The following is a 57,671-nucleotide window of genomic DNA, read 5'->3' as shown; positions in this document are numbered from 1 at the left end:
CTGTATCGCACACTCGTAATCCCCCTTCTACCGATGAATCCCGCACCTTACACGCAACAAAAAAAGACCACCAAAAAGGCAGCCCCTCAAAAATCAATCTTATTCCCCACGCCGCGCTCCATCGCCTTCTCATACAAATACTTCGCAACAATTATATCCACTACCGCCAAACCAACCGATTTAAAAACAGTAATCTCTTTATCGTTCTCCCTACCAGCCCTTTCCCCGCTTATAATTTGACCAAGTTCGGCATGGATGTCGCTAGCTTTGAATAAACCTTCCTGTATCGGAACTTGAAGGTCCCCTGTCTCTTCTAATGCTGCTTCTTTCGATTCGACTACTACTTTATTTGCATTAACGATGGCGTGGGATGGTAGTTCTTGCATGTTCGGTTTGAATGAACCGACGGCGTTTATGTGGACGCCTTTTTGTAGTTTTTCTGAGAAGACTGGTGTGGATGCGTTCGTAGTTGTGACGATGATGTCTGCTTCAATTATTGCTTCATTTGCATTGGTGTGAACGTAAGCAGGCTTACCAAATTTCTCTTGTATATATCGCGCAAATGCATACGCTTTTTCTTCTGTTCGATTGTATAAAATGACTTTCTCGATATCTCTAACCGCGAATATAGCTTCGGCAATTCCCTTCGCTTGTTCGCCTGTTCCGATCATACATAACGTTTTTGCGTTATGAGAGGCTAAATGTTTGGTCGCTACTCCTGATAGGGCGCCTGTTCGAATCATCGTTAAGTACGATCCTTCTAAAAGTGCGAGCGGTTCTCCCGTTTGAAAGTCTGATAGCATCACAATCCCGTTTATCGTTTTCTTTCCTACCTTTTTATTCTGCGGGACGACTGTTACTACTTTTAAGCCAAGTGCTTCAAGTCCCTCTGCTACTGAAGGCATAATTAATGCGGTATTTTGTTCGCTTGCAAATGGTAATGAGCCACGTATTGGTGTAATCGTTCTTTCTGCAGAAAATTCTTGTAAAGCAAGCGCTGCGTATTCAATGACTTCGTTCATATTTACTAAATTTCGTTGTTCGTTCGCGCTTATAACTAGCATATCTTTCCACCTCCTTCTTCTATCCTAACAAAAATCCCCGATTCAAATCATCTCTCGGATCTACAACGAACTGATGAAATCCTGTAATAAATGCATTCCCTGTTACTTTCGGAACGACAGCTTCATATGTATGTACCGCTGTTACCGACAATACTTCTCCCTCGAATTTCCCGTCAGTAATACATTCGTGGACGAAAATTTCTCCCTTTTGTAAAGCACCTTTTTCAAAAAGGGTTGCGATTCTTGCGGAAGTTCCTGTGCCACAAGGAGAACGATCTACTTGCCCGTCAGCAAAAATCGTTACATTTCGTAACGTTGCGTCTTCCCCTTTCGGTTCATCTGAGAAAATAACACCGTATATTCCTTTTAAACCTTCTTCAAGCGGGTGCTTTACTTCCATTTGGCTCTCAATATAGTGCTTAATTTTACCGCCCCACATTTGAATAGCAAATAAGTCTTTGAAATCGACTTTCAAACCAAATTCTTTACTATCCACAACAGCATAAAAAGCTCCACCAAACGCAATATCTACTTGAAACTCATAGTTATCTATTTTAATAGGAACGTCTTTTTTGTATACAAATGAAGGAACGTTTTCAAATGATACGGACTCTACTTCGCTCCCGTTATATTTTGCGTATGCAACCACTTCCCCAGCGGGGCTATCAATAATGAACTTCTGTTTCTCACCTGTCACTTCAAACATACCAGTCTCAATTCCGACTGTAATAACAGCAATAATGCCGTGACCACACATCGTACTCCAACCTTCATTGTGCATAAATAACACACCAAAATCAGCGTGGGCACTTGCGGGCGGCGTAACGATACAACCATACATACCGTGATGCCCTCTCGGTTCATACATAAGAACCTCACGAAGATGATCCAAATGTTCCATGCAGTATGCCCGTCTTTCCAGCTGCGTTTCTCCTTTTATTTCTGGCACGCTACCTGTAATAATTCGAAGCGGTTCCCCAGCTACGTGTGCATCAATTGTTGTATACACTTTACTAACCTTCATTTCTATCTCTCCCCTATATGTTGATACTATTTTTATTGCAAGTATCATGCCAACGCATAGGGGATAAATTTGTATACATTGTTAAAAAAAGCATACACTACTGTCTATTTTTTTATACAGTAGACAGCAGAGAATTATTACCCTACAACTAACTCCATTGTGGTGAAAAAGAATAGTTACATTCCTAACCTAGCTCGTAAAAGTCTTAAGCAATTGGTAAAATAAAAAATGGATTATTATTAGATAAAAAGGAGGAGGCACCTATGCGAATATTCGATAAACTTTTCAGACGCAAAAATAAACAAGGAGACATTCAAAAATCTCCCATATCAATAAAAAAAGACGAAATAGAAAAAAAACAAAATATAGATATGGGATTTGATATTTCTATTACTCTCACCCCAGACTACAAAGACGAAGGGATTACATTATCTTCTTCTCCTGTTGGCGTATCTACTGGAAGTACCGCAAATGATTTTTATGTATATGAATGGTTCATCAAAGGAACAGGCGAGATTTTTTATGTTGGTAAAGGCCGCGGAAATCGCTATAAAGAATATCACACAAGAGCTTATGAAGCTGAAAAAATCCGTGAGCGCTATGAAACGGACTCTCGTTTCGTTGCAACCGGCTTAACTTAGGATGAAGCTATTGAACTTGAAAGTAAAGAAATGGCTAGAGTTTTAAACGAAACTAATGATAGATTAACAAACCGTATAACCCCATATTTTACAAATCGAGATAATGGTTATTCTCGTAGTCCCAACACACCTGAATTAAAATTCGAAACTGCCCCTGTATTGTTTGCTACTGAAATCGATGAACACTACTTCGGACAAAAGTATAGAAACTTTGATGAAGTAGAAGACAAAAACTTGAAAGCCGTTGTATTCATTACCCGAAACATACGAGATGAAATCGACGTAATCTACGGTGGAAATTTAGAGAATTATCAAGATGAGATCAACGCTCTACTAATAGACAATAAGAAAAAGATACTAAAGAGCAAATACGCTAAATCCGTTAGTGCATGGATATACGTAGGCGACGATGAAGTCCAGAATTATGAAATAGATCAACAACAAGCATTAGAGAAATTAGGTAGAAACATACCTACCTATCATCTAATTGATGTTTGGAAGTTTCTAAAAGAACAATACGGTGACGTTATAGTAAAAAAGAATGACTCGACTTCTATTAATCCTGTTCACTCACGTGTACCTTTATCTGAAATAAAAAATCTACACAACTGGGAAAACGGTTTCGACGAGGGTATGCCTTATTGGGAAAAAGGCGATATAGAACGTAAAGCCGGCAACTTAGAAAAGCTATTGAGTTATTCGATAAGGCAAGGTACAACGGTTACAACGCCCTGCATTATACAGTTCATATGCTATGGCGTTTCGCAAAATGAAAGATTACGATAACGAAATTGCTATCATAGACGAGTGTATTGAACGTTTACGTGTGGAAAAAGTAAACGTAAACTCAAATATGATTATCGGCATGAAAGACCGCCGTGCAAAAGCATTTGAATTGAAAAGAAAACAAAAACAAAATTAAAGACTCATGAAAAGAGATCGCATTCTGAAGCAATCTCTTTTCTGCTTTTGTTGGATCGCTATATACTATTTTTTCGAATTCAAGCCCTAATCCCCATCACATCCGACATCCACCTTACAATCTCATCCCCAATCTCTATACTTGCCGTTGCGGCTGGAGATAGTGTGTTGTAAATATACAAAAAGTTTATGCCAGGGATAATGCAAAAGTCATCAACCATATTACCGTTCGATAAGGTGGCTTGTGCCCTTACCCCTGCATGTGTTAGGACGATATCTTTTTCTGTTAGTTCTGGTATTAAGCGCTGTAAGTTTTTTAGGAATGATTGTTTACTACATGAGCGTACCATTTCTTTTATGCCTTCTTTCATGTTTGGTATCGCATTTTACGTTTTAAGAAAAAATAAAGAGAGCCCGAAAAACAAACGCATACAACCGCATTAAATTTTACTACCTCTATCCTTATGGATTGTCCTCCTGCTAAGGAAACTCAAGTAGAAAGAAGTTCATACATCAGAGCTTACAAGGAGGCTAATCACTGTCATCCGATAAATAAGTTAATCACATTATAAATAAACCGAATATTCAATATTAATTTGAGATGAAATTTCCAAATCACCCCAACATATACTGTTCAAAAGCAAAAAGGAAGTGATCCCATGTATTACGGAACAAAAGGCTGGTACGTAGCTGAACTAAAAAAATTAGGTGTGCGCTATCATGAAGGACGAAAGCTAGAAAGCTATCGCGGACACGTCTTACGTAATTTACTCATTGCACAACAAGAGAAATTAAAGGAACAGTAATATTCTAATGTAACGATATCGGCGATTCTCGGAATATATCAGCGATTCAGCACAATATATCAACGATTTTTTAAATATATCGACGATTCGACATGGAATATCGACTTACCGACAAATTCCGTCAAATCACTCCTCCATTCCACCAACCAATCACACATCAATACAAACTAAAAAAAGGTCACCCAACGGGTGACCTTCCTTTCTTATTCACAAACAAGAATTTGTCTAGAAAATGATCCTTTTTTTGTAACACAACGATCTGTAATTTCGAATCCTGCTTCATGGATCATGTCGTCCATTGTTTCCATCGTGACAACGACTACCTTTTTAGCGATGCGGCGCGCGCTTGAAAGAATAGAGAGCTGATCTTCTGGTGTTGCATGCGTAAATAAGTCGTACGGCATGTCAATAATGGCAACGTCATAGTTCTCAGTAATTTCCTCGATTGGACCTTTTGTTACTGTTCCTTCCAATCCGAAATGCGCGATATTTTTTCTCGTTCCAAGAACTACAAGTGGATTTATATCTCTACCAACGATGTTAATCCCCATAGAAAGTGCTTCTACTACTACTGTTCCAATACCGCAGCATGGATCAATTGCTCGTACTCCCTCTGGATTTGGCACCGCGATATTTGCAACTGATCTAGCAACACGTGTGCTAAGAGATGTGGAATAACTATGTGGTTTTTTTATGTGATGATACCAAACTGGTTCACTTTCTACATAGTGCCCAAAGTACCAGCGTCCTCCAAGAGGAACAATTCCAAATACACGCTCTGGATTACGAACATCCGCTTCTCCTTCAATATGCATGCCAAGGTCTCGTTCAATAAGACGTCTTTCTCCATATTCAATTTTATTCTCCCCAACAAGGTCATTGATTTTAACGAAGATTACTTTAAATGTCGCTCCTGCCAAATCAATTTGTTCTACTTGTTTTAAAATGCTTTCTAAGTCGTCTCCTTCGTACATAACCTCAACGCGCTCTTTTATAAACGCACTTCTACTTGGATCAATTTTGACATCACTTTTCAAAATATTAACGTGAGACTCCATTCCAAAGAACGAGCGCATTTCCAAGTAACATAAAGCACGCTCCTCCTCGCGAAATGCATACGTATATATACATGCAGGTGTTTTACTATGATTATTCAATCTATGATCATCCTCTATCGTTATAATTACAATACTTTTTCATATAAAGTTAAATGATATCACATGCCTGAAATAAAGAGAAACGTTAATAAATAAAAGAGACTGCCATTGGCAATCTCTTTTGATGTATTAACGGAAAGAAGATACGCTATTACCCTTCGCTTCGTAATAATCTAAAATACCTTGATAAATCGCTTCCGCTGCAGCTTGTCTCTGTTTTGGTGTAGCAATTTTATCTGCATCACTTTTATTATCTACAAATGCTAATTCTGTTAATACAGCTGGCATTGTATTTTCTCTAGTTACGTATAAGTCCTGATGTTTTATACCACGATCTTTTGTTCCAAGTGCTGCTACAAGACGGTCTTGAATTTTTTGTGCTAATAACATACTGTCTTCTACATGTGGATTCGTTACTTTTGCTCTTGCTGACTGATAATATAATGTTTCTGTACCTTGTCCATTTTTCTTTTCAGAACCATTGGCATGGATACTTACAAAAATATCTCCATTATGTTCCTGAGCAAACTCTACTCGTTTTTTCAATGAATCTGTTGAGTTTACTCCTGGACGTGTATTATCTGTACGAGTGAACATAACAGTAAATGGTGCCTTTTGCTCAAATATTTTCTTTAATCGTAATGATACATCTAATACCGTTTGACTTTCTTTCTCGTAATAACCAACATTACCCGAGTCAATTCCACCGTGACCTGGATCAATAATAATCGCTTTACCTTCTAAGAAGTTTTCTTGCTTCACTGGGTTTAATTGATTTTTATCAACCCACTGGAAACCAGCACCTACGCGGATACGAATCCAGCTACCACTCTCTTCCATAATCGTTACTGTTTGTGCATTATATGTACCTAGCACTTTAGAACTATGTGAAGCTAATTCATATGCAGTAAAGTCTTGGTTAATCGTTTCTGTTTTTTCTTGTATAGGTGTCCACTTCTCACCTTTACTTGTTACAATTTTTAACCAGCCGTCTGCTCTTTGTTCTTTCACTACAACCATTTGTGGCTTATGCTGAACATCAGTAATACCAGATGATAATGATGGTTGATGATATGTAATAAAGTTTCTGTTCATATACATTCTTTTTGATGTATCTGTTTTATTTTTATCAGCCATCGCAATGAACTGAGCCGCTTCCGCACGAGTTACAGTTCCTTCAGGCTTCCAGCCATTTTCCGTACCTTTAGAAATCTCTAAAGCTACTAAAATATTAGCTTGTTTCTTACCCCAATGAGGTTCCAAATCTTTAAACTGTGTTGGAAGTTCCCCAATAATTTTCTTGTCTAATGAGTATGCTTGTACTAACATAGATGCCATAGATGCACGGTTAATTTGGCTTGATGGATTGAATTTACCAGTACCATCTCCAGTAATTACACCTGCTTTTTCCACTGCAGCAATGTACGGAGCTGCCCAATGGTTTTGTGCATCTTTAAAAGATGGCTTTGCTTTTGGATCAATTGGTAACCCAAGAACGACTGCTAAGATTTTTGCAGCTGATCCTCTATCTACTGCTTCAGATGGAGAAAACGTTCCATCAGGCTTTCCATCAAGCGCTTTTTTTCCTACTAAATAATCAACTGATTCTTGCGCCCATGTAGGAACATCCGAAAACTTCTTCGCTGCTGCGAAACTACTTACTGGAGACGATAATAAACTTGCGGCTAAAATACCTGCCGCGACTGCACGATACTTCATAAAAAATAATACTCCTCTCAACAATCATTATTTAATAACGCGTAATCTTAATATATAAATTATGGTAAATTAAGACAAAAAAAATTAGTGCGCCTCTATTATTTTATAATACTCCAATTATGTAGTAAACCTACTTTCTTAATATTGTAAAATAAATTACAATTAATTTACTTTTTGTTGAAACCAGTCGTTCAAACTAGTTTTAAATCGATACACCTATGTCGATTTCTCTGCAAATAAAAAATAGGCTTACCTCAGGCAGCCTATTTCTTTTCTTATTCCGCAATCATCTCTGATAATACATATGCATAAACCAGTGCTTCTGTATGAGCAATTGAACTTTCATGTGTACGCTCAAATGCATGGGAAGAATCAATACCCGCTCCAATTAGTGCATGTTTCACATCAAATCCAGCGTGAATCGCAGCTGATGCATCCGATCCATAGTACGGATAAATATCTACTTTATATTCAATATTGTTCGTTTTCGCAAGCTCTACTAAATGTTTACGCAGTGCATAATGATACGGACCGCTAGAATCTTTTGCACAAATAGATACTGTATATTCATCAGATGCTTGTCCATCACCTAACGCTCCCATATCAACCGCTAAATATTCAATCGTTTCTTCTGGAATGTTAGAATTACCACCGTATCCAATCTCTTCATTATTAGAAATTAAGAAATGAGTTGTATATGGTAATGTTACGTTTTCGTCTTGTAATCTTTTAATTAATTTTAATAGAATTGCAACACTTACTTTGTCATCTAAATGACGCGATTTTATGTATCCACTCTCTGTAATTTGAACGCGCGGGTCAAATGAAACGAAGTCTCCTACTTCAATACCTAATTCGCGCACTTCATCAGCTGAAAATACACGCTCATCAATACGAACTTCTATATTTTTCTCATCTCGTTTCGCTTCACCTGCATCTTTATATACATGCACAGATGTTTGATGCATTAAAATCGTCCCTGTATACGTCTTACCACTCGACGTTTCAATTTCGCAATATTCCCCTTCTACAGAGTTCCAGCGAAATCCACCAATCATAGAAAGACTTAGACGACCGTCAGGCTTAATTTCTTTCACCATCGCACCTAATGTGTCAACGTGTGCTGTTAATAAACGATGCTGTGCATCATTTTTCCCTTTTACCGTTAAAATAAGAGCGCCTTTATTGTTACGCTTCGTTTCTACATTCCACTCACTTACATAGTTTTCAATAAAACGAATGATCTTCTCTGTATTTCCAGACGGACTCGGAATAGAGACAAGCTCCTTAATCAGTTCCATCGTTTCTTTCGCGTGATGTGCCATTGTCGTTTCCTCCTCATTTTCTCTACTATTCAGTATACCGAATTTACTATAAATCCTCTACTAACATGGCTTAATTTTCTAAATTTTATTAAAATTTACGTTAACAAAAAACATAGCGCTATTTATGAACACTATGTTTTCTATCAAACTATTCTTCTGAAACATCTAATAAATAAATGCCTCTTTCAAACCCACCGCGTTCTATTTCTTTTTGCTTACGAAGACGTTCTACATCTTCAATTGTTGCACCTTCTGCACGCGCTAATGAAATAATTACTTCCAGTGCATCTGCAAGAGAATCAAGTGCATGTTCACGTTCTTTCATAGAAGCAAATTCACGAATTTCTTCCGTTCCAATTTTCGCTAAAGCTTGTATGTATGCTTGTCCTGTTAACTTTTGTGCTGTATATGTTTTTCCAGACATTAAAATCTTCTCTGGAACACGATCTCTTACTAACTTGTTATATGCTGACATCATTCATCCTCCTATGTTTAATAACATCCGAGCTCTGCTTTATAGAAAAACCATTTTTTCTTCACGCATGCACTAAGCATATCAATTCCTGATCCATGTGCCCTTACGTGAGGAAAAAAATAGTGCTCTGACTCTTCTTCCTTACCATAAAAAAGTGCTAACACAATTATACTAAAATGTGTTAGCACTTTCTCCCCTTTACCCTAAATTAACCGGTAGTAAAACTACCCTTCATTAAAATTTCACTTTATTCTCCTTTAAATGCTGGTAAACGTTTTTCTAAAAATGCAGCAATGCCTTCTTTATGATCCGCTGTTTGTCTCATCGCATATTGGCCGCGTTTTTCAAGTTGCAGCGTTTGTTCTAAATTGGAGCGATTTACTTCACATAAAATTTGCTTCGTTTGAATCATCGCTTTAATTGGCTTTTGTGACCATTCACTAATTTTTTGCTTCACAGCCGTTTGGAAATCTTCGCCGATTACTTCATCAATTAAACCGATATCAAGCGCTTCTGTCGCTGATAATTTCTTTCCTTCCCAAATAATTTGCTTCGTCATATTTTCACCAACGCGCTTTTGCAGGAAGAAATGGCCGCCGCCATCTGGAATTAAAGCGATTCCAATAAAGTTCATCGCAATAATGGATGAAATATCCGCCATCACATAGTCAGCTGTTAATGCAATGCTTAATCCAAGACCAGCAGTTGGTCCATGAATCGCACTAATAACAAGCTTCGGCATCGTGTATAAAGTCACGACAACTTCAGAAATAGTATTCATAATACCATCAAACTTGCTTTCATCATTACTTGAAAGCATCGATTTAATATCTCCGCCCGCAGAAAAACCGCGGCCGTTCCCGCATAACACAACAATGTGTGCAGAACTCTCCGCTACTTCTTTCAGTTTTTGTAATAACTCTTTTAACGTTGGCTCATCTAATGCATTTAACACCTCTGGGCGATTGACCATAACCGTTGCAACGTGCCCTTCATATTTCACAATGACAGATTCTGTTTTACTTGTTACTTCCATTATATACCCCTCTTTTCTACACAAAGATTATACTTATATAATTATAGAAGGAAGGTGAAAAACCCTTCTTTTTTCTTAATTTTCTGTCTAATAATCTCGTAATTTGTATATAACTTTGTATAAAACATACAATTTCGTTAAAAAATATAGAAATTAAAGTCGGTTTATCCATGCTTTTCATCTATTTACCATTGCAATGAAATGGTGTATTCTTAAGTTTGATGCAAAAAACAAATATTGAAATTCATTCGCCTTACTATATAAAAAAGGCTTTATGCCCATCTCTTGGGTGTTGAAATAAAGGAATGAAGAACTGGAGGAACATATGGTTAATAAGTTGAAACAAACGGATAACTACTTCCCAAATTTCCTATTGCTATTCATTGCGTTTCAACCAATTTTAGATTTATTAACATCTTTTTCAATCTATGTATTACACATGAGCGCAACAGTTGGAATTGTAGTCCGTTTCGCCTTTATGCTTCTTGCATTAGGATACCTACTTCTTCATCATAAACAACAAGATGCGAAAAAGTACATTCTCTATTTATGTTTACTCGGAATTGCACTGGCAATCGGTCTTGTAAATAATATGATGGTTAAATCTCCAGTTTCATTTGGAGAAGAAGTTAAATTTATTTTAAAGAGCATATATCCAATTGTGCTACTGTTTGGATATACTATCATCTTTAAAGAGCTAAAAAATAAAGAATATGTGTTTCATAAAATCATTACATATTTCTTATATGCAACTTTAATTTTAAGCATCACAATGATTGTCGCAATACAAACTGGCACTGATTTCCCAAGCTATCCTCACTCAAAAATTGGCTCAAGAGGTTGGTTCTTTGCTGGAAATGATTTAAGTGCTCTCTTCGCGATTATGTTCCCAATCGTTGTCTTATATTCGATTTATAAAACAACTTCTTTCTCGAAAATATATTACTGGATTCCAACAATACTTGCGATGTATGCAAGTATTATGGTCGGAACAAAAGTTGGATATGGTGCAATTGTGCTAACATTAGGCGTAGCACTTTTCTTCTCGTTCATTGAATATATGATAAACCGTAAAAAAGAAAAAAAAGGATTCACATATCTTGTAAACACCATCGTTGCAGCAGTTGTACTAGGAGGTTTAATTGTTCTTACACCGCATACTCCTATCGCAAAAAATATGGGAATCCACATGCAAATATACGAATACAAAAAATCAGTACAAGAAGAACAAGATAGAAAAGAAGGAAAAGTAATTAAAGAAGATCCAGAGGATGCAAAAAAACACGCAAAAGGTGAACTAACAGACTCTGAAGTGAAGAGTTTAATTTATAGTGATCGCGACAAATTCTTAAAAGTATACAAACAATACTATAAAGAAGCACCGCTCTCACAAAAACTTTTTGGAATGGGTTACGCTGGTAACTACACAGTTAAAATTAAATTAATTGAAATGGACTTCCATGACCTATTTTTCGCCTTTGGAATTATCGGTTTCCTTATTTACTTAATACCGCTTCTATACTTCGGTATTAAACTATTCATCCGCATGATCACAAACTTTAAGAAAATTATAACCGTAAAATATATGCTATTAGCTAGTACACTCATCCTATCACTTGGCATTGGCTTTATGTCCGGTCACGTATTAACAGCGCCATCTGTTAGCATTTTCTTCGTCGTTATACTTGCCTACTTAATTGTTGATTTAGAAATAGAATAAGAAAGAAGCAGCATCTATTTGGATGCTGCTTCTTTCTACTCCAGTCATAATTGGTTTTGCTCGCTTAATTAAATTTTTTGTGGACTGCTAAAAAAGATCGAATCACATTACAATTCGATCTTTGAAACAAAACTATTTCTTTCTATTGAAACGATGCATGAATCTGCTCCAACACCTCATCAATATTATCCTTCGTAATAACAATACCGAAATCTTTCGGCACATTATGATCTTCTTCATTTACAACTTTATGTGCAATTATCTTTCCGACTTCTGGTCTGAAATGATGACCATCCATATAATTATCTAAGTTCTTTGTTACGGAATTTAAATACATGAAATGATGTACTTCTCCAAATACATCAACAGCATCATGGAGCCATCTTTTATAATCTTCCCAACGTCCTGATTGAATCATCGTACGGAACAATGGCTCTGAAACAGGCGTTGTAAAAATATAAAACTTCGTATTCGGATTATGGGATTTTACAGTACCTAATATTTCCTTCATATTTTGATACTCATAATTCCCGCCATAAATCTCTCTACTAAATTTATCTACTTGCGCGGCAATTTGTGTGTCACGCTCTTCTTTCGTATACTCACGCATCGATTTTATGTTATCGCGATTATATACATCAATGGTCTTATTGTGATGAATGGAGTTTTGAATTGTATTTCGAGAATATGTAATCCCATCCATACTCACATACGATTTAATTGGATATAGTAAGCTTTGCGCCTCATTAATATATACTTCTGGCTTTTCAAAACCGATTTCTCTATTTTTATTCGTTCCAAGGAAATCTAAACCAATTACAATAGACGATAATTCACTACCTTTTCGCTCTTTTGCATATTCAATGTACGCATCGTACTCACGCGGATCTGTACTACTTACCGCATAATTAAATGCGTTTAATCCGGTAAAATCATTTTCATTGATAAACGTTGTTCTACTACTTCCAAGTATAACGCCATCATAAGTAAACGGACGATATGTTATATAATTCGTTTTTTGTTGTCTCTCATTAAATCCAAACTGAACATCATTCCACTTATTTTTATGCGAGAATAACCAAAGTGAATCTGCATAGCCGTTAAATATTCCAACACCTGCAAGTGGAACAAAAACACATACAAAAACGAAAATAAGCCACTGTTTATTTTTCATATTCTCCACCTAGAAATTAAAGTATAAAAACTCACTAATACTCGTTAAATGTAGCACACTATACACAAGTAATATTGCAGTAAATAACGCCGTCCATACTGTCGGGCGGAATGAGTCTTTTAACTGAATTGAATTTTTTAAGAAGAAGCTAATACATAATGCTCCGAAAATATATGCTACTATTTCCGTATTTAATAATGAAACATGGTATGCTTCAGTGAATGAAACACCGTACTCTTTTAAAAATTGTAGTTTTTCAATCATAAATACTGGGAACACGCTATTTGCTAGTTCGAATCCATTAAATCCAAACATTCCTTTTAACACCTTCACCGCATCATGCATCGATGTTGCTCTAAAGAATACCCACGTTATATTGATGAAGAAAAATGTCACGAGCCATCCTGCCCAGGCCGGCATGCGCCCTCCTGCTTTATTCCACAAACGATGAACGACAGAAGCTAATCCGTGCAGAAATCCCCAGAAAATAAATGTCCAACCAGCGCCATGCCAAATTCCACTTATTAAGAAGACAATCATAATATTGACGTATGTGCGCGTAATACCTTTTCGATTTCCTCCAAGAGAAATATACACATATTTCGTTAAAAACTGGCTTAATGTCATATGCCAGCGATGCCAAAAATCTTGTATACTCACCGCTTTATAAGGAGAATTAAAGTTTTGGGGCAATTTAATATTAAACATTAACGCAATCCCAATTGCCATATCGCTATATCCGCTGAAATCAAAGTATAACTGGAATGTAAACGCTAATGATGAAAGCCACGCTTCAACAAATGTTAGCGACTGCTGTACATCAAATCCTTCTCGTACGACAGGAGATAAAACGTCTGCAATCCCTACTTTCTTGAAAATACCGATGGCAAATACAAAAATACCGAGAGTGATATAATTGGATTGCCAACGCTTCTTACTACGATCAGCAAACTGCGGCATAATTTGTGCATGGTGTACAATTGGTCCTGCAATAAGTTGCGGGAAAAATGTTACGAACAGAGCGTAATCAAGAAAATGACATGCCTCCGTTTCCCCACGATACGTATCTACTAAAAACGCAATCTTTTGGAATGTATAGAAACTAATCGCAAGCGGTAACGTTAATGATAGTAATGTAAAATGAGTTCCAAATAACGAATTCACATTTTGCAAAAAGAAATCATAATACTTGAAATAACTAAGCATTCCTATATTAAATATTAAGCCTACTGTTAAAAGGAGTTTACTCTTATGCTTTACGAGCCTCATTCCGATAAAGTAGTTCACAATGAGCGATATTAACATAAGCGGCAAATATTTTATATTCCAATAACTATAGAAAAATAAAGATGCTGCCACAAGCCAAGCTTTCGCTAAAGTAGTTTGTCCCAATTTATTTAATAGAAAATATAAAAGAAATGCTATCGGTAAAAATAAAAAAATAAACTCAAACGAGTTAAATAACACACCATCTCTTCCCTTCTAAACAAATCACACCTTATTCATCTTATCTTATCCAGATAGTGGGTGTCAAAAGGATTCCATACCGCTTTCCTTCTATTATATAGAATAATTATTTTAATCGAATTATTAACATGCTAAAATATTAAAAGCACTATTATAAAAAAGACTATATAATAGATATGTCGGTTTTTTTGTACGAAATGTATTTCAAAAAAGTGAGGAGAGTCCTTTGGTATTTAGTAGTTCAATTTTCTTATTTATCTTTTTACCTCTCGTATTATTTCTCTATTTTATAGTGCGTGCCGAGCTACGTAATTTCGTATTACTTGCATTTAGTTTAATTTTCTATGCATGGGGCGAACCGCGTTTCGTTCTTTTAATGCTCTTTTCCATCTTATTAAACTACTGCTTCGGCCTACTCGTGCATCATTATGATAAACGAAAAAATATGAAAGTCACATTTTTAATTATGGCTGTGGTCGGAAATATTTTATTACTTTCTTATTTTAAGTATATTTCCTTTTTCACAGACATTTTAAACAACGTATTGCACTTATCTATTCATGTGGAACCTATTCCACTACCAATTGGAATTTCATTTTATACATTCCAAGCGATGTCCTATGTCATCGATATATACCGTAAAGATGGGGATGTTCAAAAAAATCCACTTAACTTAGCGCTATATATCTCTATTTTCCCTCAGCTTATTGCCGGACCAATTGTTCGTTACAATATCGTCGCTGAGCAAATTAAAACGCGCATCCACTCTTTTGAACGATTCACAGAAGGTATTCAAATTTTCGTTCTCGGATTAGCAAAAAAGATATTAATCGCTAACCAAGTTGGGTTTGTCGCTGATAAAATTTTTGCCTTACCACCATCTGAAATAAGTGTTGGAACAGCATGGATCGGTATTATCGCCTATACCTTGCAAATTTATTTCGATTTCTCAGGGTACTCTGATATGGCAATTGGACTTGGAAAAATGTTCGGATTTGATTTCCCAAAAAACTTCAACTACCCATACATCTCTAAATCTATTTCAGAGTTTTGGAGAAGATGGCATATTACACTTGGCTCTTGGTTCCGCGATTACATATATATCCCGCTCGGCGGAAACCGCGTTTCAAAACTAGCGAATTATCGTAACCTCTTCATCGTATGGGGATTAACTGGTTTATGGCACGGAGCGAGCTGGACCTTTATCGCCTGGGGCTTATATTACGGCTTTATTATTTCAATTGAAAAAGCTGGATTTGAAAAAATATTAAACAAACTATGGAAACCGCTGCAACATGCATACGTATTAGTAATCGTTATGATCGGTTGGGTCTTCTTCCGAGCTGACAACTTCGCTTACTCGTTCCAATATTTAAAAGCGATGTTCGGCATAGGTGGGCAATCTTTCATCGATGACAATACAATGTTATACGTACATGAATACATTATCGTATTTCTCATCGCCTTTATCGCAGCGACACCAATTTTAAAACGAATGAAAAACATACTAGAACTTGCACCAAAAACGTATATGTTCACAATACAATTTGTACGCCCTATATTATTACTAACATTATTTATGATTTCGGTTATGTACTTGATTAACTCAACATATAATCCATTTATTTATTTCAGGTTTTAACTGATCTAGGAAGGAAAAGTTATTATGAAAAAATTGGGGAACCTTATCCTGTTTATCGGTTTTCTCACCATTATCTTTTCATTTGGCATATTATCGTTACTCAAAGCAGACCGCGACATTTCACCAGTTGAAAATCGGCCGCTCGCTCAAAAACCAGCACTTACGAAAGAAGCGCTCCTAACTGGTAGCTTCTTTAAAGATTTTGAAACATACACAAATGATCAACTAATCGGAAGAGATGAGCTTATTAAAAACTATACGATTGCTCAAATTAATATGGGGAAATCTCTCATTAACGACATTATTTTAACTGATGATAAATGGCTCCTGAAAAATCCGGCGTGGACAAAAAAATATAATGAAATTGACCAATCCATGCCTGCTATAAACGATTTATCTCAGTTTTTAAAAGAACAAAACGTTGAGTTTTACTTTGCTTTACCACCGTCAAAAACGAATGCATTATCATTTAAATTACCTTCTCATATTCACACATATGCACAGGACAATTTAAATTACTTTCTAAAGAAACTACCAGCTGACATAAAGCCAATAAAACTTATGGAACACTTTAAAAAGAACTATACGAACGCAGAAATACAGGACATGTATTTCAAAACAGATCATCATTGGAATATGGACGGTGCCTTCTTAGGCTACCAATATATAATGAACACAATTGGGCAACAATCTTCTATATATAAAGGAAAAGAAATAAAAAAAGACGATTATATTCGTACATGTGCGCAAAACAAACATTTAGTTGGAAGCTTCAACAACCAACTATACCAACTCATAGATGCAAATGGTGAAAAATTGTGCTACTACACACCGAAAGACAGTTTCAACTTCACAAGTGTGATGGCAAAAGATGTGCAAGGTAATGTTCATCAAAACTTAGATGAACTATACGGCATAGAAAAACAAAAAGATACAACATCATACGCAGGTTATTACACGGACGACTATCCAGAAATCGTTATCGAAAATAACAATGCACCAAATGAAGTACGCGCCTTAGTCCTAAAAGACTCATTCGCAAACGCAATCGTGCCACACTTAGCACAAAGCTTTAAACATACATCCATCCTCGACCTGCGTCACTATCACGAAAAAGATGTATATCAATACATTCAAGACAACAACATTAACATGGTATTGTTTGTGTATGGTGATTCGAATTTGAGTGGGGATATGTTTAAGTTTAAGAAATAGAAAGAAGCCTTTTGTACATGTACAAGAGGCTTCTTTCTATTAACAGATAATAAAAAAATCAGTAGGGATGAATCCCCACTGATTTTTCACCTTATCTATAATCGACTTATAGATTTGGGTTGTTAAGAACGTTTACGTGTACAGCTTGTGAACCGATTTCGCTTGTAATAACATCTTTATCTTTTAATACTTTGAATACTAATGTACCTTTGTCAGTGTACTTAGTAGTTAAAGTATCATAAAGGTCTGCCTTAAAGTTTGGAAGTGCAGAATCACTTGTTTGAGATACTGTTACATCGCCAAGTTTTACATCGCCAGCGTTAAATACAGCATCGCCGTTTCTATCTAAGTAAAGTTTACCTTGCTCGTCACCAGATTTTACAACACGTACTTTATGTTGTGTTTCTTTCGTTAAGTTAATACCTTTTACGATATCATCAAGGTTACTCTTCTCAAGCTCTAATACAGTACCGATGTTGATTTTCTTCTCAACAAAGTTTTCTGTTTGAACTGGCTTGAAGTTTACAGATTTAATAGCGATTGTTTCTTGAACGATTTCAATTGTCGCTTTACCAGCAGTTGCACCATTTTTCGTTAAGTGGATATCAACTTTACCTGGTGCTTTACCTGTTACAACAACTTTATTTCCAACAATCTTAGCTTCAGCTACAGCTGGATTTTTAGACTCAACTACATAACCTTCTAAGTTTTCAGGATCAGAGTATACGCGATCTGAAGTGTACTTAGATAATTGATATTCAACTTTGTTAGAAACATTTAGGTCAAGTTTTGTATCAGGTGATTGGCCATATTGACCTACTTTAGATACAAGTTCAAAGTTTTTAAATGCAACGTTACCTTCTGTTACATTCACATATAATGAACCTAAAGTAGCTCCATTAGCATTTTGGAAGTGAACTGTACCTTCGCCTACTTCGTTACCTGTAACCGATACAGTTTTTGTACCAATTGAGCCAGCATCAGTTGTTACTACATCTAATCCACCTTCTGCAACTACACCTGTTTTTGGAAGAACTTCTTTAATTGCAGCTGAGTTAGCACCAAATGGATCGCCATATTGGTCAGTTGTTACGAATGTAACAGGTAATGTTTTATTTTGAACAACTTGTAATTTGTCTGGGTTAGCTTTTACTGATACTAATTTACGAGAATCAGTCGTTACTTTAAATTTAACATCTTTCGTTACGTCACCTACTTTAATAGTAAGTGTAGCTTCACCAGCAGCCTCAGCAGTAATGTAGTTGTTTACTACAGAGATAATACCGTGGTTTGAAGATTTGATGCTAATTGATCCTGGATCAACTACTTTATCTTCTCCAGCAATTGTAGCAACTAATTTATTAAGAGATGCTTTTTCACCAACAACTAAGTTTTGGCTATTTAAAGCAAAGTCTTTACCAGCAAGCTTGCTACCATAGTTTACAGCACCATCATTATCAGCATCTACCGCAAATACAACATTTTTAATTGCAGAAGCTGGCGTATCAAGGTTTTTCACTGTAATAATACCAGTGTTAGAAACTGTTAAACCACCGCGTTTTGTAACTTGTACTTCTACTTTGTACTCACCTTGCTTAATGCCAACAGCTAATTTACCTGTAGTAGAAGTAGATTCTCCACCTTCAAAGATGTTTGCTGCTGAACCATCTAAGTTATTTGCTACAAATTTGACGTCATGATCTGCTAAGTTTAAGTACTCAACATCAGCGTTACCTTTTTCATCGTTTAATTTGAAAGCAACTGTTTGACCAGCACGATCATCATCAAATGTAAGTTTTTCTACTGCTAATTTTTTCACTTCGTATACGAATTTCGTTACGAATGATTGGTTTTTCACTTTTACAGTAAGGTCTTTATTTGGAGCTACTTTACCACCAAGTGTTACAACTGCAGAAGTACCATCAGCACTTGCTTCAATCGCAACTGCTTTGTCTCCTTCAAGAGTTACATCATCAGCAGAAAGTTTGTCTAAGCCAGTACCTGTTAATGTTAATTTCGCTGGTTCAAAAACTTTCACATCAGTTACATATGCTTGTTCATTATCTTTTTTACCATATTTTTCATCTGTTAATGCGATAAATTGAGCTGCTTCTGCACGAGATACAGATTTATTCGGCTCCCATTTATCACCAGTACCTACAGAAATTCCAAGGTTGATTAGGATGTTTGCTTTTTCTTCACCCCAATGATCTAATAAATCTTCAAATGTCGTAACTAACTCGCCGTTAACTTTATCTTTTAAGTTATAAGCACTTACTAACATAGAAGCGAAAGAAGCACGGTCAATCTTTCCATTTGGATAGAAGTTTTCTTTGCCGTCACCTTTAACGATACCAGCTTTTTCTACTGCTGCAATATATTTAGCAGCCCATGTATTTTTAGCATCTTTGAAAGAAGGTTGAGCATTTTCATCAACTGGTAAATTTAAAATTTTAGTGAAGATTACAGCTGCAGAAGCACGATCGATTGATTCGGTTGGACCATATGTACCGTCTGGCTTACCTATAATTGCACCTTTATCTACTAAGTAGTTAATAGAACCTTCTGCCCAATGTCCAGCTGGAACGTCTGGGAATGATTTACCTGCTGCTGCTACTGGAGATACAACACCGGCTACCATTGCTGCTGTCATTGTACCTGCGATTACTTTTTTGTAAGAGTTAGTCTTTGCCATTTTATAAATTTCCTCCTTCAGGAATATGCTACTAGTTTCACATCATATTAAATTTGAAAACTAGCTAGTTAGAAAAGCCATAAAACAATAAAAACATAAAACAAAAATACTATAATGAAAAGTAGTTCACATAAAAAATGATACAAACCGTTAGATGTAAATATAAGGTTTAAATACCATTTTCTGAAACAAGTTCATCATACTATACAAAACTATTCGTTATCAAGAACTTTCTCAAAAGAAGATTCGACACATTCTGATAATTCAGTCTTTTTATCGTATCATTATGATATTAATAATACTCAAATATAGAAATGAACAAACTGTTTTTCCTACAAACCACTCTCACTGCGCTTCGTATATTTTTCATATCGAATATACAATTGGAATTATAGCACATATTTCCACTTCATCACCTAAATGTTTTTTACAATAAATACAATTTTCAGACTACATTCGACTAAAGTTATTATTTTTCGACATTTTATTCTTCTTTTCGAATGTTTTTTTAACAAAAAAAGGTGTGAATTTACAAATAATTTACATATTAATGAGGTATTCTTCTATTTTAGAAAGCGTTTTCTATTTGTTTCTCAATAAAACCATTCCCTTCACTCTCAAGTGTATATGAAATAAGTGCAAAATAAAAAGCCTATGATACTCATAGACTTTTGTCTATTTTCTCATAGGCTTTTATTGATCATTTCATGTATCAAATGACTTTTAATTATTTTGTTGCAGGTTTTGCTTCTTTAATAGAAACTGCAACTTGTACAGCTTTATCGAATTCCACTTTTTGTGTTTTTCCTTCTTTTACAACTGTCAGGTTTTTCACATAGATAGATGTTGCACCTTTTGCACCAACTGTACCATTTTCAGCTACAACATTTGTGTCAGCAGAAACAAATTCTACATTAGAAACTGTTGCTTTTGCTGTAGTTGCAGGTACACCATCAACAGATAAGATATTTAAAAGTGCAGCTTTTAAATCAGCATTTGGAGCTACTTCTTTAAGAGATGTGCTTGTAAATTCTACTGCTAATCTTTTAGCAGTTGGTGCTGTATCAACAACTTTGAATGAATGAGTTGTGATTAATTTACCATCTAGTACAACTGTTACTTTATAAGTTTCACCAGCTTTTGCACCTTGACCAACAGTAATTACACTGTTATTTTGTACAGTAACTTGTGCATCAGTTGCAGCTACTTCTTTACCTTCTTTGTTTGTTGTTGTTACTTTTAGTTCAGCTGCTTCTGCACCTTTTAATACTAATCCATTTGCATCTACAGGAAGAACTGAAACAGTCATTGCATTCTTTTGATTTTCCTCAGTAACATATTTATCTAATTCTTTTTCTAAACCACGAACTTCGAATTTAGAGAATACACCTGGAGCTTTTAATTCTAGAGCTAATGTAGCTTTTGCTTCTTTTTCACCAGATTTTGCAGTTAATACAACTGTATAATTACCAGCTTCTTGACCTGCTGCATTCAGAACTAATTCTTTGTTCACATATTTAGCTTCTAATTTTTGCTCTTTTAATTCTTTACCATCTTTATCAAGTACTTTCACTGTTACAGGAGCTGTAAACTCTTTACCGTATTGATCTAGTACTGGAGCTTTTACTTTTAAATCTGTTACATCTTTTGTAGAAAGCGCTACGTTAGTTTTTTCTAATTTAATTTCTTTCATTGCTTTTTGAGCAAAAGCTTCAATTTCAACTGTTTTTGAAACAAGCTCTTTACCATTTGCATCTTTAACAGTTACTTTTACTGGTGCTTTTCCTGCAGATAATACAGTTACTTTACCAGTAGCTTTATCTACTACAGCAACTTCTGTGTTTAATGACTCATATTCAACTTTTCCAGTTGTTACTGCATTAAATTGATCTTTCAACTCTACTTGAACGTAAGCGTTGTCGCCTTCGTAAACTTTATTGTTTTGTTTGAAATCTTTAGAAGTAAAGTCAGCTTTATTTTGTTCTGCAACTGTCCAGTTAGAGATTGAAGCTACTGCAGCACCTTCAGCAGAAACTTTTACTGTTTTACTTTCAGCTACTACTTTACCGTCTTTTTTATAAACAGCTTTTACAGTAGTTGAAGTACCTTTTGCTAAAGTGATTTCACCTTTTGCATTAATTTTTTCTGCAGCTGGAGTTACAAATTCGATACCTTCTGGTGAAACAACTTCAGTACCGTTTTCATCTTTGACTGTGAATTGTAATGCAGTTGGCTCATCAGCTACAACTGTTTGGTCAGCCATTTCGATTGTTTTTGCTTCTAAAGAACCTACAACTACTTCAGCTTTACCAGCTTTGTTTACATCTACAGTGTAAGTTTGTTTAGCTGCTAAGTTACTATATAATTCAACTGTAGCAGATTTTTTATCTTCTGATAAAGTTACTTCTTTAACTAATACTTTATCGTTGTTAGCTTTGTTAGTTACTTTGATATCTTCTTTAGTTAACTTTTCAACAGCTTTGTTGAATTTAACTTCTACTTTTTGAGTTGTAACTGCTTTTGCAGATTCAACTGTTGTTGCTGTTGTACCGAACTGCTTGTCAGTCTTAGCAATAAATTGAGCTGCTTCTGCTTTAGTTACAGATTTATTTGGCTCCCATTTGTCGCCAGTACCAACAGAGATTCCTAATTTAACTAGGATGTTAGCTTTATCTTTACCCCAGCTATCTTTTAAATCATCGAATTTAGTTTCTAGAGGACCGTCTACTTTAGTATCTAATTTGTAAGCTTCTACAAGAAGAGATGCCATTGAAACGCGGTCGATTTTTCCAGTTGGATCGAATACGCCTTCGCCTTTACCTTTAACAACGCCAGCTTTTTCTACAGCTGCGATGAATGGAGTATACCATTGGTTTTGAGAGTCACCGAAAGATGGTTTAGCATCTTTATCGATTGGTAAGTTTAAGATTTGAGCCATCATTGTAGCTGCTTCTGCACGAGTGATTTCTTTTTCAGGCTCGAACATTCCTTTGTCGTTACCTTTAACTGCGCCTTTTTCTACTAAGTAGTTAATAGAATCAATTCCCCAGTGATCAGCTGGAACGTCTGGGAATGTTTTACCTGCTGCTGCTACTGGAGAAACAACACCTGCTACCATTGCTGCTGTCATTGTACCAGCGATTACTTTTTTGTAAGAGTTAGTCTTTGCCATTTTATATATTTCCTCCTTAGGAATGTAATACTAGTTCCATAAGTTTTTAAATAGCTATTCTATTTATTTTTGAAACTAGTAGATATAAATGTGGTTAAAGTATTTCTAATACAGAATAATAGAATATCCTGTATTATAGAATTACAAAAAATCATACACCCTTTTCATCTAATTTAAAATAGTAAATTCGACAAAATAGTGAATTTTCGCAATTCTAAACGATCGTTTTTCGACTTTTATTTTAAAAGACTCAGATTATAAAATCAGAATATTTTAAATGAACAGAAAAACGCGTCAGAATTACATTTTGAACAATCTTCTTATAACCATTTACAACTATAACAGAAAAAGGTTTCCAATTACAACATCTAGCTATATAGATATTACGACATTAATCGACAACCTATTTTTCTATAATTCGACATTTTTCTAAGCATTAAATTTTTCAAAATCACTATACCTATTTTCTTATAATTTACTAAATAAAACGTTTAATCCTAACATTCTCTATATATTAATGTTAGGATTTTTAAACATACATCTTATCTCTCAAACTTCTTTTTTTATGAGCATAAGTTTACAATCATTTACGTAATTCGACATTTTTCTACAAATATATTTTTTCTTTCGACATTTTATTTTTTTCAAAAAATAAAAAAGAGGATGTCCTCTTAAATTAAGATTCCATTCCTCTTTTTTTCAACTCTTTTGAATTCAAGTCACTTATGATATATCGAGACGCTGTTGAAATTTGCTCTCGCAATTCTTCTATCCTTTGTTCCAATGTTGCTTGTACATATTCTTTTTGTTCTAGTTGCTTCATTGCGACATTATACAAAGTTTCAGCTGTCCAATCACCATCTACGTTTCCGATAATCGGCTGATTTACTTGTTGTAAAAATGAATCGATCTTTGGATCATATGAAATACCGACCACAGGAATATTAGCAACCGCAGATAGTATGAGCGCATGAAGTCTCATACCGATTAGAAGCGAACATTCCGACAAAATTGAAATTTTTTCATGAATGTCCAACTTATATGGAAGCATATGAGCTTCTTCCCCCATTAAGTTAATAATATCGCGTGATGCATTTTGATCAAATGGTCCATGCATTGGTACGAATAAAATGTGGTATCCATCACGCTTAAATTTTTTCAGCGTATCTGCTAACTTCTTCATATAATCTTCTTTCGCGTCCCAATACCTCACACTAACTGCAATTACTTTCCCTTGAATCGAATGTTTTTGCAGCCACTCCGACTTCATTCCTTCTGGTTGACATGCCAATACTGGATCTGGAACTAGTTCGATATCCTTCTTAATACCAATCTCTTTTAAATACAAAAATGAATCTTCATCACGAACTGATATATATTCCGCTTTTGATACTTGCCATTTCACTAATAAACGATTTTGTCTTTTCGTAATTGGACCAATTCCTTGCGCATAAATATAATACGGCTTCTTCAAAAAACGAGCAATTCGCATAATACCTGTATAGTACAAAATACTTTTAATACTCGTTTTATCTTGCAGGAGGCTTCCCCCTCCGCTAATTAAGCCATTACTTCTCTTTATTTCCTTATAAATCGCTCTTATATCCCAACGATTTACTGCCTCTACACCGTACATTTTCCTTGTATAGTCGGGGTCATTCGAAAGTACAACAAGCTCAAGAGTAGGATCCTCTTCATGTAGCGCTTTAATAATTGATTGCAAAATTGCTTCGTCCCCAACATTATAAAAACCATAATATCCTGATAAAACTAACCGCACTCTTAATCTCCTCCAACATTTCGCAATCAACTTTTTGTCATGCAACAAATTGCTATCAACTCTTTAATAAGAAAAGTTGGATAACTTCAAATTGATTTCTTTCACAAACATATAAATAGCCATACTCATTTATGGACTCATTTACTTACGTAAAAATGGAATTTGCTTTTTGGATATCCAGTTCAACTTTAATGCGCATATGCCATATATGAACAAGGCCAAACAAAACGCTAAACCACTATATATTATTGCGATAATTCTAGAATCTACCACATTTATGAAAGTAGATGTGAAATATAATCCTATCCCCACTATACTAGATACTCCAATTACAGCAAAAAATCTCCCCACGCGAATCGAATAAGCCAATTCTTTTCGAATGTATATATAGTTTACGATACAAATCATGATATATATGATAAGTGTACTATAAGCCGCACCAGTTATGCCAAATTGACTTACAAGTACTATATTTAATATGACTTTTATAAAACTCGCTCCAACAACGATCCACGCCGCTTGCTTAGAACGGTTAATTCCTTGCAAAATCCCTATTGATAATACCATAAGTGATGTGAAATACGAACTACCAATTAAAATAGCTAACATTCCGCTCCCTTTAGCATCTGTAAACAATCCAACATTTAACGGAATTGTAAGTGCCATGAGCCAGATTGTTATTGGTGTTGTTAAAACATGAGCAAGCTCGTTTGTTCGTTCAATTGTTTGTTTTGCTAACGTTATATCTTTCTTTGTTAATGCAGCAGTTAATAACGGGATTAATGGAAATACCATCGCACTTGCAAACACGACAATTAATTGTGTAAACGCAAAGCCACGACTATATATACCAAATTGTTCTTGAATCGTTGTAGTAGATTCATGCAACATATGTGGAATCGTTACAGAATCAACTAAATTTAACACCGGCATCGATAATGCTCCAATTGCAATTGGAATCGAAACCTGAAGTATCTTTTTTGCATTATGTTTAAAATCTTGTAGTGAATATGTATGACTTTTATAACGATATATACTTTTTACATACTTCGATCTCAAATAGATAAGTGACGTAATTACCCCAAGGCAAGAACCAATCATTGCGCCGCCTGTTACAACATCACTATCTTTATTCCAAGATACAAATAAGAATGCAATTGCTAACATAAAGAAAACACGAATGAACTGCTCAATTACTTGTGACACCCCGGTAGGAATCATATCTCCAAAACCTTGGAAATACCCTCGATATACCGCCATATATGGTGCGATTAATAACGCAAACGAAGTTACAATTAATGGGAGTCTCGTATCTTGTCCACCAAGCATATTTGCAAACATACTTGATCCAATCATAATAACTGAAAATCCAAGCACTCCAAATATTACCCCAATAATAGATGCTGAAGTAAATAGTTTGGCAATTCCGGCCTGGTCATTCCTCTCATGAAGTTCAGCGATTAACTGTGATATCGCTAGCGGTACTCCCGCTACTGATAAAGTTAAAGCTATCATATACACAGGAAACACAAGACGAAAAATCCCCAGCACTTCATCTCCTGCTATATTTTGTAATGGGATTTGAAAAAAACTTCCCAACACTTTCGATAGAAACGTTGTAATCGTTAAAATCGCAGCGCCTTTCACAAACTTATTATTCATCTTCTAGCTCTTTTCTTTCAATATATAATTTCCATACCTATTACATCATAAAACGAGATAACTATATTCTTCTCTTTTTTGAAAAATTTCACTTTATCTCATTTAGCTATCATACCAAATTTCTTATACATTGAATACTCTCTTTCTTTCTAGGTTTTAAATATAGTATGTACAATAACACCTTATTTATATCCAGTTTTTTCTTCAATTTACTACTTCTACTTATTCGGGATAAACATGTGCTATAATGTAGCTATTGTCAGTAAGAGGAGTGTTTACAACATGCTGAATTCGGTAAAAAAGCTGTTAGGAGATTCTCAAAAGAGAAAACTAAAAAAATATGAACAACTTGTTCAAGAAATTAATAATCTAGAAGTAAAACTATCTGATTTATCTGATGAAGAATTACGTCATAAAACGATCACATTCAAAAACATGCTTCGTGACGGAAAAACAGTGGATGATATAAAAGTTGAAGCGTTCGCTGTTGTACGTGAAGCAGCAAAACGTGTACTTGGATTACGTCACTACGATGTGCAGTTAATTGGTGGTCTTGTACTATTAGAAGGTAATATTGCAGAGATGCCAACTGGCGAAGGAAAAACATTAGTTTCTTCTCTTCCAACGTACGTACGTGCTCTTGAAGGAAAAGGCGTTCACGTGATTACTGTAAACGACTATTTAGCAAAACGAGATAAAGAATTAATTGGCCAAGTTCATGAATTTCTAGGTTTGAAGGTTGGATTGAATATTCCTCAAATTGATCCTTCTGAAAAGAAACTTGCTTACGAAGCTGATATTACATATGGTATTGGAACAGAATTTGGCTTTGACTATTTACGTGATAATATGGCTGCTTCAAAAGATGAGCAGGTGCAACGTCCCTATCATTTTGCTATTATCGATGAGATTGATAGCGTTTTAATTGATGAAGCGAAGACGCCTCTTATTATCGCCGGTAAGAAATCAAGTAGCTCTGATTTACACTATTTATGTGCAAAAGTTATTAAGTCATTCCAGGATACTCTTCATTACACATACGATGCAGAAACGAAATCTGCTAGTTTTACAGAAGACGGTATTACAAAAATAGAAGATTTATTTGATATCGATAACCTATATGATTTAGAGCATCAAACTTTATATCATTATATGATTCAAGCATTACGAGCTCATGTCGCTTTCCAATGTGATGTTGACTATATTGTACATGATGAAAAAATTCTACTTGTAGATATTTTCACGGGCCGCGTTATGGATGGTCGCTCTTTAAGTGATGGTTTACACCAAGCTCTTGAAGCAAAAGAAGGCTTAGAAATCACAGAAGAAAACCAAACACAAGCGTCCATTACAATTCAAAACTTCTTCCGTATGTATCCAGCATTATCTGGTATGACAGGTACAGCAAAAACGGAAGAAAAAGAATTTAATCGTGTATATAACATGGAAGTTATGCCGATTCCGACAAACCGTCCTATCATTCGTGAAGACAAAAATGACGTCGTGTACGTAACAGCTGATGCTAAATATAAAGCTGTACGTGAAGATGTTCTAAAGCACAATAAACAAGGACGCCCGATTTTAATTGGGACAATGTCGATTTTGCAATCAGAAACTGTTGCTCGTTACTTAGATGAAGCGCATATTACATATCAATTATTAAATGCAAAAAGTGCAGAACAAGAGGCCGATTTAATCGCAACAGCTGGACAAAAAGGACAAATCACAATTGCGACGAATATGGCCGGACGAGGTACTGATATTTTACTAGGTGAGGGTGTCCATGAACTTGGTGGATTACATGTAATTGGGACAGAACGCCATGAATCAAGACGCGTTGACAATCAGCTAAAAGGTCGTGCTGGTCGTCAAGGAGATCCAGGTAGCTCTCAGTTCTTCCTTTCTCTAGAAGATGAAATGCTAAAACGTTTCGCACATGAAGAAGTCGAGAAATTAACGAAATCACTGAAAACAGATGAATCAGGACTTATTCTCACTTCTAAAGTCCATGATTTCGTGAACCGTACACAATTAATTTGTGAAGGTAGCCATTTCTCAATGCGTGAGTACAATTTAAAGTTAGACGATGTAATCAATGACCAACGTAACGTTATTTATAAATTACGTTATAACTTATTACAAGAAGATACAAATATGATTGAAATTATTATTCCAATGATTGATCATGCTGTAGAAGCCATTTCTAAGCAATACCTTTTAGAAGGTATGCTTCCGGAAGAATGGGATTTTGCTAGTTTAACAGCAAATATAAAAGAAATTTTACCAGTAGAAAACATGCCATCACTATCAGCGAATAATGTACATTCACCGGAAGATTTACAATCCGTTTTGAAAGATACATTATCTCTTTATAAAGAGCGTGTAAATGAACTAAATAGCAATACTGATTTACAGCAGTCGCTACGATATGTTGCCCTTCATTTCCTAGATCAGAACTGGGTCAATCACTTAGATGCAATGACCCACTTAAAAGAAGGCATCGGGCTAAGACAATATCAACAAGAAGATCCTACTCGTCTGTATCAAAAAGAAGGTTTAGATATCTTTTTATACACATATGGTAATTTCGAAAAAGAAATGTGCCGCTATGTTGCAAGACATTTAGGTGTTCCTGAAAACGTACAATAACGAGGTGAAAGATTATGTTATCATTCCTAAAAAAAGCTAAGAAAAAAGGAAAAGATACAACTGTCTCTAGTAATCAATTATTCGGACAAGAAGAAACAAATACTGAAAATAAAACTGTAAAGCCAACGCTTTACTTCCACCCAAGCTGGGGTGCAGTAGCACAAGAACAAAAATACATTTATCAATTTTTACATAAAGAACTACCACGTTTACAAGAATATCAAATTTCTTTATCTGGAATTGAAATTGAAAAACGTGATAGTGGTTATGACGTAGCTGTATTTATTCGCAGCACTGTTCCGAAACCAATTTCTTTCGAAGAGGTTACATTAATTCTTCTAAATAAAGAGAAGAAACTATGCGCAAGAAAAACATTTAACCTGTCTGCATTAGGAGATATTCCTGCAAATGTAAATATGCCATTCATCTTTACATTTGAGCAAGAAACAATTACGGATGCTGAATTATCGCAAACAAATTGGGAGTTAGCATTTGAACTTGAAAGTAAGCATGCATTAGATTTAGATCCATCTTGGGAAGCTCAGTTACCTGAAGCAAGCAAAGAAGCTTTACGTAATTTTGTAGACAATTTAACACCTCCAAATGATGGTGAAATGAACTTCCTAGGTCTGCAAGCTGCAAGAAAAGAAAACGGTGATTTACATACAACGCTTCTTATTCGTAACGGTTGCAAAGACACGATCCAACTAGAGCAACTTCCTCTTCATATTGAAGATGCATCAGGTGCAGTTGTCGTTAAAGGTGCTTTCACATTACCGAATCTTGAAATTAAAGCGAACACTACAAAACCATGGTCATTTGTCTTCCCTGCTTCATCTATATTAAAAGAAGATATGGATCTATCTTCTTGGAAAGCATTTGTACCACAAGACTAATAATAAAGAGAGGCTGCTTCTAGAAGCAGCCTCTCTCATTCTTCATACAAAAATCCTGTTCAAAAAGATGGTCATCACACCTCTTTGGACAGGACTTTTATTTATGTAAAATTTATTTCGTTACTAATAAACGTTCAATATGATATTCAGCTTCTAATTTGCACATGTCATCTACATGCTTCACTTTATTTCTCTTTAATTGCTCTACTTGCTCTTCGCTCGGTTTTTCATTAATAAACTCGTTAATTTTTTCATTTACTTTCATCGCTAATGCTTGATGGAAATCTGGATGTCCTTTCAACTCATCATCTACTTTATTGATCCAAGTTGATTTTGTGTATAAATACTGTTTCCACTGTTCAACAAATTGTTGCATATCAAACTTTTCATCGTTCCATTCAATGTCTTTCATGTACTTCTCAAAAGAAACAACAATTGAGCGTGTAATCCCAATTTTCACTCCGTGTGGTAACTGTTTGTACATCAATTATTCCCTCCAGCTTAAAGCTCTTCCTTCTGAAAAAAAGGAATCTCAAAATTCATATACGTTATTATAATATCACATTCCTAATCTAGAATGTTACTATACTGCTAAGATTAATAAATGTCAATAACACCGAAATATCCCTATATAGTGATATTAAATATACAAAAAAATACCCTCATAAGAGGGTATCTCCTTATATAGCCTCAGCGTTTACAAACTGTAATTTATCTTTCTGCTCATTACTCGCCATCGTTACTAATGTGTTTTCAATATGAGCAGGCACTTGTTCTAGTGTCACACTCGCACCTACTTTATCCGACTGCTCAACAAAATTTAACAATGCCATAGCTCCTGATACATCCATATAGCGCACATCTTTCATACGTAAAACAACCGGAGACTTTACGTCCTGTAAAGCATAAAAAATGCGATCCACTGTTAGGAAAGAAAGTGGGCCTTTAATTTTATACGTCGCTCCCTTTTCTTTTACAATAGAAGCTTTACGTTCTTTACATTTCACCATGTATATAATGAACGAAAGAATAATACCGAACGCAACAGCAATCATTAAATCAAACTTCACTGTGACAACCATCGTTACGAGCATAACAATAACATCGCCTTTTGGTGCTACATGCATTTTCTTCATGCTTTCCCAATCAAACATGCCAATACCAGTTAAAATTAAAATACCTGATAACACAGCAAGTGGAATGTATTGCACGACTGACCCAAGTCCCATAATGAAAATAAATAATATAACACTATGCATACATGCTGAAAGCGCCGTTTTACCACCACTTCTTATATTAACGATAGACCGTACAGTTGCTCCTGCCCCTGCTAATCCGCCAAACAATCCGCTCATCATATTACCGATACCTTGTCCGACCAGTTCTTTATTACTTTTATGACGTGTCCCCGTCACATTATCCATTACAACCGATGTTAACAACGAGTCAATCGATCCTAATAAAGCAATACTAAGCGCTGGTAAAATAAGTTCTGCGATGCCTGTTCCACTTAAAGGTGGAATATGAAGCGTCGGCATTGCTTCTGGAATCGTTCCAATCTTCTCAACCACCTTATTTAATGACAAGTTTCCGATAAACGGTAACTTCACTGTAAGTCCTTCTAAAGCCGAAGAAATTAAAGGAAGCATAGCTGTCACACCTACTAATGCAACTAAACTAGATGGAATGGCCTTAATCCATTTTCCAGAAACAATCATTACAATAATCGTTAATACGACGAGTAGAAAACTATTTTGCACATGTTTCATTTCACCTAAAATAATAATTAATGCGATACCGTTCATAAATCCTGAAACGACAGAATACGGAATATATCGAACGTAAGAGCCAAGCTTACATACACCGAATAAAATTTGAAACAGTCCCGCCATCATAAATGCTATAAAACTCGCCTCTAATCCGTGCGTCGCAATAACCCCTGTTGCGATAACAGTAATCGGCCCAGTTGGCCCCGTAACCTGCCCAGGTGTACCACCAAATAACGCCGCAAATAACCCTGCAAAAATCGCACCATACAATCCGACTAGTGCTCCCTCAGACGTTCCCGTTGCAGCAATACCAAATGCAATGGCAAGTGGCAACGCAACAATCGCAACAGTAAAACCTGCTAAACATTCCTTTGCTATTCTTTGAAACATATAATAACCACCTTCACATTAAGTCCACGTTCCATTGTACACCTAAAAGAATATATTCGTTAGTCCACTTTTTACAGTATCGTGACGTAAACGCATTCAATTGTAAGCTTCCGCTGCATCTTTGGAAACTATTATAACTATGTTATAATGAACAAATTAAATCTTTTATTATATATTTGGAGGCACTATGCTAACTTTTGAAGAAAAATTATCGATCATTGAATCTTTCCCTGAATTAGAAAGAAAGAACGTATCATTAAAACGCGTGAACTTCCACTTTGAAGAAAGTCGTTTAGATAAAAAGAACGTTGTTTATCACTTACATCCAAACGGAAACGGATTTGTATATGCAAGTGGTATTAAAGGTTACAAAACGGATGATAAAGGTATGGTTAACATCCGCGAATTTTCAGCAGATGAATTACGCTCAGTAATCGAGCAATCAATTGAATTACTTTCACAAGAAGAAGTAGTAATTCCTGCAGAACCTGCGAAAGAAGAAGAATGGCAGAACGAAGACGGCCATATCCTTACTCTTATCTCAGAGGACGATATGTGGAACGTGTACGCTGGTGTAAACTTAGACGGTACATTCAACTCTTATCCAGAAGCTGCGGAATACCTTGATGAAGAAGGATTTTCACGTAAATAAAAGTAGAAAGTGGGCATCCCAACATGACCATCAAACAATGTTGCGAACCCCATTTCATTCAACGATTTTTATAACAATAAAAAACCCTCAAGTATTCATATGCTTGAGGGTTTTTCAATCAAAAAGTAGAACTGCTGAAAGTTCTTACATTAAGAACAAATTGGAATTGGTACAGGAATTTGAATACCTTCTACAAATAAGAAGTATTGACCACTTACTATTTTAAAACAAACTAATTGCATGGCTATTCCTCCCTTCTGTTATATTAATATAATTAAATATTTTGTTTTTTGAAAAGTTACTATGTTACCATCTCTTCAATATCTTCACCTTTCTTTTTGACTATATAAACTCCTTCCTCACACTATCTCTATTCATTTTCATAAAATGATTTAGAGGAGGATTAAAAATGAATACAACTGCTAGATTAGTAAATTGGAAAGAACATGGAGATATGATTATTCTGGAATGTGAATCAAATGGAAAACGCTTCGAGATATCAACATATAAACAAAGAATATATAATGCCCACCTTTTGTCAGATGACGTGTATGTTCGTTTAGATTCATCTGATAATATAATTGGAATAAATATTTATAAAAAATAAGAAAAGCCCCCTATTTTTTATAGGCGGGCTTTACCTTTATTACAAAATAACAAAGTATACTCCCTTTTTTTATGAAGTTTATGTAATTATACATATTCACAAAAAATAAACTAAATGAATATTACATGTAGTAAAATATAACTTGTGGACACGTTCTATAAAGCAGATTCTTTTAAAAGGCGTAACATATCAATCATTATAGGGGATGTGGCGTTACTCCAATACTAAGTTTAAATCTCTTGTATTTTTTAAACTAACAATTAGTGTATATAGACGATTCTGTTTTATAGTATGTGTTTACCACTTATAACACAGGGGTAATACGGATAGATTCGTATGAAATGAAAATGGTTCAAGTCGGAAAGAGGCACCTTAGGGTGTCTTTTTTTGTACATTACATCACTTTAGTTCTTTCACATTGTTTCAAATGCACGAATTACTCTTCTTTACAAAGAAACGAGAATTAAGTGAAGATTGATTGATCTTCACTTAATTCTCCACCTCTACAAAAGAGCAAAGATATTGCTTCGTCTATTTAAAAACAGGTGAAAATCACATAGGTATAGTGCGTCCCACACTTTCTATTTTTTCGCACCTTTCAAAGACTCTCTCAGGACAAACTTTTGTAATTTTCCACTCGCATTACGAGGAAGTTCATCCACAAATAAATAATGACGTGGACGTTTATAATCCGCTAATTCATCACTTTCTTTACAATATATTTCTAAATCATTTTCTGTAATCGCTTCATCTTTCTTTACAACAACAGCCACAACACGTTCTCCCCATAATTCATCTGGCTCTCCAAGCACCGCAACATCTAATATACCAGGATGACTATGAAGGAAATCTTCAATTTCACGTGGATAAATATTAACGCCGCCACTAATTACCATATCATCCACACGATCTGCGACGAATAAATAGCCATCTTTATCGAAGTAACCTAAATCACCAGAGTGATACCATCCTTTATACATCGATTTTGCATTTGCTTCTTCTCGGTTATGATAACCAGCCATCATAGTTGGGCCGCGTAAAATAATCTCCCCTACTTCATAAGGAGGTAATACATCATCTGGTTCTGCTGGTGCATCATCGTTTGGTTTTACAATGCGGATTTCATGACTAAAGCACGGTGTTCCCGCTGAACCTGCTTTCGTAATTTGATCTTCTTCTACGAGAAACGCAACAACTGGTCCCATTTCTGTCATTCCGTAAATTTGTACAAGATCAATATAAAGACGTTCTTTACATTCCTTCACTAATGCTGGAGCCATCGCCGCTCCTCCATATATACCAATCTTCATCGATGTTAAATCGTACTGCGTTAAATCTTTTTGCAGTAACATATTCCACATCGTCGGTGCTGCAAAAAATGTCGTAATCTTCTCTTCTTGAATCGTATGTAAGACTCTATCCGTATCAAAGTGATGTAAAATAACATTCTTTCCACCAACTTGAATGCGCGGAATGATTCCAGCATTTAACTCGCCGCAATGATATAAAGGCGCCACTACAAGCCCGGCACTATCTCTATTATATTTTAAGAAATACGTACAAATCATACTATGCTCAGCCATTTCACGATGGCGATGTAGTACGCCTTTCGGATGACCTGTCGTACCGCTCGTATACAGCATAGAACAATAATCCATTTCATCAATTTCGATATCTACTTTATCAGAAGATGCTGCATTCACTTTTTCATGGTAAGAACTAGCATAGGAAGGTGTATCGTCTTCTACATACCAAAAAGACGAATTTTGAAAATCTCGTTCAATGATAGCGACAGTTGATTCAACTGCTTTTTCAAAGACTACTACTTTCGAGGCTGCATCCTGGAGAATATACGATACTTCTTTTGCTTTTAAGCGGAAATTAATCGGGTTAAAGATTGCCCCTATTTTCGCGCAGGCTAAGTAAACGTTTACAAATTCACGGCAATTATATAAGTAAACAGATACAGTATCTCCCTTTCTTACCCCTTCTTTCAAAAGAGCTTGCGCCGTTTTATTTATTTGCTCATCCCACTGTTTATACGTCCAGCGAATATTTTTTTCCGGCTCTACTAAGGCCTCTTTATTCGGATACTTACCAACAGCTAAATCAAATATTCTCCCTATCGTCATGTACATGCCAACAATTTCCCCCTTTTCTCTTTCATAAATCTATCATTTCGTCCATAAGTAGACATTGTCCTTTAATGATTTGACTAATTTTTCTGATTATTATCGACATAGTTTTACAAACAGTTCCGCTTAGCGGTAAGTGGAATTATATCGGCAGTTTTTCGAATATATCAATTTACAGACAAAAACTGACAAAATAAAGTAAAACTTTAATCAGTGGAGGTTTTTTTCATCCCCCACTGATTATCAGCCCTCACCAATCGGACTTTAATGGGCAGCCCGACCCCCATCTAAATTCTTTGCTTTCGCTGAATTTTGAGGTGGGGGTCTTACTGCCCATTAAAGCGGGATAAAAAAGAGGCTCTTCCAAATTGGAACAACCTCTTTTTTCTTATACAAATAGCTCTTCTAAAATTTTCAGTTTGTCTTCTGTATATTTTACGAAGCCATCGTTATATGATTTTGGATCTTTCGGATTTGCGAAGTGCGTAATTGCTCCCGTTTTCGGATGAACAAATTTACTTGATGCACCACAACCAAGTCCGATAATTGATTGTACTTCTTCCATAATGACAATGTTGTAAATACTTTCTTGCGTCGGCATTGCATAACCAACGTTCTCTAAATTACCTAAAATATTCTTTTGACGATATAGATAATATGGTACGTAATTATGCTTTTGCGTCCACTCTTCTGCTTCGTGCATCATCGCTGTAATTTCTTCGCGACCTGCTACTTTATATTTACGTTTGTTTTGCGTCATTTCAGAAGCACGTTTAAATGATAACGTATGAACTGTTAATGATTCTGGCATTAACTTTTCTGTTTCATCTAGCGTATGCTTAAAGATATCTAACCCTTCACCAGGAAGACCAATAATTAAATCCATATTAATATTGTTCATTCCCATTTCACGAGCTAAATGATACTTCTCAATTGTTTCTTCTACAGTATGGTGACGTCCAATCGCTTTTAATGTCTCTTGATGGTATGACTGCGGATTAATACTAATACGGTCAATGTTCCACTTATTTAACACTTCTAGCTTCGCTGGCGTAATTGTATCTGGGCGACCTGCCTCAACTGTTACTTCACGCACATTTTTCACATCTGGGAATGCTTCATACATTTCTTCATACAGCATATCCATCTCTTCTGCTGTAATACTTGTCGGTGTACCGCCGCCGTAATAAATCGTCGTAACTTTTACACCTTTTTCTTTTAAAAACTTACCAATTTCACGAACTTCATAATGTAAACCACCTAAGAATGAATCAACAGAGCCTTGGCGTCCGTTAATTGCATACGCCGGGAATGTACAATATGCACATTTTGTTGGGCAGAATGGAATACCGATATAAATACTTACTTCCTCTTTCAAACGGTATAAATCTGGAACTACCGCTAATTGGCAATCAACAATGCGCTGAAGAAGTTCAATTTTCTCTTCATGAATTAAATAGCTTTCACGAAGTTCTTGATGCGCTTCTTCTTTTGACATACCATTTTGAAGCATTTTATGAAGAAGTTTCGTCGGACGAACTCCCGTTAAAATACCCCAGCTTTGTTCAATGCCAGTTAACTGCTGAAGAACAGAAAGATATACATAAGAAACAACGTGTTTCACTTGCTTCATACGCTCTTTTTCATCTGTGAAAGCAGATAAATCTTTTGCGAATGTTTCTTCATACACATTTCCAGTCGCAACATCTGTTAAACGAGCAGATGCTTTTACATTCTCTTCAATGTGTATATCAACGATAAGATTTGCTTCCTCTTGTTCAAATCCAATCGTACTATCTTCAAAAAATAAGCCGCCAATATTTTGTAGCGGACGTAAAAAACGATCATCTTGTAACGTTTTAATTGAAATTAACAACATTATCACCTTTTCATTTGCAAACTCTCTTTAGTTTACTTGAAGGGCGTTTGCAGGTCAATACAGAAGGTTTTACCTTATTTTGATATCCTATTTAAAACAAACTGAATATTGATTTTTAACGAACTTTTCTTAGTTGTATAGACATTGTAATATACTCTTGTTACAATCTAGAACGTATTAGTACTTGCTACTAATTTAAATACATATAAAGGAGGACTCTTAACACGCAATAAAGACTATCACGTGTTAAAACAACTATGAAAAAAAAGCTTTACAACATTTTAGCACTATCTTTGGCATTACAAACATTTATAGTACCTACCCATTCATTCGCAGAAAATATAGAGAGAAATGCGGAATTTTCTATTGATGATCAAGCTTTAAAAAGCATTGAAGAACATGCAAAACAGCATAGACATGACGAAGAAAGCGACCTTGAAATCTCGGGTGAATATCTTCTCCACTTATCAACAAAACTTCCACTATACGATTCAAACGACTTAAAAACCAAAACAAATATTGAAATTGCTGAACCGGTAGTAAAGGCAACGAAGAAAAAAGGGAATGCATATTATATACAAACTACATTTGGTTCTGGTTGGGTTAATAAGGAAAATAATAGTTTAGAAGTACAAGAAATTCATAAACTCTCGAATCAAAAATTAATTATAACAGAAGAAGCATCAGTCTATTCATTCCCTTTCCAATCGTTTAAAGAAGAAACGAAATTACAGCCACAAACAGTAACTCCTACTGAACAAGCTGGGAATTGGTTTAACATTCAAATGAACGGAACTGAAAAATGGATTTATGCTCCTTCAGCTACATTCGACGGTACGAAAGCATCATTATTTGAAAAAACAGGTGCTATCGAAAAGAGAAGCGCAACTTTCTTCAAAACACCATCTAATTTGCCTACAAATAACGTTTATGGTGTTACATTTAAAGAAATGATTGTTCCAAAAGGAAATGAAAACATTCGTCCTGGCTACGCAATGGAACCGAAATATATTACAATTCATGAAACTGCTAATACAAGTAAAGGTGCTAACGCTTTAAATCATGCGAAGTACTTAGATAGCCAAGCCCGTGGAAATACTGATCGTTCAGCATCTTGGCATTTTACAGTGGATGACAAAGAAATTTATCAACACCTTCCATTAAATGAAGTTGGTTGGCATGCTGGAAATAAGACAGGAAACTATGAATCTATCGGAATTGAAATTGCTGTGAATAGTGATGGAAATTATACAAAAGCGGTAGAAACCGCAAAAAAGTTAGCCGCTTATTTAATGAACGAATTAAACATCTCTCTAGATCACGTGCAAAAGCATCAATTTTGGAGCGGGAAAAACTGCCCTGCATTTATGATTCAACGCGGACAATGGGATGCTTTCTTAAAAGGCACGAACGCTTACTATAATGAACATCGTAAAGATGATATTCTACCGCCAGAAGTCCCTCATGAAAAAGACGACATTACAGGTGGATGGTATGAACAAGACATTCGTCAATTGGCTGCTAGAAAAATCATGTTCGGTGACGGCAATGGTTCTTACTGGCCAAACCGTCTTGTAACAAGAGCTGAGTTTGCAAATTTAATGTCGAGAGCTTTAAAATTACCTGCTGGAAACGCTAAATTTACAGACTTAAACGAAGCACACCCATCTTTAGTAGATGGAATTAACCGCGCCGCTAGCGCAGGTATCATTAATGGTCGTGGGAATAATAAATTTGATCCTAATGCTACAATAACACGTGATGAAGCTGTTATTATGATTGACCGTGCACTAGAATATAAATGGATTTATAGAAAAGAAGTGAAATTACCATTCACTGACCAAAACTTAGCATACGATAAAAAAGCATTACAAAACGTTTATGCATACGGAATTGTAAAAGGTAACGAACGGAATGAATTCGTACCAAAAGGCACAGCGACACGCGCTGAAGCAGCTGCATTTTTAAACCGAATGCTTAAGGTTATTGAAGCTTAAACAAAAAAACTAAAAGGCATAAGAGATAACAATTCTCTTATGCCTTTTATAAAACTGTTAACTATTTTTAATCATAAATCTAAGACGTATTCCTAATAAAATAAGGGCAAAACCAACGAACGGAAGATAATTCATATCATGTCCTGTGGCTGGAAGGCGTTGTGTATGAGACTCACCTTGTCCTTTTTCTGGTAAGGTAGGTTGTTCTTTATCTACGTTTACCATTCCTTCACCTGGCTTTTCTGTTTCTTGGCCTGGCTTCTCTGTCTCTTCGCCTGGCTTTTCTGTTCCTTCACCTGGTTTCTCTGTTTCTTCACCTGGTTTCTCTGTTTCTTCACCTGGCTTTTCTGTTTCTTCACCTGGTTTCTCTGTTTCTTCACCTGGCTTTTCTGTTTCTTCACCTGGTTTCTCTGTTTCTTCACCTGGGGTTTCTGTTTCTCCACCTGGGGTTTCTATTTCTCCACCTGGGGTTTCTGTTTCTCCACCTGGGGTTTCTGTTTCTCCACCTGGGGTTTCTGTTTCTCCACCTGGGGTTTCTGTTTCTCCACCTGGGGTTTCTGTTTCTCCACCTGGGGTTTCTGTTTCTCCACCTGGGGTTTCTGTTTCTCCACCTGGGGTTTCTGTTTCTCCACCTGGATTCTCTGGACCTTTGCTTGTTTCTTTTTCATTTGTAATTTGAAGTTTTACTACTTCAATTTTTTGATTAGAAATCGTAAATTCAATTTCCTTATCAGATAACTCATAACCTTCTGGCGCTTGAACTTCTTTTAAAACATAATCTCCTGGCTCTAATTCTTTCGAAGTTGCTTTACCATTTTCATCTGATGTTAATGTGTCTATTTTTGTTCCATCTTTCAAAATTTCAAACACTGCGCCTGCTAATTTTTTATTTGTATCATTAGCATCTACCTTTGTAATTTCTACTTGACCTTTAATCTTTTCTTTCACTTTTTCATTTAATACTTCTTGCTTTATTACTGTATTTGCAACAACATTTACTTCTACCGTCACTTCTAACGCTTTGTAGCCTTCCGGCGCTTTCGTTTCTTCTATCGTATACTTACCTGGTACTAAGTTTTCGAATTGTACTACACCGTCTTTATTCGTTGTTTTCGCTTCTCCAACTACTTGACCATTTTCGTTCTTCAGTCTAAATTCTGCGCCTTCTAGAACTTTTCCACTCTCTGCATCCTTTTTGATTACTTGTAAGCTTCCTAGTTCTTTTGCATTTTCTACTTGTACTTCTACTACTTTGTTTGCTTCCACAACGACTTCAATTTCTTCTTTTAATAATGTATATCCTTGCGGTGCTTTCGTTTCTTTTAATGTGTATGTTCCTGGCTCTAATTTCTGAGAGATTACTTTACCAGTTTTATCTGTTCGTAACGTCTCTACTTTTTTACCATCTTTGTACACTTCAAATTCTGCGTCTGATAATACTCTCTCTTTATCTTCTGCATCCACTTTTACGATTTCAAATTGACCTGTAGCTTTTTCAACAATCTTTTTATTCAACACATCTACAGTCACTGTTTTATTAGCAGCTACATCAACATGAACTAAACTAGATGATAGTTCGTAACCTTTTGGTGCCTCAACTTCTTTTAATGTATATGTTCCAACTGGAAGTTGTTTTGATAAAACTTCACCTTTACCATCTGTAATAATTGTTTCGACAACGTTCCCATCTTTATCTATAACATCAAATTTTGCACCTGGTAAAAGTTGACCAGATTCACTATCTTTTTTCAATAATTTAAATTGACCATTTTCTACTTTTTTCGTATTCTTCATAACAATTTTCATTACGTTTGTATTATCAATTGTTACTTTTACTGGTGTATCAACTTTTATATATCCTTCTGGTGCACTAATTTCTTTTACAAAATAATCACCAAATGGTAAATCTTTAACTTCCGCAATACCCTTTTCGTTTGTTGTAACAGTAGCCACAACATTATTATCTTTGTCTATAACATCAAATTTTGCGTCTTTTAAAACAATGTTTTCATTGTCTTCATCAACTTTTTTAATTTGTAAATTTCCTTTTTCTGCAGCCGGCTTTTTCCACTTTGGCCAGTTAAATTTAAAATTATGAACCTCAAATCCATCTCTTTGGTGTAATCCACCAACAAAGGCTTGTCCGTTAATAGAGCCACCCTTTGTCTCTACAACTGCATTAGGCGCAAATACACTTCCTACTACACCATATCCTTTAGTTGTTATCTTTTTAGCATTAGGGAACACCCAAATGACTTTACTAGCTAACTCAGTAAAAAAGGAATTAGGGTCATATGCTTGAGAGGTATTAACTAATGTGAACCCACCCTTATCTGTTGTATCATACAGGATTGCACCGCCACCAAAATTAACTTCTTCTGCATCTGAATGAATAACAATAAAGTCTTTGTTATTTACATTTGGAAGATAAACATCCTTTACATTGAATGGTTCTTGCCCTTCTAATCCTGAAGAAACGTAAATATTAGGATTCTTTACATCTTCACCGATTCCAAAGGTCATACCCGGTTTTGGTTTATCAGTATGTAATTGATCCGCATCCTCAATTACACTATTAACGTCTTTTCTAAACTCTTTAAATTTAGCATCAATCTCTGCTTGCTCTTTATAAGAGATACGGTCATATGACGATTTCATTGCACCTTCTGGGTCACCATCTTTTGTCATAGCCACTGTTCCATCTTGGATAATTACTTGTCCTGTCCCCGCCTTCGTAAATTGACCACCTAGTAATAATGACGGATATCCTTCATCTACCCATGTCGCTCCAGCTAAATTATTCGCTCCCGTTGCAGCCGCTACGACTGTATAACTTGATGCGTTCATATTTTTTTGAACAGCCATCGCACCCTCAATATCCGCACTCGTTGCACTATGATCTCCAAAAATGATGGCATTGTAATAAGATACATCACCTAAACCTTTTAACTCTGTTGTAGCTGCCTCTGCTTTATACGGTAAATGGATTAAAAAATTCATACATACTAGTAACACAACTATAAAACTACTACTTAATTTTTTTATTTTTTGATTAAATGATTTCCTCAAGAAATTCATTCCCCCTTTTAAACTTCCTAAAACCAAACAAAAAGCATCTTTCATATGTACCAAGCCTTACTCACAATAACTTAAAATCATCCATTTAAATAAAAACAAGAAACTCTACAACTGCTTAATAAAATCACTACAATTCATTTTTGAGATAATACGTAAACGAAACTATCATGCGGAAGTATTTTTTACATATGGAGCTCAACAAAATTAACCTGAAGAATATTTCATGTGGTGTAACTATTTTGGTAACATCATTTACTCTACAATAGTTTCCCAGAGTATTCAAGTGAATTGTATAGATTTCATACACAATTCATAATCTAAAACGTTTTCATTCCTTTTAATACGTTCAACAAAAAAACGTAGCCCAAAAGCTACGTTTTTCTTTCATCGTTTCGGTGTATTTTTATGATTCTTCAAAAACGGAAGCGGGAATTGCTTACGGAAATGTTCTTTAATCATATACTCTACACCGTTCTCACTATTTGAACGTGTAATCCAGTCAGCTGCTTGTTTTAACTCTACAGGCGAGTTCCCCATCGCTACTCCGAGTCCTACATTTTCAATGACTTCTAGATCTTCTAAACTATCTCCAATCGCAACCATTTCGTTTAGCGAAATATTTAAATGCTCTCCAAGCAATTGTAATCCACGTAATTTTGATACATTTTGCGGCAAAATTTCTATTCGTTTTGAATCAGACTCAACATACTCTAAATCTTGGAACGCTTTTCTTAATGTATGGAGCCCTCGTTCTTTTTCACCTTTCGTTTGGAAAATAACATCAATTTTTGGCGCCGCTACTGGATGATCACGAAGCGCATCACCTAACGAGTCTACAAATTGAACTGGATAAAATAATGGATCTGCGCTTGATAATACAGTACGCGCAATTAAGTTTGGTGTATTTCTCTCACGATTTCCGATTGAAAACCGTTCATGAGAAATGCGGACGTTACAATCAAAGTGCTCTAACACTTGCACAATGTTAAACGTCTTCTCTTCCGATAGTCTTCTTTGAACATACGGCTTATCTAACGTTGCTGAAACGAAAGCACCGCCATGTGTCACTAATATAGAATCTAATTTTAGTGCCTTTGCTACTTTATGAGCAGACTGAAAATTACGGTTCGTAAATAATGTAACGTATACATCTTTTCTTTTCACAAATTCAATTGTTTCTCGTAATCCTTTTGCAATTTTTCCGTTGTTGTATAGTAGTGTCCCATCTATATTAAGAGCTAGTAAGCGATAAATCATGTCGCACTCCCCCTCTTCGCTGTTGTACTCTATCCATAATTTATGAAATAAATGTAGCAAATAGAACGAGTTAGAATTACTACTGAAAATTTGGTTTACTATATACATATACACTTAGCAAAGGAGATAGTACAATGCAGGCACCACCTTCCTTTTATGAAGGCGATACGTTAGAAGTCGCAAAGAAATTACTCGGACAGAAACTTGTACATATTGTAGACGGAGTAAAACGAAGCGGAATCATTGTAGAAGTAGAAGCATATAAAGGTCCCGATGATAAAGCCGCGCATAGTTACGGAGGTAGACGAACGGACCGTACAGAAGTCATGTTTGGTGCACCGGGACATGCTTACGTATATTTAATTTACGGTATGTATCATTGTTTTAACATCATTACAGCGCCAGTTGGCACCCCGCAAGGTGTTCTCATTCGAGCCCTTCAGCCAGTAGATGGAATCGAAGAAATAAAACTAGCACGCTACAACAAAAGCGACATTACAAAAGCGCAGTATAAAAATTTAACGAACGGCCCTGGCAAACTATGCCGTGCCCTCGGCATTACTTTAGAAGAACGAGGTGTGTCCTTACAAAGTGATACATTACATATTGAACTCGTCCCAGAAGAAGAACACATATCATCACAATATAAAATAACAGCAGGACCCCGTATTAACATCGACTATGCAGAAGAAGCTGTACATTATCCGTGGCGTTTTTATTATGAGGGACATCCGTTTGTTTCAAAGAAATAAACGATATCGACTTACCGATAAATAAAAGAAGACTGTTCCAAGGTGGAACAGTCTTCTCCTTTTACTCCGCACCTTCCGCAGTCGCAATATTATCCTCTAAGTTTTCTCTAGATAATTCAGCCGCCATAAAATCAGCTGTTTCTGGAAGTGCTAAATGCATATGAGCTTTTTGACAAATTTGGATCGTACAGTTTTCTATAACATAATCGAAAACGTGCCCGCCCCCGCTTCTTTCATCATCAATATAATGTAAGTGGAAACCAGCTACACCAATGCCTTGCGCATAATCTGGTGTCCAAAATCCAGCAAGCGTACCTTCTGTATGTTTAAACGAAAAGATCGGCTGAGATTTCGTCACTTCAACGAGCGGTGTATACGGTTTTTCTTGTCTTGGAACAGTTCTCGTTCTTACTTCACGGAATGTACCGTCCATTCGAATCGCGTAAAATAAGTTTTTACTTGGCATTAATTCATGTAATAATGCCTCAACTTCTTCACGATTCATCGGACGCTCTACTGCATAACCCATTTCTTTTTCAAAAAATGTTACAGTAGCAAACGGTGTTGTTTCTTCTGGCTCTACTTTTTCTGCTGAACCGTCTGAACGTAAATGATAAAATTCGTTATCAAATGCAATCATTTCACCATCTAATTGATCAAATGTGCCGATGCCGAAATCACCACGTTCTTTCAATTCCTCAAAGCTAATCACACCATCATATATACCATCTAATAGCGCAAGCATTGTAGATGTTTGATATACTTCATTACTCGTTTTCGTTCTTTTTGCATCAATATCGATTAATTGCGCAACAGTCATCTCAAATCTGCCTCCATTAGTTTAATTGGTTTGGTAATAATTTTTCGCTTAATTTAATGTTATCACGGTAGTCGATTGGAATATCAATAATGACAGGACCGTCTGCTGCTAGTGCCTCTTTTAATACACCTTCTAATTCATCTGGAGTATGAACGCGAAGACCTTTTGCACCGAAGCTTTCCGCATATTTTACAATATCAACATCACCGAACTCTGTAGCGGATGTTCTACCGTATTTCATCATTTGTTGGAACGCAACCATATCATACGTACCGTCTCTCCATACAAGATGTACGATCGGAGAATTTAAACGTACTGCTGTTTCTAACTCCATCGCTGAGAATAAGAAACCACCGTCACCTGATACGGAAACTACTTTTTTACCCGGTTCTACTAAAGTAGCAGCGATTGCCCAAGGAAGTGCAACACCTAACGTTTGCATACCGTTACTAAATAATAATCTACGTGGTTCATAAGAACGGAAACATCTTGCCATCCAGATGTAATGGGAACCGATGTCGCACGTAACAGTTGTATCATCATCAATTAAAGAACGAAGTGTACGAATCACTTGAAGCGGGTGCGTAACACCTTCTGAAGCACGATTTGGAACTTCTGCTTGCTCTGATAATTTCGCGCGTAATCGTTCTAACACTGCTTCTGATTTCGTACTTAACACAAGTTTCGGTAATCTTTCTGCGATGCTATTTACTGTTAAGGCAATATCACCAATTAATTCACGCTCTGGTTGGTAATCATGATCGATATCTGCTTGATGGTCATCAAGATGAATAATCGTTCTGTCTCCAAGTTTATTCCAGAATTTCGGATCATACTCAATTGGATCATAACCGATAGAAATAACAAGATCTGCCTCTTCTAGTAAAATATCACCTGGTTGGTTACGGAATAGTCCAACGCGGCCGAAGAAATGATCTTCTAACTCACGTGAAATGGCACCAGCCGCTTGATATGTTTCAACGACAGGAAGTTCTGTATCCGCAATTAATTCACGAACGGCTTTCGTCACTTCATTTGTGCTCGATCTCATACCGAGTAAAATAACCGGTAATTTCGCTGCTTTTATTTTTTCTACTACATATGTAATATCATGTGTGGGAGCGATTCCAAGTTGTGGCTTAGAGAGCGCACCGATAGACCCTACAGTCGTTTCCGCAGTCATAACGTCTTGCGGCAGACTTACTAAAGTAGCGCCTGGATTTGTGGAAGTCGCACTTCGGAATGCATTTGATAATGCTTCTGGCACATTATCAGGATGCTCTACTTCTACGCTATATTTTGTGATTGGTTCGAATAGTGCAGCATTATCCATAGATTGATGCGTACGTTTTAATCGATCTGTACGCGGAACTGCACCAGCTAAAGCAACAACGGGATCACTCTCCGCATTCGCAGTAACAAGACCTGTCGCTAAATTTGATGTCCCTGGCCCTGAAGTTACAAGACATACGCCCGGTTTCCCTGTTAATCTACCAATAGCAGCTGCCATAAATGCTGCGTTTTGTTCATGACGACAAACAATTAACTCTGGTCCTCTTTCTTGCAGTACATCAAATACAGAGTCAATCTTCGCTCCTGGAATACCGAAAACATGTGTAACACCTTGTTTAATTAAACAATCAACAACAAGATCTGCTCCTTTTGTTTTTGTCTTCACGTCGTTTGCTTTTACATCTGTACTCAAACTAATCATTCCTTTATTTCATAATGTGTGTAATAAAGATTTTTTATTTTCACCTAGTTAATTAATGTGGTGAAGTATCGTTTATCATTATATTACAAATGCATTATTTTTCCAAGAATATGAATTTGACAGTATTTTGACAAACAATAAGGAATACGCTTACAACCCTTTGTTTATCCTAAAATAATATTTTTATAACTTCTCTAAAAATGTAAGAGAAACTTCCATCTCGTTACAGTATTAAAACCTTAACAGTACCTTGCAAAGAACACTAGCAAATGATATATTTGTAAATATTGGAATACCCATTAATTGGAACACGTTTTATAATTTGTATTCCCCTTTTCAAAAGATAGGATTCTCAACTGTAATTCATCATTTTATAAAGGAAAGTGATTGTTATGAACAAAAATGAATTTTTGGAACAACTTAGTTCCTCTCTGCGGAATATGCCCGATGTAGAAAAGAAAGATATTATTTCGGAGTATGAAACTCATTTTATCAGTGGTAAACAAGATGGGAAATGTGAAGAAGAAATTGCTAGAAAACTAGGAAACCCTAAAACGATCGCGAAAGAACTGAATGTTTCCTATGCAATAAGCAATGCTGACAAGAAACGAAGCTTCAAAAATATGATAACTGCACTATTTTCTGTTATGAGCTTAAGTGTTTTAAACTTTACCTTTATCATTATCGCCTTTTTCGTATTGCTCTTTTTATTACCGATTATTCTAGCACTTATCATTGCTACTCCATTATTAATCATCTCACCTATTTTATTAATAGGATTAGGATTTTTCAAAGGGTTTCATCAAATCAGTTACTCCGATGTTTATAATGTGTTCATCGCTTTTTGCAGCGGTTTACTCATATCCGTCATATGTTATCAAATGATAAAACATCTATACGCAGCTTTAGTTACGTACTTGAAATGGAATGTAGCTACTTTACAAAGATACTAATGCAAAAGGAGATTAAGATGAAAAAGTATATTTTATACCCACTCATATTACTTATAATTTTATTACTACCAGCTTGTTCAAACAGTGTGCAACCTAAAGAAGAAAACGATGTACAATCTATTAAAGATGTTACAGTTAAAATTCCAGAAACTATATTCACTTCCTCAAAAAAGAATGAAACGATTAATGAAGATGAAATGAAACAAAATATAAAAACGTATTTAGATTATAGCGGAGAGTTATACGAAAACATCGTCCCACTTTCATCAGCCATGTCTGACGAGGAAGTCACGGAATCCGATCGGGAGAAATTAAAACAACTAGTAGATCTAGCGCAACAAAACGATGCGAACTTCTATAATTTTATTAGTAACAATACGATCCCTGATGATTACAAACAGCCTTCGAAAGAAATTCATGATTACATTTCATCATCTACGGCACTTTCAGTAGAACTAGAGCAAGAACTAGACAAACTTGCTCAGGATGGTAACTTATTCAAAACTGATTTTTCTTTTACAAAACGCTTTGAGAAAGTGAATGGTAGGAAGCAAAAAGAAATTGAAAAGTTTTTGAAGGAGAAGAATATTGAGACTGAGTATTTCCACAAATAACAAACAAAAAAGACGCCCCTATCCGAGGGGCGTCTTCCTTCATTACGCTTGTTGTTGCGCGCTATATAATTCTTCAAGTGGCTTCATGATAATTTTGTTAACGTCGCCGATTACAACGTTTAAGCGTTGCTCAGTTTCCATTAACTTTGTGATTTTAGCATCTTGTTGAATGCGAGCTACAACTTCTTGTGCTTTTTGGTTATCTTCTTCAGTGATCTCTTGACCTTGCATCATTTTTTGTTGTAGGCCAAGTTGCATTGTGCGGAACTCATCGAATAAGTTCTTTGAAGCTGCGTCACCTTGTACTGCTGCGTAGCTTGCTTTTAATGTTTGGAAATCTTCGTTTTCAGCGATTGCTTTTTGTAATTCATATGCAACATCATGAATGTTTTTTGTCATTTTATTTTTCCTCCTTTAGAAGGCTAGCACTTGTCATGCGCACTGCCTTTTCAGTGCGTTTACATACGCACCTCTTCTTACCATATCAAACTATGCAAGAGATGTGAAGAAATTTCACTTTTATTTCTATGTACTTACCTTATTATTTAAGGAACAACAGTAATAATCCTTGCACAATTCCAATCATACTGCCTAATAAGGCACCTAAATACGTAATCATTTTTAGTTCATTTTTTGTAATGGACAGCACTAAATCTTCTAGTCTCTCCGTTGAAAATGTAGATACTTCTTGCTGAACAATTTCCGCAAGATGGAGATTCTTTAATATACTCGCTACGTTTTCTGTCCCCCACTTCAAGCCTTTCGTTACTGCACTTGGAACTACCTTTTCCATAATTGTTCCTCGAACTGGCTCACATACTTGCTGCACAGATTGGTTTAAAAACTTACCCACTGTTTCCTCCACTTTAACTGCAGACAATATAGAGCTCACAATCATTTCTTTTTCTACAAACGTTTCTACTTCTTTTACATCTCTTCCTTTTAACTTTTCCCACTCTTTTTGCAGTACTTCAGTTAAAAGCTGTTTCGTACCTTCCTGCCCTAAAAACTTAATGACTTCTGGCTGCACACCATCCACTACACTTACATTCCCTAAAAACATTCCGACTAAATTAAGTAGCGTTCCCCTAGAAGCAAAGAAATCATCAATCATTTTTGAAAGACGTGCTTTCCCTTCTTCACTCTCAAAAAACTGAGTTGCTCGCCCTAAAATAAATGCCGAAACATTTGGAATCGCATTCTCTATTTTCTCGTGAACAGAATGAGGTAAAGCTTGTTCCCATGTATATGTATAGTACTCTTCTAAAAATGCCTCAATCTTTTCTGTAATTACATGTTCAATTTTATCGGTCGCTTCTTTTTCTACATGCGCTACATTCCATTGTTCTAACATTTGTCGCAGTGATTGTTCATTCATCATTACTTTGTCCACTTCTACTTGTGCCCAGTGGATTAAACTTTTTTGAAACTCTTCATTCGCTAACTTCTTTCCGATTCCTTCTGGCGTTAACAAATGCTCCACAACCATTTTTCCTAATTGAACCGCAAGCTCATCGCGGCGCTTCGGAATTAATCCTGGTGTAAATGGAACTTGAAATTTCCCAATATAAATAGGACGGTGAGGACGAAATAACATTTTTATCGCTAAATGATTTGTAAATCCTCCAATAATTGCTCCGAGCCCTGTCGTCGTTAACATACTTAACCATATATTCATTACAATCAACCTTTCGCTTCTCCAAAACTATAGCATATCATCATACGGACAAAAGTATAATGGTATAAAAACGTATTTGCAATATATAGCTTCGCCTATTGTGCCAACATTTTGTTAGTAAAGGAGTGATTTCGTTGGTTCTCGGTATTTTAACTTCTCACCCTCATTATGAGCAAATGTATTACACCGAAATCGCTAAACGCGCTCGGCTTTATCATAATGTCGTTGCCCAGTTTACGCCATTTGGTATTGATCCTAAAACAGATCTTATTTCTGGTCTGATTTATGATACTGATACAGGAAAATGGAAAGAGCAAATATTCCCTATTCCTTCTTATATATATGATCGTTCTTCTTTTAACGAAGAAACAAACTTCGAAAAAGCAAAATCAATTATTCACTCATTACACAACCGTCCTACCACTACCTTTTTAAATAACACACTCATTGACTTAAGCGAACTACATGATGTATTTCTCACGAACAAAAAATTATCCCCTTATATACCAAAATTTGAAATAGCAACGATACAAAACGTTTTCAAACTGTTATTAAAAACAAAAGATATTATTATACGTCCTACTAACACACATTCCAATGAAAGTCTGTACCGGGTCGCTTATAAAAATAAAACCTTTCATATCGATACGATCAATGACGCCTATCATACTTCTGCTCAAATAAAACGGACCGATGAATTTATATCTTGGTACAAACGTAACATACGATCAGCATGTTACATCACCCATACAATGCTGCAACCACCAAATCAATTAACATACCCGCTCCATATTCGAACCATTTTACAAAAAAATAAAGAACAGAAGTGGAACGTTATCGGTCAATTTATACAAAAAAGCTCATTTCCAAATCAACTTTTATTTTCGGTAACGGATGATTCCTCGCTGCATGCATTTTCAAAAATTAAATACGTACTATCTAGTACCGGGGTACAGTTATTACAAGATGCTTTACATGACATTATAAATGAAGTATTTCAAACGCTAGATGCATCTTATTCTTCGTTATTCGAGCTAGAGCTTTCCACTATTATGGATCAAAAAGGGGCAATTTGGCTTATGTATGTCAACACGATTCCCCCGTACGAACATTACATTCGTCATAGTGATTCATTAGCCGAGAAAATATATCACGGACCACTCAAATTTAGTCGCTTTACACCATAATGAAAGGAGGTAATTTCATTTTGAAAGAGCACATATATACATTAAACATTTCAGATGAGCATCCAAATAGTATTACTTTACCTTATATTTTTTCCATTACACCACCGATTACATCCCTCTCCTTCGGCATCCGCCATGTTGCCAGTGAAGAGGTGAAAATTCATTATTCCTTTACTCGCGAAATTATTATCGGAAAACAAATTGCAGAGAAACTGTTACTTCCTCAATCCACTACCATCCATGCATTCACTCAAAATGAAACCATTATTTTCGGACCGTTAATCGGGATTTTTACAACTGGTTTTAACGATGACTCTTCTAATCCTTTAGGAAGCCGTTCAACTTCTCTTGGCGAGTTACTAACGCCCCCATTCACTTTGCGACCATTTGTATTCGTTTTTGGTGTGCAACATATAGACTGGGAAGATGAAACAATTGAAGGATACTTCTTTCAAGAAGGGCAATGGATTAAGAAAAAAGTACCTTTTCCGAATGTTATTTACGACCGATTACCAAATCGGAAAGCCGAAAATTATAAACCAATTGTAAGAGCAAAAAGAAAATTAGAGCATGACTATGCGATTCCATGGTTTAATCCAGGATTTTTTAATAAATGGGAAGTACATCAACTTCTTATGAAAGATGAATCCATTATGCCGTTATTACCAAACACAGAAACATTTCAGCACTTCGAACAAGTTGAACGATTTCTCGGAACGTATAAATCGATTTACATGAAACCGATTCACGGCAGTTTCGGTAGAAATATTCATCAACTATTTTATTCTCAAGCAGAGAATTGCTATTACTGTCGTTATCGCGAAAATGAAGAAAACAAACTAAGAAAGTATCAATCATTAGAAACGCTTCTAAACCATGTGTTAAAAGGACATGATTTAAAAAAATTTATCGTACAACAAGGTATTTCCTTACTTCGCTTCGATGGGCAACCTGTTGATTTTCGCATTCATACAAATAAAAATCATTTCGGCCAATGGATGGTCAGTGCAATCGTCGCAAAAATTGCTGGCAAAGGTAGCTTAACAACGCATGTAAATAGCGGCGGTGATACAAAATTGCTTCAAGAACTTTTTCCAGATTCAACGAAACAAGTTCAAATTGAAAATAAATTAAAACATACAGCCTTACAAATTAGTTATGCGCTCGATGAACAAGTAACTGGAAACATTGGAGAAATCGGTTTTGATATCGGTTTAGACACGCAGGAAAACCCGTGGCTCTTTGAAGCAAACTCTAAACCTGGGCGAACTGTATTCCAAGATGCCAAGTTAAAAGAACAGAGTGAACTAACGCGCCAATTATTTTACGAATATGCCATCTACTTAACTGAACATTCTTTGCGCGATGCAAAGGAAAAAATGTCTCAAATAAAATCAGAGGATTCCTCAAGTACTGAGCATATCCCATCCCCTATGATTCACTCACAAATACGAAAACAAAAACTTCCACCTCATTCATAAGGTGGAAGTTTTCTATTTACACAAGTTTCACTACAACTTCTGTTTCCACATTACACATCCCGCAATAAAAAACATGATTACAGTACTCTTGTGAATTATTATGTGTTAAACCATCTACTGCGCTTAATAATTCTTGATCCATATACGCACTATAATCGTCTATGTAATCTACAGTTTTCCCGTAATCTTGGAGTATACCTTGGCAATTTTGACAAGAATATGTTTGTGATTCTAATGCGTTGCAAAGCGGGCAAATTCCCATCACGATTCCTCCATATAATTGTATCTAGCTACGTATAGGAGCGGCTTGCCCCCATTCTTACTTACATTTGCCTCAAAATAGCAGGATACAAAAAGAAAAATATATTTCATATCGCTCTTAGTTTTACCTTCTTTCTAAAAAATACAACGATTACTCTTATTTCATAATTTACGAAATCACTAAGATTTTTTACAAAATTTACAAATTATTATTTCGTATATCTTTCTAGGTAACATCCATACTATGAGTACAAACTTAATTACCGATGGATTAGCGCCAAACGGGGCGATAATCTGGTTCAACTCCAGCTAGTCCAACCAAAAAAAATTTTTATAACTCTAAGGAGGATATATTCCTATGGCAAACCAAAATTCTTCAAATCAATTAGTAGTACCAGGAGCAACAGCTGCAATCGACCAAATGAAGTACGAAATCGCTCAAGAATTTGGTGTACAATTAGGAGCAGATTCTACGGCTCGTGCTAACGGTTCTGTTGGTGGCGAAATTACAAAACGTCTAGTTGCAATGGCTGAGCAAAGCCTTGGCGGATTCCACAAATAAATATATATGGCAAAAAGGTCTCAAGGCATATGCCTTGAGACCTTCCTTCATTTATTGCAACATTTGTAAAAACTTCTTCGTACGTTCTTCTTTTGGATTTGTAAATACTTCTTCTGGTGTACCTTGTTCAACAACGACACCACCATCCATGAAAATAACGCGGTTCGCAATTTGATGTGCAAAACGCATTTCGTGCGTTACAATGACCATCGTCATGCCTTCTTTAGCAAGTTCTTTCATTACTTTCAGAACTTCTTGAACGAGTTCAGGATCAAGTGCTGACGTCGGCTCATCAAATAGTAACACTTCCGGCTCCATTGCAAGCGCGCGAGCAATTCCAACGCGCTGTTGTTGTCCGCCTGATAATTGGAACGGATATAAGTCTACTTTATCCGCAAGACCAACTTTTTCAAGGAAATAGTTTGCTTTCTTCTTCGCTTCTTCTTTCCCTATCTTTTTCACTGTAACGAGCCCTTCCATTACATTTTGAAGTGCTGTTAAATGCGGGAATAAGTTATGGTGCTGGAATACCATACCTGTTTGCGTACGAAGATTGACAATATCTTTCTTCGTTACTTTTTGAGAGAAGTCGAGTTCTTTATTACCGATGCGAATACTACCAGCGTTCGGCGTTTCTAACACGTTAAGACAACGTAAGAATGTCGTTTTACCAGATCCAGATGGCCCGATAATAACAACAACTTCTCCCTTCTCAACTGATAAATCTATATGCTTTAGTACGGTATTATCTCCGAAACTTTTTTGTAAGTGCTGAATTGAAATCATAAAAACAAAAACTCCTTTTGTAAAAGGATTATTTTAATGTGTAGCGTTCTGAACGCTTTTCTAACATCTGTTGTACGATTGATAATAAGAAACAAATAACCCAATAAATAAGACCTGCTTCGAAATAAACAATTAAAAACTCATAGTTCATTGCCGCAATTTCCTGCGCTTTTCGGAACATTTCTGTTACTAAAATTAACGATGCTAACGAAGTATCTTTCACTAAACTAATAAATGTATTCGAAAGCGGCGGAATGGATACGCGCGTTGCTTGCGGTAAAATAACACGTTTTAACGCTTGCGGATATGTCATCCCAATTGTGTAAGCTGCTTCCCACTGCCCTTTCGGAATAGAAAGGATAGAAGCACGAATAATTTCAGATGCATATGCACCGACATTTAATGAAAATCCAATAACTGCTGCTGTATATGGCTCAACTTCAACATTAAGAGTTGGAAGACCATAGAAAATAATAAATAACTGTACAAGAAGTGGCGTTCCGCGAATGATAGATACATAGATACGAGCAATCCATTGTAAAATACGACTACCTGAAATACGTGCAAGCGCCGTTAACGTCGCAAGTATAATTCCGATAATAAATGTAATAAGCGTTAATGGAATTGTCGTAAATACAGCTTCCTTCAGCATAGGCATGAAGGAAGACTGCATAATATCTATCCAAGTAGACAATCGATCTGAAACCAATGCACTACTTAGATACATTTTCACCAAACCATTTTTTCGCTATTTTATCGTACGTACCGTCTTTTTTCATATCTTCTAACGCTTTATTTACTTCTTGTACTAGCTTATCGCTACCTTTACGGAATAAGAATCCACTTTGTGACGCTTCTTTTTCTGTATCTACAATTTTAATTTTTGCATCTTTTTTCGTTTCTAAATAGTTTAACACTGATAATTTATCATTGATTGTGAAATCAACGCGGCCAGTATTTAATAATTCTGCTGCTTGGCTAAAGCCTTCTACATTCGTAATTTCCGCACCATTTTTCTTAGCAATATCTGCATAGTTACTTGTTAAAGATTGTGCTGCTTTTAATCCTTTTACATCAGCAAATGTAGCAGGTTTATCTTTATCCTTCGCAATAACTAATACTGCTGAAGATGAAACGTATGGGCTAGAGAAGTCATATTTCTTTTGACGATCTTCACGAATACCAACTTCATTCGCAACCATATCGAAACGTTTTGCATCTAAACCAGCAAGTAAGCTATCCCATTGTGTTTCTTTAAATACAGGTTTTACTCCTAAACGTTTTGAAACTTCTTCTGCTAATTCAACATCGAATCCAGTTAATTTATTGCTTGAATCGTGGAACGTAAATGGTGGGTATGTACCTTCTGTACCAATTACAAGTTCACCGCTTTGTTTAATCTTTTGTAACGCGTCTTGACTAGCTGTATCTTTTTTCTCTTCTTTACCGCAGCCCGCTACAATCCCGATCGCTAATGTAGTTACTGCAAGTACTGAAAATAATTTTTTCATGATGGTAATCCTCCAAGTATTCTGATAGGAATTTAAAAACTATATTGATTGTATGCAATCTTGAACAATTTTTCAATGAAAATGTTCTTATTTAGTTTATCCTTTTTCTTCATAATCAAACAAAAGGGAAAAATAACGCTACATACAAAAAATAAGTAACATTTTTTAATATAGCATTTATTGTAGGAAAGGTAAAATAATACTTCTTATTTAACTACCGCGATTCACTAAAAAAGAACTTGCGAAAATCGCAAGTTCTCCCCCGTACCTATTAAGCGCTCTGGTTTCCTTCCATTTGCGTTTTATACATATCGTAATAACGCCCGCGCTTTTTCATTAGTTCATCATGAGACCCTTTTTCCAAGATTGTTCCTCTATCGAGTACAATAATTTGATCTGCGCTTTTAATTGTAGAAAGGCGGTGAGCGATAATAAATGTCGTCCTTCCTTTTTTCACAACTTCTAACGCTTGTTGAATCATCGCTTCCGTCTCTGTATCAATGCTAGACGTCGCTTCATCTAAAATTAAAATGGCTGGATCAAATGCAAGTGCTCTAGCAAACGATATAAGCTGACGTTCCCCGGTTGAAAGTGTACTTCCTTTCTCCGTAATCTCTTCATTTATATTGTTTGCAAATCTTTCCGCACCAACATCACGCAATGCTTTTACGATACGATCCTTTGAAATGTTTTCATTCTCTAAACTAACATTAGATGCTACTGTTCCGCTAAATAAAAACGGATCTTGCAGTACGATTCCCATATGTTCACGAGTTGCTTGTTTCGGCATCTCTTTTACATCATGGCCGTCAATCGTAAGCTTTCCTTTTTCAAACTCATAAAATTGAAAGAGTACATTCATAATGGAACTTTTTCCTGATCCAGTATGACCGACAAGTGCCACTGTCTCTCCTTGTTTCGCTTCAAAAGAAATATTTTTTAACACTTCATCTTTTCCATTATAAGAAAACGACACATTATCAAACTTCACATTTCCTTGTAAGCGAGGCATACGTTCTTCTTCTACTGCTTCCCCTTTTTCCTCTAACAATTCAAAAACACGTTCTGATGCAACGCGCGATTGTTCTAAGTTAGCAAGCTGATTTACCATATTTGTAATCGGCGAGAACAATCGTGTTAAATAATCAACGAACGCATACAGTATCCCTAGTGAAATAACACCTGAAGCACTTAATGAAGCACCACCGAAATACCAAATCACACCTGTAAAAGCGATATTTCTTAATACACCTACTAAGTTATGCGAAGTTGCTGCATTTAAATTCAAAATTTTATTTTGATACTTAAAATAATCTCCATTTAATTCATCAAACTCTTTTTTCGTTTC

Annotated in this window: 46 protein-coding genes and 1 pseudogene (1 of these 47 only partly in view); 18 read left to right on the top strand and 29 right to left on the bottom strand. The window is 35.8% G+C overall.

Annotated elements, in window-relative coordinates:
• Positions 1-86 precede the first annotated feature (86 nt).
• Both AAG068_RS04665 and AAG068_RS04660 read right to left on the bottom strand, forming a co-directional pair.
• Entirely contained in the window at positions 87-1,064 is a 978-nt protein-coding gene (locus AAG068_RS04665; RefSeq protein ID WP_342718336.1) for an ornithine cyclodeaminase family protein, read from the bottom strand.
• A gap of 19 nt (positions 1,065-1,083) precedes the next feature.
• Positions 1,084-2,136 carry a proline racemase family protein gene (locus AAG068_RS04660; RefSeq protein ID WP_342718335.1) on the bottom strand — a complete coding sequence of 351 codons (1,053 nt, stop codon included), beginning with the start codon at positions 2,134-2,136 and terminating at the stop codon, positions 1,084-1,086.
• Positions 2,137-2,351: 215 nt separating this feature from the next.
• Between AAG068_RS04660 and AAG068_RS04655 the strand changes: the two genes are divergently transcribed.
• From AAG068_RS04655 to AAG068_RS04645, 3 genes are read left to right on the top strand one after another with little or no spacing between them, the layout of a single operon-like run.
• Positions 2,352-2,729 carry a hypothetical protein gene (locus tag AAG068_RS04655; protein WP_342718334.1) on the top strand — a complete coding sequence of 126 codons (378 nt, stop codon included), beginning with the start codon at positions 2,352-2,354 and terminating at the stop codon, positions 2,727-2,729.
• Between the two features lie 30 nt (positions 2,730-2,759).
• Entirely contained in the window at positions 2,760-3,515 is a 756-nt protein-coding gene (locus AAG068_RS04650) for a hypothetical protein (RefSeq protein ID WP_342718333.1), read from the top strand.
• Positions 3,499-3,651, top strand: coding sequence for a hypothetical protein (locus AAG068_RS04645; protein ID WP_342718332.1), 153 nt, complete (start codon positions 3,499-3,501; stop codon positions 3,649-3,651). Before AAG068_RS04650 ends, AAG068_RS04645 begins: the two co-directional genes overlap by 17 nt.
• Positions 3,652-3,730: 79 nt before the next feature.
• On the opposite strand, the pseudogene AAG068_RS04640 reads toward AAG068_RS04645, so the two are convergent.
• Positions 3,731-4,033 (bottom strand): annotated as a pseudogene (locus tag AAG068_RS04640) (L-2-hydroxyglutarate oxidase); the annotation flags it as partial.
• Positions 4,034-4,264: 231 nt separating this feature from the next.
• Between AAG068_RS04640 and AAG068_RS04635 the strand changes: the two are divergent.
• Positions 4,265-4,456, top strand: coding sequence for a YflJ family protein (locus AAG068_RS04635; protein WP_342719708.1), 192 nt, complete (start codon positions 4,265-4,267; stop codon positions 4,454-4,456).
• A gap of 203 nt (positions 4,457-4,659) precedes the next feature.
• On the opposite strand, the gene AAG068_RS04630 is transcribed toward AAG068_RS04635, so the two are convergent.
• From AAG068_RS04630 to AAG068_RS04610, 5 genes are all read right to left on the bottom strand, one after another.
• On the bottom strand, positions 4,660-5,613 hold the full coding sequence (locus AAG068_RS04630) for a TRM11 family SAM-dependent methyltransferase (RefSeq protein WP_342718331.1): 954 nt from the start codon (positions 5,611-5,613) through the stop codon (positions 4,660-4,662).
• Positions 5,614-5,742: 129 nt separating this feature from the next.
• Complete coding sequence (locus tag AAG068_RS04625; RefSeq protein ID WP_342718330.1) at positions 5,743-7,332, bottom strand: N-acetylmuramoyl-L-alanine amidase; 1,590 nt, start codon at positions 7,330-7,332, stop codon at positions 5,743-5,745.
• Positions 7,333-7,607: 275 nt separating this feature from the next.
• On the bottom strand, positions 7,608-8,657 hold the full coding sequence (locus AAG068_RS04620; RefSeq protein WP_342718329.1) for a M42 family metallopeptidase: 1,050 nt from the start codon (positions 8,655-8,657) through the stop codon (positions 7,608-7,610).
• Between the two features lie 148 nt (positions 8,658-8,805).
• The gene (locus tag AAG068_RS04615; protein ID WP_001277353.1) at positions 8,806-9,132 is read right to left on the bottom strand and encodes a nucleoside triphosphate pyrophosphohydrolase; all 327 of its coding nucleotides are present in this window, start codon (positions 9,130-9,132) and stop codon (positions 8,806-8,808) included.
• A 247-nt stretch (positions 9,133-9,379) separates the two neighbouring features.
• Entirely contained in the window at positions 9,380-10,168 is a 789-nt protein-coding gene (locus AAG068_RS04610; protein WP_000454174.1) for an enoyl-CoA hydratase, read from the bottom strand.
• Positions 10,169-10,493: 325 nt separating this feature from the next.
• Between AAG068_RS04610 and AAG068_RS04605 the strand changes: the two genes are divergently transcribed.
• Entirely contained in the window at positions 10,494-11,888 is a 1,395-nt protein-coding gene (locus AAG068_RS04605; protein ID WP_342718328.1) for an O-antigen ligase family protein, read from the top strand.
• A gap of 142 nt (positions 11,889-12,030) precedes the next feature.
• On the opposite strand, the gene AAG068_RS04600 is transcribed toward AAG068_RS04605, so the two are convergent.
• Together AAG068_RS04600 and AAG068_RS04595 are read right to left on the bottom strand one after the other, a co-directional pair.
• Positions 12,031-13,062: a hypothetical protein gene (locus tag AAG068_RS04600; protein WP_342718327.1), complete on the bottom strand. Its 1,032-nt coding sequence runs from the start codon at positions 13,060-13,062 to the stop codon at positions 12,031-12,033.
• 9 nt (positions 13,063-13,071) lie between these two features.
• Positions 13,072-14,529 (bottom strand): MBOAT family O-acyltransferase, encoded by a 1,458-nt coding sequence (locus AAG068_RS04595; RefSeq protein WP_342718326.1) that lies wholly within the window; start codon positions 14,527-14,529, stop codon positions 13,072-13,074.
• 226 nt (positions 14,530-14,755) lie between these two features.
• Between AAG068_RS04595 and AAG068_RS04590 the strand changes: the two genes are divergently transcribed.
• Both AAG068_RS04590 and patB1 read left to right on the top strand, forming a co-directional pair.
• The gene (locus AAG068_RS04590; RefSeq protein WP_342718325.1) at positions 14,756-16,171 is read left to right on the top strand and encodes an MBOAT family O-acyltransferase; all 1,416 of its coding nucleotides are present in this window, start codon (positions 14,756-14,758) and stop codon (positions 16,169-16,171) included.
• A 24-nt stretch (positions 16,172-16,195) separates the two neighbouring features.
• Positions 16,196-17,386 (top strand): secondary cell wall polysaccharide O-acetyltransferase PatB1, encoded by a 1,191-nt coding sequence (gene patB1 / locus AAG068_RS04585; RefSeq protein WP_342718324.1) that lies wholly within the window; start codon positions 16,196-16,198, stop codon positions 17,384-17,386.
• Between the two features lie 106 nt (positions 17,387-17,492).
• Here patB1 and ea1 read toward each other — a convergent pair whose 3' ends face one another.
• The 4 genes from ea1 to AAG068_RS04565 all read right to left on the bottom strand — a co-directional run bounded on the left by ea1 (position 17,493) and on the right by AAG068_RS04565 (position 26,695).
• On the bottom strand, positions 17,493-20,081 hold the full coding sequence (ea1, locus tag AAG068_RS04580) for an S-layer protein EA1 (RefSeq protein ID WP_342718323.1): 2,589 nt from the start codon (positions 20,079-20,081) through the stop codon (positions 17,493-17,495).
• Between the two features lie 727 nt (positions 20,082-20,808).
• A complete protein-coding gene (gene sap / locus AAG068_RS04575) occupies positions 20,809-23,253 on the bottom strand; it encodes an S-layer protein Sap (protein ID WP_342718322.1) in 2,445 nt (814 codons plus the stop codon).
• A 676-nt stretch (positions 23,254-23,929) separates the two neighbouring features.
• Positions 23,930-25,033 carry a polysaccharide pyruvyl transferase CsaB gene (gene csaB, locus AAG068_RS04570; protein ID WP_342718321.1) on the bottom strand — a complete coding sequence of 368 codons (1,104 nt, stop codon included), beginning with the start codon at positions 25,031-25,033 and terminating at the stop codon, positions 23,930-23,932.
• A 141-nt stretch (positions 25,034-25,174) separates the two neighbouring features.
• The gene (locus AAG068_RS04565; RefSeq protein WP_342718320.1) at positions 25,175-26,695 is read right to left on the bottom strand and encodes a putative polysaccharide biosynthesis protein; all 1,521 of its coding nucleotides are present in this window, start codon (positions 26,693-26,695) and stop codon (positions 25,175-25,177) included.
• Positions 26,696-26,977: 282 nt separating this feature from the next.
• Between AAG068_RS04565 and secA2 the strand changes: the two genes are divergently transcribed.
• Both secA2 and AAG068_RS04555 read left to right on the top strand, forming a co-directional pair.
• Complete coding sequence (gene secA2, locus AAG068_RS04560) at positions 26,978-29,344, top strand: accessory Sec system translocase SecA2 (RefSeq protein ID WP_342718319.1); 2,367 nt, start codon at positions 26,978-26,980, stop codon at positions 29,342-29,344.
• A 14-nt stretch (positions 29,345-29,358) separates the two neighbouring features.
• Positions 29,359-30,240 carry an accessory Sec system S-layer assembly protein gene (locus tag AAG068_RS04555; protein ID WP_342718318.1) on the top strand — a complete coding sequence of 294 codons (882 nt, stop codon included), beginning with the start codon at positions 29,359-29,361 and terminating at the stop codon, positions 30,238-30,240.
• 112 nt (positions 30,241-30,352) lie between these two features.
• Here the strand turns inward: AAG068_RS04555 and AAG068_RS04550 are convergent, their stop codons facing one another.
• Together AAG068_RS04550 and AAG068_RS04545 are read right to left on the bottom strand one after the other, a co-directional pair.
• Positions 30,353-30,724, bottom strand: a complete 372-nt coding sequence (locus AAG068_RS04550) for a hypothetical protein (RefSeq protein WP_342718317.1) — start codon at positions 30,722-30,724, stop codon at positions 30,353-30,355.
• Positions 30,725-30,920: 196 nt separating this feature from the next.
• A complete protein-coding gene (locus AAG068_RS04545; RefSeq protein WP_342718316.1) occupies positions 30,921-32,399 on the bottom strand; it encodes a SulP family inorganic anion transporter in 1,479 nt (492 codons plus the stop codon).
• Positions 32,400-32,586: 187 nt separating this feature from the next.
• Here AAG068_RS04545 and AAG068_RS04540 point away from each other — a divergent pair, with 187 nt between their 5' ends.
• Together AAG068_RS04540 and AAG068_RS04535 are read left to right on the top strand one after the other, a co-directional pair.
• On the top strand, positions 32,587-33,051 hold the full coding sequence (locus tag AAG068_RS04540) for a hypothetical protein (protein WP_000955016.1): 465 nt from the start codon (positions 32,587-32,589) through the stop codon (positions 33,049-33,051).
• A 409-nt stretch (positions 33,052-33,460) separates the two neighbouring features.
• On the top strand, positions 33,461-33,658 hold the full coding sequence (locus AAG068_RS04535; RefSeq protein WP_001098287.1) for a hypothetical protein: 198 nt from the start codon (positions 33,461-33,463) through the stop codon (positions 33,656-33,658).
• Between the two features lie 581 nt (positions 33,659-34,239).
• Here AAG068_RS04535 and AAG068_RS04530 read toward each other — a convergent pair.
• Both AAG068_RS04530 and AAG068_RS04525 read right to left on the bottom strand, forming a co-directional pair.
• Complete coding sequence (locus tag AAG068_RS04530; protein ID WP_342718315.1) at positions 34,240-35,796, bottom strand: fatty acid--CoA ligase; 1,557 nt, start codon at positions 35,794-35,796, stop codon at positions 34,240-34,242.
• Between the two features lie 385 nt (positions 35,797-36,181).
• The gene (locus tag AAG068_RS04525) at positions 36,182-37,672 is read right to left on the bottom strand and encodes a coproporphyrinogen III oxidase (protein ID WP_342718314.1); all 1,491 of its coding nucleotides are present in this window, start codon (positions 37,670-37,672) and stop codon (positions 36,182-36,184) included.
• A 257-nt stretch (positions 37,673-37,929) separates the two neighbouring features.
• On the opposite strand from AAG068_RS04525, the gene AAG068_RS04520 reads away from it, so the two are divergent.
• Complete coding sequence (locus AAG068_RS04520) at positions 37,930-39,669, top strand: S-layer homology domain-containing protein (RefSeq protein WP_342718313.1); 1,740 nt, start codon at positions 37,930-37,932, stop codon at positions 39,667-39,669.
• A 57-nt stretch (positions 39,670-39,726) separates the two neighbouring features.
• Here the strand turns inward: AAG068_RS04520 and AAG068_RS04515 are convergent, their stop codons facing one another.
• The gene (locus AAG068_RS04515) at positions 39,727-42,738 is read right to left on the bottom strand and encodes a SpaA isopeptide-forming pilin-related protein (protein WP_342718312.1); all 3,012 of its coding nucleotides are present in this window, start codon (positions 42,736-42,738) and stop codon (positions 39,727-39,729) included.
• Between the two features lie 393 nt (positions 42,739-43,131).
• Positions 43,132-44,004, bottom strand: a complete 873-nt coding sequence (locus tag AAG068_RS04510) for a Cof-type HAD-IIB family hydrolase (RefSeq protein WP_342718311.1) — start codon at positions 44,002-44,004, stop codon at positions 43,132-43,134.
• Between the two features lie 134 nt (positions 44,005-44,138).
• On the opposite strand from AAG068_RS04510, the gene AAG068_RS04505 reads away from it, so the two are divergent.
• The gene (locus tag AAG068_RS04505) at positions 44,139-44,756 is read left to right on the top strand and encodes a DNA-3-methyladenine glycosylase (protein WP_342718310.1); all 618 of its coding nucleotides are present in this window, start codon (positions 44,139-44,141) and stop codon (positions 44,754-44,756) included.
• Between the two features lie 61 nt (positions 44,757-44,817).
• On the opposite strand, the gene alsD is transcribed toward AAG068_RS04505, so the two are convergent.
• Both alsD and alsS read right to left on the bottom strand, forming a co-directional pair.
• Positions 44,818-45,576: an alpha-acetolactate decarboxylase gene (alsD, locus tag AAG068_RS04500; RefSeq protein ID WP_342718309.1), complete on the bottom strand. Its 759-nt coding sequence runs from the start codon at positions 45,574-45,576 to the stop codon at positions 44,818-44,820.
• Positions 45,577-45,592: 16 nt separating this feature from the next.
• Positions 45,593-47,281 carry an acetolactate synthase AlsS gene (gene alsS / locus AAG068_RS04495; RefSeq protein WP_342719707.1) on the bottom strand — a complete coding sequence of 563 codons (1,689 nt, stop codon included), beginning with the start codon at positions 47,279-47,281 and terminating at the stop codon, positions 45,593-45,595.
• A gap of 401 nt (positions 47,282-47,682) precedes the next feature.
• Between alsS and AAG068_RS04490 the strand changes: the two genes are divergently transcribed.
• On the top strand, positions 47,683-48,243 hold the full coding sequence (locus AAG068_RS04490) for an HAAS signaling domain-containing protein (RefSeq protein WP_098667826.1): 561 nt from the start codon (positions 47,683-47,685) through the stop codon (positions 48,241-48,243).
• A 17-nt stretch (positions 48,244-48,260) separates the two neighbouring features.
• Positions 48,261-48,857: an NDxxF motif lipoprotein gene (locus AAG068_RS04485; RefSeq protein ID WP_342718308.1), complete on the top strand. Its 597-nt coding sequence runs from the start codon at positions 48,261-48,263 to the stop codon at positions 48,855-48,857.
• Positions 48,858-48,899: 42 nt separating this feature from the next.
• Here AAG068_RS04485 and AAG068_RS04480 read toward each other — a convergent pair whose 3' ends face one another.
• Both AAG068_RS04480 and AAG068_RS04475 read right to left on the bottom strand, forming a co-directional pair.
• A complete protein-coding gene (locus tag AAG068_RS04480) occupies positions 48,900-49,256 on the bottom strand; it encodes a YlbF/YmcA family competence regulator (RefSeq protein WP_098761289.1) in 357 nt (118 codons plus the stop codon).
• A gap of 142 nt (positions 49,257-49,398) precedes the next feature.
• The gene (locus AAG068_RS04475) at positions 49,399-50,535 is read right to left on the bottom strand and encodes a DUF445 domain-containing protein (RefSeq protein ID WP_342718307.1); all 1,137 of its coding nucleotides are present in this window, start codon (positions 50,533-50,535) and stop codon (positions 49,399-49,401) included.
• A 134-nt stretch (positions 50,536-50,669) separates the two neighbouring features.
• Here AAG068_RS04475 and AAG068_RS04470 point away from each other — a divergent pair, with 134 nt between their 5' ends.
• Positions 50,670-51,722 carry a YheC/YheD family protein gene (locus tag AAG068_RS04470; protein ID WP_342718306.1) on the top strand — a complete coding sequence of 351 codons (1,053 nt, stop codon included), beginning with the start codon at positions 50,670-50,672 and terminating at the stop codon, positions 51,720-51,722.
• Positions 51,723-51,742: 20 nt separating this feature from the next.
• Complete coding sequence (locus tag AAG068_RS04465) at positions 51,743-53,203, top strand: YheC/YheD family protein (protein ID WP_342718305.1); 1,461 nt, start codon at positions 51,743-51,745, stop codon at positions 53,201-53,203.
• A 16-nt stretch (positions 53,204-53,219) separates the two neighbouring features.
• On the opposite strand, the gene AAG068_RS04460 is transcribed toward AAG068_RS04465, so the two are convergent.
• Positions 53,220-53,465 (bottom strand): hypothetical protein, encoded by a 246-nt coding sequence (locus tag AAG068_RS04460; RefSeq protein WP_098654530.1) that lies wholly within the window; start codon positions 53,463-53,465, stop codon positions 53,220-53,222.
• A 357-nt stretch (positions 53,466-53,822) separates the two neighbouring features.
• Here AAG068_RS04460 and sasP point away from each other — a divergent pair, with 357 nt between their 5' ends.
• Positions 53,823-54,026: a small acid-soluble spore protein, SasP family gene (gene sasP / locus AAG068_RS04455; protein WP_000013338.1), complete on the top strand. Its 204-nt coding sequence runs from the start codon at positions 53,823-53,825 to the stop codon at positions 54,024-54,026.
• A 51-nt stretch (positions 54,027-54,077) separates the two neighbouring features.
• Here the strand turns inward: sasP and AAG068_RS04450 are convergent, their stop codons facing one another.
• From AAG068_RS04450 to AAG068_RS04435, 4 genes are all read right to left on the bottom strand, one after another.
• The gene (locus AAG068_RS04450; RefSeq protein WP_342718303.1) at positions 54,078-54,812 is read right to left on the bottom strand and encodes an amino acid ABC transporter ATP-binding protein; all 735 of its coding nucleotides are present in this window, start codon (positions 54,810-54,812) and stop codon (positions 54,078-54,080) included.
• A gap of 28 nt (positions 54,813-54,840) precedes the next feature.
• On the bottom strand, positions 54,841-55,539 hold the full coding sequence (locus AAG068_RS04445; RefSeq protein ID WP_029437600.1) for an amino acid ABC transporter permease: 699 nt from the start codon (positions 55,537-55,539) through the stop codon (positions 54,841-54,843).
• Complete coding sequence (locus tag AAG068_RS04440; protein ID WP_000732853.1) at positions 55,526-56,323, bottom strand: amino acid ABC transporter substrate-binding protein; 798 nt, start codon at positions 56,321-56,323, stop codon at positions 55,526-55,528. Before AAG068_RS04440 ends, AAG068_RS04445 begins: the two co-directional genes overlap by 14 nt.
• 271 nt (positions 56,324-56,594) lie before the next feature.
• Positions 56,595-57,671: the 3' portion of an ABC transporter ATP-binding protein gene (locus AAG068_RS04435; RefSeq protein ID WP_342718302.1), read on the bottom strand. It continues 924 nt past the right edge of the window; 1,077 of the gene's 2,001 nt are visible here — the last part of the coding sequence; the start codon falls outside the window, past its right edge; the stop codon is at positions 56,595-56,597.

Source organism: Bacillus paramycoides (assembly GCF_038971285.1).
Lineage (GTDB): Bacteria > Bacillota > Bacilli > Bacillales > Bacillaceae_G > Bacillus_A.
Note: the sequence above shows the minus strand (reverse complement) of the source record. Positions and strands in the feature narration are given on the sequence as shown.

What these genes read in the sequence shown, in the direction of transcription:
- AAG068_RS04545 (WP_342718316.1), bottom strand. Translation starts at nt 32,399, where the DNA reads ATGTTTCAAAGAATAGCAAAGGAATGTTTAGCAGGTTTTACTGTTGCG.
- AAG068_RS04505 (WP_342718310.1), top strand. Translation starts at nt 44,139, where the DNA reads ATGCAGGCACCACCTTCCTTTTATGAAGGCGATACGTTAGAAGTCGCA.
- AAG068_RS04460 (WP_098654530.1), bottom strand. Translation starts at nt 53,465, where the DNA reads ATGGGAATTTGCCCGCTTTGCAACGCATTAGAATCACAAACATATTCT.
- patB1 (WP_342718324.1), top strand. Translation starts at nt 16,196, where the DNA reads ATGAAAAAATTGGGGAACCTTATCCTGTTTATCGGTTTTCTCACCATT.
- AAG068_RS04440 (WP_000732853.1), bottom strand. Translation starts at nt 56,323, where the DNA reads ATGAAAAAATTATTTTCAGTACTTGCAGTAACTACATTAGCGATCGGG.
- AAG068_RS04665 (WP_342718336.1), bottom strand. Translation starts at nt 1,064, where the DNA reads ATGCTAGTTATAAGCGCGAACGAACAACGAAATTTAGTAAATATGAAC.
- AAG068_RS04625 (WP_342718330.1), bottom strand. Translation starts at nt 7,332, where the DNA reads ATGAAGTATCGTGCAGTCGCGGCAGGTATTTTAGCCGCAAGTTTATTA.
- AAG068_RS04535 (WP_001098287.1), top strand. Translation starts at nt 33,461, where the DNA reads ATGAATACAACTGCTAGATTAGTAAATTGGAAAGAACATGGAGATATG.
- AAG068_RS04540 (WP_000955016.1), top strand. Translation starts at nt 32,587, where the DNA reads ATGCTAACTTTTGAAGAAAAATTATCGATCATTGAATCTTTCCCTGAA.
- AAG068_RS04620 (WP_342718329.1), bottom strand. Translation starts at nt 8,657, where the DNA reads ATGGCACATCACGCGAAAGAAACGATGGAACTGATTAAGGAGCTTGTC.
- AAG068_RS04520 (WP_342718313.1), top strand. Translation starts at nt 37,930, where the DNA reads ATGAAAAAAAAGCTTTACAACATTTTAGCACTATCTTTGGCATTACAA.
- AAG068_RS04600 (WP_342718327.1), bottom strand. Translation starts at nt 13,062, where the DNA reads ATGAAAAATAAACAGTGGCTTATTTTCGTTTTTGTATGTGTTTTTGTT.
- AAG068_RS04485 (WP_342718308.1), top strand. Translation starts at nt 48,261, where the DNA reads ATGAAAAAGTATATTTTATACCCACTCATATTACTTATAATTTTATTA.
- AAG068_RS04450 (WP_342718303.1), bottom strand. Translation starts at nt 54,812, where the DNA reads ATGATTTCAATTCAGCACTTACAAAAAAGTTTCGGAGATAATACCGTA.
- sap (WP_342718322.1), bottom strand. Translation starts at nt 23,253, where the DNA reads ATGGCAAAGACTAACTCTTACAAAAAAGTAATCGCTGGTACAATGACA.
- AAG068_RS04610 (WP_000454174.1), bottom strand. Translation starts at nt 10,168, where the DNA reads ATGGAAGTAACAAGTAAAACAGAATCTGTCATTGTGAAATATGAAGGG.
- AAG068_RS04650 (WP_342718333.1), top strand. Translation starts at nt 2,760, where the DNA reads ATGGCTAGAGTTTTAAACGAAACTAATGATAGATTAACAAACCGTATA.
- ea1 (WP_342718323.1), bottom strand. Translation starts at nt 20,081, where the DNA reads ATGGCAAAGACTAACTCTTACAAAAAAGTAATCGCAGGTACAATGACA.
- AAG068_RS04445 (WP_029437600.1), bottom strand. Translation starts at nt 55,539, where the DNA reads ATGTATCTAAGTAGTGCATTGGTTTCAGATCGATTGTCTACTTGGATA.
- AAG068_RS04490 (WP_098667826.1), top strand. Translation starts at nt 47,683, where the DNA reads ATGAACAAAAATGAATTTTTGGAACAACTTAGTTCCTCTCTGCGGAAT.
- secA2 (WP_342718319.1), top strand. Translation starts at nt 26,978, where the DNA reads ATGCTGAATTCGGTAAAAAAGCTGTTAGGAGATTCTCAAAAGAGAAAA.
- AAG068_RS04510 (WP_342718311.1), bottom strand. Translation starts at nt 44,004, where the DNA reads ATGATTTATCGCTTACTAGCTCTTAATATAGATGGGACACTACTATAC.
- AAG068_RS04475 (WP_342718307.1), bottom strand. Translation starts at nt 50,535, where the DNA reads ATGAATATATGGTTAAGTATGTTAACGACGACAGGGCTCGGAGCAATT.
- AAG068_RS04480 (WP_098761289.1), bottom strand. Translation starts at nt 49,256, where the DNA reads ATGACAAAAAACATTCATGATGTTGCATATGAATTACAAAAAGCAATC.
- AAG068_RS04525 (WP_342718314.1), bottom strand. Translation starts at nt 37,672, where the DNA reads ATGTTGTTAATTTCAATTAAAACGTTACAAGATGATCGTTTTTTACGT.
- AAG068_RS04555 (WP_342718318.1), top strand. Translation starts at nt 29,359, where the DNA reads ATGTTATCATTCCTAAAAAAAGCTAAGAAAAAAGGAAAAGATACAACT.
- sasP (WP_000013338.1), top strand. Translation starts at nt 53,823, where the DNA reads ATGGCAAACCAAAATTCTTCAAATCAATTAGTAGTACCAGGAGCAACA.
- AAG068_RS04550 (WP_342718317.1), bottom strand. Translation starts at nt 30,724, where the DNA reads ATGTACAAACAGTTACCACACGGAGTGAAAATTGGGATTACACGCTCA.
- AAG068_RS04660 (WP_342718335.1), bottom strand. Translation starts at nt 2,136, where the DNA reads ATGATACTTGCAATAAAAATAGTATCAACATATAGGGGAGAGATAGAA.
- AAG068_RS04565 (WP_342718320.1), bottom strand. Translation starts at nt 26,695, where the DNA reads ATGAATAATAAGTTTGTGAAAGGCGCTGCGATTTTAACGATTACAACG.
- AAG068_RS04645 (WP_342718332.1), top strand. Translation starts at nt 3,499, where the DNA reads ATGAAAGATTACGATAACGAAATTGCTATCATAGACGAGTGTATTGAA.
- AAG068_RS04605 (WP_342718328.1), top strand. Translation starts at nt 10,494, where the DNA reads ATGGTTAATAAGTTGAAACAAACGGATAACTACTTCCCAAATTTCCTA.
- AAG068_RS04530 (WP_342718315.1), bottom strand. Translation starts at nt 35,796, where the DNA reads ATGTACATGACGATAGGGAGAATATTTGATTTAGCTGTTGGTAAGTAT.
- alsD (WP_342718309.1), bottom strand. Translation starts at nt 45,576, where the DNA reads ATGACTGTTGCGCAATTAATCGATATTGATGCAAAAAGAACGAAAACG.
- AAG068_RS04615 (WP_001277353.1), bottom strand. Translation starts at nt 9,132, where the DNA reads ATGTCAGCATATAACAAGTTAGTAAGAGATCGTGTTCCAGAGAAGATT.
- AAG068_RS04655 (WP_342718334.1), top strand. Translation starts at nt 2,352, where the DNA reads ATGCGAATATTCGATAAACTTTTCAGACGCAAAAATAAACAAGGAGAC.